Source organism: Paracoccus benzoatiresistens (assembly GCF_026913015.1).
GTDB classification, from domain to species: Bacteria; Pseudomonadota; Alphaproteobacteria; order Rhodobacterales; family Rhodobacteraceae; genus Paracoccus; species Paracoccus benzoatiresistens.
Genome location: NZ_JAPTYD010000005.1, coordinates 1 through 55,991, shown reverse-complemented (window position 1 = coordinate 55,991; position 55,991 = coordinate 1). Strand labels below are relative to the sequence as shown.

56 protein-coding genes and 3 tRNA genes (1 of these 59 running past the window's edge) are annotated in these 55,991 nt (G+C 66.8%); 32 read left to right on the top strand and 27 right to left on the bottom strand.

All coding sequences use genetic code 11. The features are described 5' to 3' along the window. The 6 genes from OU682_RS05985 to metK all read left to right on the top strand — a co-directional run. Positions 1–632, top strand: the 3' portion of a protein-coding gene (locus OU682_RS05985) for a hydroxypyruvate isomerase family protein (RefSeq protein ID WP_268941163.1). It extends 124 nt beyond the left edge of the window; the window shows 632 of its 756 coding nt (coding positions 125–756); the start codon falls outside the window, past its left edge; it ends in the stop codon at positions 630–632. Between the two features lie 47 nt (positions 633–679). Further along, a complete protein-coding gene (locus OU682_RS05980) occupies positions 680–841 on the top strand; it encodes a hypothetical protein (protein WP_268941162.1) in 162 nt (53 codons plus the stop codon). Between the two features lie 94 nt (positions 842–935). After that, complete coding sequence (gene typA, locus OU682_RS05975; protein ID WP_268941161.1) at positions 936–2,756, top strand: translational GTPase TypA; 1,821 nt, start codon at positions 936–938, stop codon at positions 2,754–2,756. 298 nt (positions 2,757–3,054) lie between these two features. Further along, on the top strand, positions 3,055–3,732 hold the full coding sequence (locus OU682_RS05970; RefSeq protein WP_268941160.1) for a TetR/AcrR family transcriptional regulator: 678 nt from the start codon (positions 3,055–3,057) through the stop codon (positions 3,730–3,732). 308 nt (positions 3,733–4,040) lie between these two features. Further along, the gene (ahcY, locus tag OU682_RS05965) at positions 4,041–5,432 is read left to right on the top strand and encodes an adenosylhomocysteinase (protein WP_268941159.1); all 1,392 of its coding nucleotides are present in this window, start codon (positions 4,041–4,043) and stop codon (positions 5,430–5,432) included. A gap of 3 nt (positions 5,433–5,435) precedes the next feature. Next, positions 5,436–6,611, top strand: coding sequence for a methionine adenosyltransferase (gene metK, locus OU682_RS05960; protein ID WP_268941158.1), 1,176 nt, complete (start codon positions 5,436–5,438; stop codon positions 6,609–6,611). A 405-nt stretch (positions 6,612–7,016) separates the two neighbouring features. On the opposite strand, the gene OU682_RS05955 is transcribed toward metK, so the two are convergent. Next, on the bottom strand, positions 7,017–7,502 hold the full coding sequence (locus tag OU682_RS05955) for a type II toxin-antitoxin system RatA family toxin (RefSeq protein WP_268941157.1): 486 nt from the start codon (positions 7,500–7,502) through the stop codon (positions 7,017–7,019). A 79-nt stretch (positions 7,503–7,581) separates the two neighbouring features. Here OU682_RS05955 and OU682_RS05950 point away from each other — a divergent pair, with 79 nt between their 5' ends. Then, positions 7,582–7,767: a hypothetical protein gene (locus OU682_RS05950; protein WP_268941156.1), complete on the top strand. Its 186-nt coding sequence runs from the start codon at positions 7,582–7,584 to the stop codon at positions 7,765–7,767. Positions 7,768–7,894: 127 nt separating this feature from the next. Here the strand turns inward: OU682_RS05950 and ypfJ are convergent, their stop codons facing one another. After that, positions 7,895–8,740, bottom strand: coding sequence for a KPN_02809 family neutral zinc metallopeptidase (gene ypfJ, locus OU682_RS05945; RefSeq protein WP_268941155.1), 846 nt, complete (start codon positions 8,738–8,740; stop codon positions 7,895–7,897). A 179-nt stretch (positions 8,741–8,919) separates the two neighbouring features. Between ypfJ and OU682_RS05940 the strand changes: the two genes are divergently transcribed. The 3 genes from OU682_RS05940 (at position 8,920) to OU682_RS05930 (ending at position 13,343) form a co-directional block, all read left to right on the top strand. Continuing rightward, a complete protein-coding gene (locus OU682_RS05940) occupies positions 8,920–9,384 on the top strand; it encodes a disulfide bond formation protein B (protein WP_268941154.1) in 465 nt (154 codons plus the stop codon). Between the two features lie 160 nt (positions 9,385–9,544). Continuing rightward, positions 9,545–12,229, top strand: coding sequence for a DNA gyrase subunit A (gene gyrA, locus OU682_RS05935; RefSeq protein ID WP_268941265.1), 2,685 nt, complete (start codon positions 9,545–9,547; stop codon positions 12,227–12,229). A gap of 46 nt (positions 12,230–12,275) precedes the next feature. Beyond that, positions 12,276–13,343, top strand: a complete 1,068-nt coding sequence (locus tag OU682_RS05930) for an AI-2E family transporter (RefSeq protein WP_268941153.1) — start codon at positions 12,276–12,278, stop codon at positions 13,341–13,343. A gap of 3 nt (positions 13,344–13,346) precedes the next feature. On the opposite strand, the gene OU682_RS05925 is transcribed toward OU682_RS05930, so the two are convergent. From OU682_RS05925 to OU682_RS05910, 4 genes are all read right to left on the bottom strand, one after another. Beyond that, positions 13,347–15,770, bottom strand: a complete 2,424-nt coding sequence (locus OU682_RS05925) for a mechanosensitive ion channel family protein (RefSeq protein ID WP_268941152.1) — start codon at positions 15,768–15,770, stop codon at positions 13,347–13,349. A 5-nt stretch (positions 15,771–15,775) separates the two neighbouring features. Continuing rightward, positions 15,776–16,807, bottom strand: a complete 1,032-nt coding sequence (locus tag OU682_RS05920) for a cysteine synthase A (RefSeq protein WP_268941151.1) — start codon at positions 16,805–16,807, stop codon at positions 15,776–15,778. A gap of 92 nt (positions 16,808–16,899) precedes the next feature. After that, on the bottom strand, positions 16,900–17,964 hold the full coding sequence (locus OU682_RS05915; protein WP_268941150.1) for an NUDIX domain-containing protein: 1,065 nt from the start codon (positions 17,962–17,964) through the stop codon (positions 16,900–16,902). Continuing rightward, positions 17,961–18,812 carry a hypothetical protein gene (locus OU682_RS05910; RefSeq protein WP_268941149.1) on the bottom strand — a complete coding sequence of 284 codons (852 nt, stop codon included), beginning with the start codon at positions 18,810–18,812 and terminating at the stop codon, positions 17,961–17,963. The genes OU682_RS05915 and OU682_RS05910 overlap by 4 nt, the downstream gene beginning before the upstream one ends. 96 nt (positions 18,813–18,908) lie before the next feature. Here OU682_RS05910 and OU682_RS05905 point away from each other — a divergent pair. Continuing rightward, positions 18,909–18,998: transfer RNA gene (locus OU682_RS05905), tRNA-Ser, on the top strand. A gap of 2 nt (positions 18,999–19,000) precedes the next feature. Here OU682_RS05905 and OU682_RS05900 read toward each other — a convergent pair. Continuing rightward, positions 19,001–19,210 carry a hypothetical protein gene (locus OU682_RS05900; RefSeq protein WP_268941148.1) on the bottom strand — a complete coding sequence of 70 codons (210 nt, stop codon included), beginning with the start codon at positions 19,208–19,210 and terminating at the stop codon, positions 19,001–19,003. Positions 19,211–19,526: 316 nt separating this feature from the next. On the opposite strand from OU682_RS05900, the gene OU682_RS05895 reads away from it, so the two are divergent. The 3 genes from OU682_RS05895 (at position 19,527) to OU682_RS24105 (ending at position 23,703) form a co-directional block, all read left to right on the top strand. Then, positions 19,527–21,257: a sigma-54-dependent Fis family transcriptional regulator gene (locus OU682_RS05895; protein WP_268941147.1), complete on the top strand. Its 1,731-nt coding sequence runs from the start codon at positions 19,527–19,529 to the stop codon at positions 21,255–21,257. A gap of 131 nt (positions 21,258–21,388) precedes the next feature. Further along, the gene (locus OU682_RS05890; RefSeq protein WP_268941146.1) at positions 21,389–23,188 is read left to right on the top strand and encodes an NAD(P)/FAD-dependent oxidoreductase; all 1,800 of its coding nucleotides are present in this window, start codon (positions 21,389–21,391) and stop codon (positions 23,186–23,188) included. After that, positions 23,188–23,703 (top strand): alcohol dehydrogenase catalytic domain-containing protein, encoded by a 516-nt coding sequence (locus OU682_RS24105; RefSeq protein WP_329609787.1) that lies wholly within the window; start codon positions 23,188–23,190, stop codon positions 23,701–23,703. Before OU682_RS05890 ends, OU682_RS24105 begins: the two co-directional genes overlap by 1 nt. A gap of 247 nt (positions 23,704–23,950) precedes the next feature. Here OU682_RS24105 and OU682_RS05880 read toward each other — a convergent pair. From OU682_RS05880 to OU682_RS05835, 10 genes are all read right to left on the bottom strand, one after another. Continuing rightward, positions 23,951–24,026, bottom strand: a tRNA-Phe gene (locus OU682_RS05880). A 39-nt stretch (positions 24,027–24,065) separates the two neighbouring features. Beyond that, on the bottom strand, positions 24,066–24,263 hold the full coding sequence (locus tag OU682_RS05875) for a DNA gyrase inhibitor YacG (protein ID WP_268941145.1): 198 nt from the start codon (positions 24,261–24,263) through the stop codon (positions 24,066–24,068). Further along, on the bottom strand, positions 24,263–25,312 hold the full coding sequence (locus OU682_RS05870; RefSeq protein WP_268941144.1) for a ribonuclease E/G: 1,050 nt from the start codon (positions 25,310–25,312) through the stop codon (positions 24,263–24,265). The genes OU682_RS05875 and OU682_RS05870 overlap by 1 nt, the downstream gene beginning before the upstream one ends. Beyond that, positions 25,309–25,917, bottom strand: a complete 609-nt coding sequence (locus OU682_RS05865; protein ID WP_268941143.1) for a Maf family protein — start codon at positions 25,915–25,917, stop codon at positions 25,309–25,311. Before OU682_RS05865 ends, OU682_RS05870 begins: the two co-directional genes overlap by 4 nt. Positions 25,918–25,930: 13 nt before the next feature. Continuing rightward, entirely contained in the window at positions 25,931–26,149 is a 219-nt protein-coding gene (gene infA / locus OU682_RS05860) for a translation initiation factor IF-1 (protein WP_036636451.1), read from the bottom strand. A gap of 86 nt (positions 26,150–26,235) precedes the next feature. Beyond that, on the bottom strand, positions 26,236–27,303 hold the full coding sequence (locus OU682_RS05855) for a FliM/FliN family flagellar motor C-terminal domain-containing protein (protein ID WP_268941142.1): 1,068 nt from the start codon (positions 27,301–27,303) through the stop codon (positions 26,236–26,238). Between the two features lie 61 nt (positions 27,304–27,364). Next, a complete protein-coding gene (locus OU682_RS05850; protein WP_268941141.1) occupies positions 27,365–30,019 on the bottom strand; it encodes an ATP-binding protein in 2,655 nt (884 codons plus the stop codon). Next, complete coding sequence (locus tag OU682_RS05845) at positions 30,009–30,290, bottom strand: hypothetical protein (RefSeq protein ID WP_268941140.1); 282 nt, start codon at positions 30,288–30,290, stop codon at positions 30,009–30,011. Before OU682_RS05845 ends, OU682_RS05850 begins: the two co-directional genes overlap by 11 nt. 3 nt (positions 30,291–30,293) lie before the next feature. Continuing rightward, entirely contained in the window at positions 30,294–30,650 is a 357-nt protein-coding gene (locus OU682_RS05840) for a response regulator transcription factor (RefSeq protein WP_268941139.1), read from the bottom strand. A 64-nt stretch (positions 30,651–30,714) separates the two neighbouring features. Next, on the bottom strand, positions 30,715–31,971 hold the full coding sequence (locus tag OU682_RS05835) for a helix-turn-helix transcriptional regulator (protein ID WP_268941138.1): 1,257 nt from the start codon (positions 31,969–31,971) through the stop codon (positions 30,715–30,717). Positions 31,972–32,152: 181 nt separating this feature from the next. On the opposite strand from OU682_RS05835, the gene OU682_RS05830 reads away from it, so the two are divergent. The 5 genes from OU682_RS05830 (at position 32,153) to OU682_RS05810 (ending at position 37,237) form a co-directional block, all read left to right on the top strand. Continuing rightward, positions 32,153–33,550, top strand: a complete 1,398-nt coding sequence (locus OU682_RS05830; protein WP_268941137.1) for a helix-turn-helix domain-containing protein — start codon at positions 32,153–32,155, stop codon at positions 33,548–33,550. Between the two features lie 188 nt (positions 33,551–33,738). After that, the gene (locus OU682_RS05825) at positions 33,739–35,028 is read left to right on the top strand and encodes a DUF5930 domain-containing protein (RefSeq protein ID WP_329609786.1); all 1,290 of its coding nucleotides are present in this window, start codon (positions 33,739–33,741) and stop codon (positions 35,026–35,028) included. Beyond that, positions 35,018–35,506 carry a bactofilin family protein gene (locus OU682_RS05820; protein ID WP_268941135.1) on the top strand — a complete coding sequence of 163 codons (489 nt, stop codon included), beginning with the start codon at positions 35,018–35,020 and terminating at the stop codon, positions 35,504–35,506. The genes OU682_RS05825 and OU682_RS05820 overlap by 11 nt, the downstream gene beginning before the upstream one ends. Before the next feature lie 158 nt (positions 35,507–35,664). Further along, positions 35,665–36,513: a fumarylacetoacetate hydrolase family protein gene (locus tag OU682_RS05815; protein ID WP_268941134.1), complete on the top strand. Its 849-nt coding sequence runs from the start codon at positions 35,665–35,667 to the stop codon at positions 36,511–36,513. Position 36,514: 1 nt separating this feature from the next. Continuing rightward, entirely contained in the window at positions 36,515–37,237 is a 723-nt protein-coding gene (locus OU682_RS05810) for an SDR family oxidoreductase (RefSeq protein WP_268941133.1), read from the top strand. Here the strand turns inward: OU682_RS05810 and OU682_RS05805 are convergent. The 4 genes from OU682_RS05805 to OU682_RS05790 form a co-directional block, all read right to left on the bottom strand. After that, positions 37,234–38,022, bottom strand: a complete 789-nt coding sequence (locus tag OU682_RS05805; RefSeq protein WP_268941132.1) for a DUF2189 domain-containing protein — start codon at positions 38,020–38,022, stop codon at positions 37,234–37,236. The genes OU682_RS05810 and OU682_RS05805 overlap by 4 nt on opposite strands. A 72-nt stretch (positions 38,023–38,094) precedes the next feature. Next, complete coding sequence (coaD, locus tag OU682_RS05800; RefSeq protein ID WP_268941131.1) at positions 38,095–38,589, bottom strand: pantetheine-phosphate adenylyltransferase; 495 nt, start codon at positions 38,587–38,589, stop codon at positions 38,095–38,097. Positions 38,590–38,668: 79 nt separating this feature from the next. After that, entirely contained in the window at positions 38,669–39,130 is a 462-nt protein-coding gene (locus tag OU682_RS05795; protein WP_268941130.1) for a CBS domain-containing protein, read from the bottom strand. 56 nt (positions 39,131–39,186) lie between these two features. Next, positions 39,187–40,098, bottom strand: coding sequence for a LysR family transcriptional regulator (locus OU682_RS05790; protein ID WP_268941129.1), 912 nt, complete (start codon positions 40,096–40,098; stop codon positions 39,187–39,189). Positions 40,099–40,196: 98 nt separating this feature from the next. Between OU682_RS05790 and OU682_RS05785 the strand changes: the two genes are divergently transcribed. From OU682_RS05785 to OU682_RS05760, 6 genes are all read left to right on the top strand, one after another. Beyond that, the gene (locus OU682_RS05785) at positions 40,197–41,696 is read left to right on the top strand and encodes a CoA-acylating methylmalonate-semialdehyde dehydrogenase (protein WP_268941128.1); all 1,500 of its coding nucleotides are present in this window, start codon (positions 40,197–40,199) and stop codon (positions 41,694–41,696) included. Between the two features lie 178 nt (positions 41,697–41,874). Then, complete coding sequence (locus OU682_RS05780; RefSeq protein WP_268941127.1) at positions 41,875–43,005, top strand: carboxylate-amine ligase; 1,131 nt, start codon at positions 41,875–41,877, stop codon at positions 43,003–43,005. A gap of 74 nt (positions 43,006–43,079) precedes the next feature. Beyond that, entirely contained in the window at positions 43,080–44,225 is a 1,146-nt protein-coding gene (locus OU682_RS05775) for an acyl-CoA dehydrogenase family protein (RefSeq protein ID WP_268941126.1), read from the top strand. 2 nt (positions 44,226–44,227) lie between these two features. After that, entirely contained in the window at positions 44,228–45,235 is a 1,008-nt protein-coding gene (locus OU682_RS05770) for an enoyl-CoA hydratase/isomerase family protein (RefSeq protein ID WP_268941125.1), read from the top strand. Continuing rightward, positions 45,232–46,098 carry a 3-hydroxyisobutyrate dehydrogenase gene (mmsB, locus tag OU682_RS05765; protein WP_268941124.1) on the top strand — a complete coding sequence of 289 codons (867 nt, stop codon included), beginning with the start codon at positions 45,232–45,234 and terminating at the stop codon, positions 46,096–46,098. The genes OU682_RS05770 and mmsB overlap by 4 nt, the downstream gene beginning before the upstream one ends. Before the next feature lie 86 nt (positions 46,099–46,184). Continuing rightward, positions 46,185–46,499 carry a hypothetical protein gene (locus OU682_RS05760; protein WP_268941123.1) on the top strand — a complete coding sequence of 105 codons (315 nt, stop codon included), beginning with the start codon at positions 46,185–46,187 and terminating at the stop codon, positions 46,497–46,499. A 17-nt stretch (positions 46,500–46,516) separates the two neighbouring features. On the opposite strand, the gene OU682_RS05755 is transcribed toward OU682_RS05760, so the two are convergent. After that, positions 46,517–46,590, bottom strand: a tRNA-Gly gene (locus OU682_RS05755). A 41-nt stretch (positions 46,591–46,631) separates the two neighbouring features. Then, positions 46,632–47,084 carry a nucleoside deaminase gene (locus OU682_RS05750; RefSeq protein ID WP_268941122.1) on the bottom strand — a complete coding sequence of 151 codons (453 nt, stop codon included), beginning with the start codon at positions 47,082–47,084 and terminating at the stop codon, positions 46,632–46,634. Positions 47,085–47,194: 110 nt separating this feature from the next. On the opposite strand from OU682_RS05750, the gene OU682_RS05745 reads away from it, so the two are divergent. Then, positions 47,195–48,817: a pseudouridine synthase gene (locus OU682_RS05745; RefSeq protein WP_268941121.1), complete on the top strand. Its 1,623-nt coding sequence runs from the start codon at positions 47,195–47,197 to the stop codon at positions 48,815–48,817. A gap of 59 nt (positions 48,818–48,876) precedes the next feature. Here the strand turns inward: OU682_RS05745 and hemP are convergent, their stop codons facing one another. Together hemP and OU682_RS05735 are read right to left on the bottom strand one after the other, a co-directional pair. Next, positions 48,877–49,053 carry a hemin uptake protein HemP gene (hemP, locus tag OU682_RS05740; protein ID WP_268941120.1) on the bottom strand — a complete coding sequence of 59 codons (177 nt, stop codon included), beginning with the start codon at positions 49,051–49,053 and terminating at the stop codon, positions 48,877–48,879. A 129-nt stretch (positions 49,054–49,182) separates the two neighbouring features. After that, the gene (locus OU682_RS05735; protein ID WP_268941119.1) at positions 49,183–50,100 is read right to left on the bottom strand and encodes a zinc ABC transporter substrate-binding protein; all 918 of its coding nucleotides are present in this window, start codon (positions 50,098–50,100) and stop codon (positions 49,183–49,185) included. Positions 50,101–50,187: 87 nt separating this feature from the next. Between OU682_RS05735 and OU682_RS05730 the strand changes: the two genes are divergently transcribed. The 6 genes from OU682_RS05730 (at position 50,188) to OU682_RS05705 (ending at position 53,517) form a co-directional block, all read left to right on the top strand. After that, entirely contained in the window at positions 50,188–50,685 is a 498-nt protein-coding gene (locus OU682_RS05730; RefSeq protein WP_371832211.1) for a Fur family transcriptional regulator, read from the top strand. Further along, the gene (locus OU682_RS05725; RefSeq protein ID WP_268941118.1) at positions 50,682–51,464 is read left to right on the top strand and encodes a metal ABC transporter ATP-binding protein; all 783 of its coding nucleotides are present in this window, start codon (positions 50,682–50,684) and stop codon (positions 51,462–51,464) included. The genes OU682_RS05730 and OU682_RS05725 overlap by 4 nt, the downstream gene beginning before the upstream one ends. Continuing rightward, positions 51,464–52,246: a metal ABC transporter permease gene (locus OU682_RS05720; RefSeq protein ID WP_268941117.1), complete on the top strand. Its 783-nt coding sequence runs from the start codon at positions 51,464–51,466 to the stop codon at positions 52,244–52,246. Before OU682_RS05725 ends, OU682_RS05720 begins: the two co-directional genes overlap by 1 nt. 198 nt (positions 52,247–52,444) lie before the next feature. Beyond that, positions 52,445–52,654: a hypothetical protein gene (locus OU682_RS05715; protein WP_371832210.1), complete on the top strand. Its 210-nt coding sequence runs from the start codon at positions 52,445–52,447 to the stop codon at positions 52,652–52,654. A gap of 105 nt (positions 52,655–52,759) precedes the next feature. Further along, positions 52,760–53,182, top strand: a complete 423-nt coding sequence (locus OU682_RS05710) for a hypothetical protein (RefSeq protein ID WP_268941115.1) — start codon at positions 52,760–52,762, stop codon at positions 53,180–53,182. 59 nt (positions 53,183–53,241) lie between these two features. Further along, positions 53,242–53,517: a hypothetical protein gene (locus tag OU682_RS05705; protein ID WP_268941114.1), complete on the top strand. Its 276-nt coding sequence runs from the start codon at positions 53,242–53,244 to the stop codon at positions 53,515–53,517. Positions 53,518–53,520: 3 nt separating this feature from the next. On the opposite strand, the gene OU682_RS05700 is transcribed toward OU682_RS05705, so the two are convergent. Beyond that, positions 53,521–53,883 (bottom strand): response regulator transcription factor, encoded by a 363-nt coding sequence (locus OU682_RS05700; RefSeq protein WP_268941113.1) that lies wholly within the window; start codon positions 53,881–53,883, stop codon positions 53,521–53,523. A gap of 68 nt (positions 53,884–53,951) precedes the next feature. Then, positions 53,952–55,745 carry an MFS transporter gene (locus OU682_RS05695; protein ID WP_268941112.1) on the bottom strand — a complete coding sequence of 598 codons (1,794 nt, stop codon included), beginning with the start codon at positions 55,743–55,745 and terminating at the stop codon, positions 53,952–53,954. Positions 55,746–55,991: the final 246 nt, after the last annotated feature.

Here is a 55,991-nt window from a genome sequence, read left to right as displayed (position 1 = left end):
CGCGCGACCTGTCCCGCGCGGCCATCTCGGCCGGGCTCGACTTCGTGCTGATGAACACGCCGCCCCCCAACTGGGCAGGCGGCCCGCGCGGCTTTGCCGCCGAGCCGGGACGGGAAGAGCGGTTCCGCAGCGACTTTGATCGGGCGCTGCGCTTTGCGGGCGTGCTGCGGCCCCGGCACATCCACATCATGGCGGGCTATGCCGAGGGCCCCGAGGCGCGCGAAACCTTTGCCCGCAACCTCCGCTGGGCCGCCAGCCGCGCGCCCCATGTCAGCCTGACGATCGAGCCGCTGAATCCGGCGGACCAGCCCGGCTATTTCCTGGCGGATTTCGACCTGGCGGCCGAACTGATCGCCGAAACGGGGGCGCCGAATCTCGGGCTGCAATTCGACACCTACCATGCCCAGCTCATCACTGGCGACGCCATGGCCGCCTGGCGAAAGCACGCGGGCATCATCCGCCATATCCAAATCGCGGGCCTTCCGGGGCGGCATGAACCGGTGGGCGGCGTGATCGACTATCCGGGCTTCTTCGCGGCCCTGGATCATTCGGGATACAAGGGATGGGTCAGTGCGGAGTACAACCCTGCGGCCCTGACGACACAGGGGCTGGACTGGTTGCCGCGGCCATAGGCCGTAAATGGAACCCGAAGCAGATCAAACCGTTGAACGGCAATCCCTTGAAGGGGGACACCGGTCAGGCCGCTCCGTTCCAGGACGCGCGCGTGGCAGTCAACACCGTCGCAGTCAACACAAGGAGCGTTGCCATGAACTCGATCATCTACATCGTCGGTCTGGTCGTCATTGTCCTGTTCATCCTGTCCTTCCTGGGACTTCGCTGAAGGCAGATGCGCGGCGCCGCAGCGGCGCCGCGATTGCGTCTGGTCTTTCGGGCGACTTTTCTGTAGGGCGACCGCGAATTGAAAAGGGTCGTTCATGGATATCCGCAACATCGCCATCATTGCTCACGTCGACCACGGCAAGACGACGCTGGTCGACCAGCTGTTGCGCCAGTCCGGAGCATTCCGCGAAAACCAGGCCGTCGCCGAACGGGCGATGGACAGCAACGACATCGAGCGTGAGCGCGGCATCACCATCCTTGCCAAGGCGACGTCGGTCGAATGGAAAGGCACCCGCATCAACATCGTGGACACGCCCGGCCACGCCGACTTCGGCGGCGAGGTCGAGCGCATCCTGTCCATGGTCGATGGCGTCTGCCTGCTGGTCGATGCTGCCGAAGGCCCTATGCCGCAGACGAAGTTCGTGACCTCGAAGGCTCTGGCGCTTGGCCTGCGGCCCATCGTGGTGCTGAACAAGGTGGACAAGCCCGCGGCCGAGCCCGACAACGCGCTGAACGATGTCTTCGACCTGTTCGCGAACCTGGGCGCCAGCGACGAGCAGCTTGATTTCCCGCATGTCTATGCCTCGGGCATCGGCGGTTGGGCCGACGACACGCTCGATGGCCCGCGCAAGGACATGTCGGCGCTGTTCGACCTGATCCTGAAGCATGTCCAGCCGCCAAAGCAGATCGCGCGCACGGACGAGCCCTTCCAGATGCTGGCGACCACGCTGTCGGCCGATCCCTTCCTGGGCCGCCTGCTGACCGGCCGGGTCGAGGCGGGCCGCGCCAAGGCCGGCGACACCGTCAAGGCGCTGTCGCGCGACGGCGAGCGGATCGAGCAGTTCCGCATCAGCAAGGTCCTGGCCTTCCGCGGCCTGACCCAGACCCCCATCGACGAGGCGCAGGCCGGCGACATCGTGACGCTGGCCGGCATGGCCAAGGCGACCGTTGCCGACACCATCTGCGCGCTGGATATCGACACCGCCCTGCCCGCCCAGCCCATCGACCCGCCCACCATCAGCGTGACGTTCGGCATCAACGATAGCCCCCTGGCCGGCCAGGACGGCAAGAAGGTCCAGTCCCGCGTCATCCGCGAGCGCCTGATGCGCGAGGCCGAGGTCAACGTGGCCATCAAGGTCGAGGATACACCGGGCGGCGACGCGTTTGTCGTCTCGGGCCGGGGCGAACTGCAGATGGGCGTCCTAATCGAGAACATGCGCCGCGAAGGCTTCGAGCTGTCCATCAGCCGCCCCCGCGTGATCTTCCGCGAGGAAGACGGCCAGCGTCTGGAGCCGGTCGAGGAAGTCATCATCGACGTGGACGACGACTATACCGGCGTGGTGATCGAGAAGCTGACCGGCGAACGCAAGGGCGACATGGTGGACATGCGCCCGGCGGGCCATGGCAAGACCCGGATCGTCGCCCATGTGCCGTCGCGCGGCCTGATCGGCTATCACGGCGAATTCATGACCGACACGCGCGGCAACGGCGTGCTGAACCGCATCTTCCACGGCTGGACCCCCTACAAGGGCGCGATCCAGGGTCGCCGCCAGGGCGTGCTGATCTCCATGGAAGACGGCGTGTCCGTGGCCTATGCGCTGTGGAACCTGGAAGACCGGGGCAAGATGTTCATCGGCGCGCAGGAACAGCTGTATCAGGGCATGATCATCGGCGAACATAGCCGCGACAACGACCTGGAAGTGAACCCGCTCAAAGGCAAGAAGCTGACCAACGTCCGCGCGTCCGGCACTGACGAGGCCGTGCGCCTGACGCCTCCGGTCCGGATGTCGCTGGAAGAAGCCATCGCTTATGTCAACGACGACGAGCTGGTCGAGGTCACGCCCAAGAACATCCGCCTGCGCAAGCGCTACCTGGACCCGCACGAGCGCAAGCGGCAGGCCCGCGCGGAAGGCTGACCGAGGTTTCCCTAACGTCAAGTTGTCGTTTTAGCCCAGTTCGCGGCCACGTGGCGGCGTGTTATTTTTGTACGATGGAACCAGTGACGGATTGTGGGCAGATGCGCGTGGGCAAGAGTCAGCCAGTCTCGCCAGGCCGCGCGCAGCCCGCGGTCCTGCAATCGTCTGCACATATCTTTGCCGAGACGGCGCGCGGAAAGGGAACCGCGCGGCGCCGGAATGGTTCAACTTATTGGAGAAATGGTGGCGTTGGGGCACCATTGGGCCAGCCATGAGCCATGCCGGACGGGAACAGAGCATGAGCAAGCATGACGACATCATGAGGGGCCTGGGCCTTCACGGTCAGGCTGTCGTTGCAACGATCGAGATGATGGCGGATCTTGGCAAGCAGGACCCGGAGCTGGAACATGTCGCGCGGCGCATTGGCATACCTGTCGCCGAACTCCGGCGGATCTTCCCCGATGACCAGAGCCTGCTGATCGCCGTAGCCGAACAGGCACTGGTGCGGCTGATCGATTCCTGCACAAAGGCCGTCGTCAAGATCGACCCCGACGATGCCGTGGCTCAGTTCCTGGCGCTTGGCATCGCCTATGTCCGCTGGGCAGCCGATCACCGGACGCAGTTCCGGCTGATCAACGGCCACCCGACGCTCAATGCCATGCACACCCCTAAACTGCGCCGCTATCTGGATTCGGTGGTCGATCTGATGACCCGGATGCTGGAACGTGCCCAGAAGGCGGGACACCTGCGCGAGGACGAGGACATCTCGATGATCGTTCTGTCGTCGCGAACCTTTGCCTATGGTCTGGCCCGCATGGTGGTCGATGGACGGATGGACGGCCTGCTTCCGTGCCAGGACCCGCTCGAGGCGGCGGAACTGGCCATGGCCGACTTCGTCAAGCGTTTCGCAAGCCGTCTCGAAACATCCCGGGAGCAGCGCAAGAGGGCCGCAACCCGGTCAAACACCGCGATTTGAACAGCATCCATTTCGCCCGCGCGACGCGGCAGGTCCCGTCGCCGGCGTTATCTTAATCAAATCTTCAGATTGGTCTGGCAACCTGTCGCGTGAACAGGAGGGCGCCCTGCCCCCTGTCGCGAAGGCGTGTCGCACGAAAGGAAGGCGGTCAGCGCACTGTCGCCTTCCGGGCTGCGGCGGATCTGGGGTTCCGCCGCAGCCACATGACCTTGCCGCGACGGGCGGGCAACGCCACCCCTTTTCGCTTTCGATTACAGCAGGCATCGGCTATCCGGTCAGGAACCAGGACGAACGAAAGATCAACCGCTGTGACCGACCATATCATCCGCGACATCGCGCTGGCCGATTTCGGCCGCAAGGAACTGGACATCGCAGAAACGGAAATGCCCGGCCTGATGGCGCTGCGGGCGGAATACGGCGCATCCAGGCCCCTGGCCGGTGCCAGGATCGCAGGCAGCCTGCACATGACGGTGCAGACCGCCGTGCTGATCGAGACGCTGGTGGCGCTGGGCGCCGAGGTTCGCTGGGCGTCCTGCAACATCTATTCGACCCAGGATCACGCCGCCGCCGCGATCGCCGCGACGGGGGTGCCGGTCTTCGCCATCAAGGGCGAGACGCTGACGGAATACTGGGCCTATACCGACAAGATCTTCCAGTTCACCGAAGGTACGGCGAACATGATCCTGGACGATGGCGGAGACGCGACCATGTATGTCCTGCTGGGCGCGCGGGTCGAGGCGGGCGAGACCGGCCTGATCGACGTGCCGACCAGCGAGGAAGAAGAGGCCCTGTTCGCCCAGATCCGCAAGCGTCTGGCCGAAAGCCCCGGCTGGTTCACCCGCCAGCGTGACGCCATCAAGGGCGTTTCCGAGGAAACGACCACCGGCGTCCACCGCCTTTACGACCTGCACAAGCGCGGCCTGCTGCCCTTCCCGGCGATCAACGTGAACGACAGCGTCACCAAGTCGAAATTCGACAACAAGTATGGCTGCAAGGAATCGCTGGTGGACGGCATCCGCCGCGCCACCGACACGATGATGGCCGGCAAGGTCGCCGTGGTCTGCGGCTATGGCGACGTGGGCAAGGGCAGCGCTGCCAGCCTGCGCGGCGCGGGCGCGCGGGTGAAGGTGACCGAGGTCGACCCGATCTGCGCCCTGCAAGCCGCCATGGACGGGTTCGAGGTTGTTCTGCTGGAGGATGTGGCAGCCACGGCCGACATCTTCGTCACCACGACCGGCAACAAGGACGTGATCCGCATCGAGCACATGCGCGAGATGAAGGACATGGCGATTGTCGGCAACATCGGCCACTTCGACAACGAGATCCAGGTCGCCAGCCTGCGCAACCACAAATGGACCAACATCAAGGACCAGGTGGACATGATCGAGATGCCCTCGGGCAATCGCATCATCCTGCTGAGCCAGGGCCGCCTGCTGAACCTAGGCAACGCCACGGGCCATCCATCCTTCGTGATGTCGGCCAGCTTCACCAACCAGGTGCTGGCGCAGATCGAACTGTGGACCAGGGGCGGTGAATACGCGCCCGGCGTCTATATCCTGCCCAAGGCGCTGGACGAAAAAGTCGCGCGGCTGCATCTGGACAAGGTCGGGGCCAAGCTGACACAACTGTCGCCGGATCAGGCCGACTATATCGGCGTGACGCCCGAGGGTCCCTTCAAGTCCGATCATTACCGGTATTGATTCATGGAATATTCGCTGTTCACCTCGGAATCTGTGTCCGAGGGCCATCCCGACAAGATTGCCGACCAGATTTCCGACGCGATCCTTGATGCCATCTTGGCCGAGGATCCGCGCGCCCGCGTTGCCTGCGAAACCATGGTGAAAACCGGCGTCGCGATCATCTCGGGCGAGATTTCGACCAATGCCTGGGTCGATCTGGAAAGCATTGTCCGCGGCGTCATCAACGACATCGGCTATACCTCGTCCGACGTGGGCTTTGACGGCTCGACCTGTTCGGTCATCAACATCATCGGCAAGCAGTCGCCCGAGATCAACCAGGGCGTGGACCGCGACAACCTGGAGGACCAGGGCGCGGGCGACCAGGGGCTGATGTTCGGCTATGCCTCGGACGAAACCGACGTGCTGATGCCGGCGCCGATCACCTATGCGCATCGGCTGGTCGAACGGCAGGCCAAGGTCCGCCGCGACGGCACGCTGAAATGGCTGCGCCCTGACGCGAAATCGCAGGTGACGCTGCGCTATGGCGCGGACGGCCGCCCGGAGGCGATCGACGCGGTGGTCCTGTCCACGCAGCACAATCCGGAAATCACGCTGTCCGACCTGCGCGAAGCGGTGATCGAGGAGATCATCAAGCCGGTCCTGCCCGCTGCTTGGCTGTCGGACAAGACCAAGTACTTCATCAACCCGACCGGCAAGTTCGTGATCGGCGGGCCGGTCGGCGATTGCGGGCTGACGGGCCGCAAGATCATCGTGGACAGCTATGGCGGCATGGCGCGCCACGGCGGCGGCGCGTTTTCCGGCAAGGATCCTTCCAAGGTGGACCGCTCGGCGGCCTATGCGGGCCGCTGGGTCGCCAAGAACATCGTCGCGGCGGGGCTGGCCAGCCGTTGCGAGATCCAGGTGAGCTACGCGATCGGCGAGGCGCAGCCGACCTCGATCTCGCTCAACACCTTCGGGACCGAGACGGTGCCCCATGACAAGATCGTGGCCGCGGTCCGCGAGGTCTTCGACCTGCGCCCCTTCGCCATCATCCGCGACCTGGATCTGCTGCACCCGATCTATCGTCCCACGGCCTCCTATGGCCATTTCGGACGCCATCCCTATCAGCTGAACCGCGGGACGGCGTTCAGCTGGGAAAAGACGGACCGGGCCGAGGATCTGCGCGCGGCGTTGAGTTGAGGCTGCGGGTGGCGGAAACGCCACCCTGCAGGGATCGGTAGAATTCGCATTCCGGCAGGTGGGGCTTTACCCCACTGACCTTGGATGCGGCTAGACTGTGAAACGGTTCACAAAGGCCCCATAGGGGCGCCGTGCCTCGGCCGACAAGATGGGCCGGCAACTCCGGGTATTCCTGCTGTCCTGACAGGGTGGTTTTGCCCAAGGGATGGCGCGCTACGTAGGTGCTGCTTCATCACCTCAAAGGGGGAGCCTTCCGCACCCGGCGGACCTGCGTGGCACCCGCAAGCCCCTCGCCTTTTCGGGAAAATCTTCAAGGGCAGTGATGGTCGGAACCATCGCATGTCCCCGGGCCGAGGAGACTGTCCTGCCAGCCCGCTTACGTCGGCAAGGCGATGCGCCGCACGGTTACGCGCGGGCGCCCTTCGCCTCCCCGTAGAGCTTCTTTGCCCGGTTTTCGAACGCCCGGACAATCCGCACCATCGCCTCATGGAAGACGACCCCGATCAGCCGTTGCAGGATCATGTTCTTGAATTCGAAATCCACGAAGAAATCGACGCGGCTGCCGCCCTCGGGGCGGTCAATGAAGGTCCAGCCGCTGCGCATGTATTTGAACGGCCCGTCCAGGTATTCGGTGTCGATCTTCAGCGCGCCGGTGTCAGGATCGGCAGGCCACAGGACGACACGGCTGCCAAAGCGTTCGCGAAAGACCTTGAAGCTGATCACCAGATCGGCGGCGATTTCCTCGGCCCCGTCCGGCCGGGTCTCCCGGGACCGGATGCGGGCTGCGCTGTTCCAGGGCAGGAACTGCGGATAGCTTTCGATATCGGCCACCAGGTCGAACATCTGCTTGGCGCTATAGGGAAGGTCGCGGGTATCGTGATGATTCGGCAAAGGCGTCTCGCAGTGTTCGGTCTTGAAAGGCGACGGGGACTCTGATCGAGTCCGCCCGATCTAGCAGGAGGCCATCGCCGTGAACAACCTGATCTGGCTGCTTCGGGCATCAAAATGGGCGCGAAACCCGCCAAGTGCCCGGATGGTCAAGCTCGTCCTGCTGATCGTCGCGGCAGGCCTGGCCATCGCGGCGCTGGAATGGCTGGACCTGTGGCCCGAATGGGCACAGATGGAGGAAGGCCGCGCGCCCCGCGTTCCGCGATAGGGTCAGCGCCTTGCGCGAACCAGAACGCGCCGCGGTTCGGGGCGCCGGCGCAGCATCGCCGCGCCAAGCCCGATTGTCAGGATCGTGAAGATCGTCAGCATCCGTCTTCTCCTTTCGTAGGGCGGAACTACAATCCCGCCGCCTTGAACGTGTCGCACTGGGCCATATCGCCCGAGTTGAAGCCGCGCATCAGCCATTCCTGGCGCTGCGCCGCGCTGCCATGGGTGAAGCTGTCGGGCACCGGCGTGCGGCCCGCATTCGCCTGGATCACGTCGTCGCCCACGGCTTCGGCCGCGCCCATGGCCTCTTCCAGGTCGCCCGCCTCAAGCGTGCCGAACCGTTGCTGCGCCTGGCGCGCCCATATGCCGGCATAGCAGTCGGCCTGAAGCTCGGTCAGGACCGAGATCTGGTTTGCCTGCTGCTCGCTGACCTGGCTACGCAGGCGGTTCGTTTCGCCCAGGGTGCCGGTCAGGTTCTGGACATGGTGGCCGACCTCGTGCGCGATGACATAGGCATAGGCGAAATCACCCCCCGCCCCCATGCGGCTGGCCATCATGTCGAAGAAGTCAGTGTCCAGATAAACGCGCTGGTCGCCGGGGCAGTAGAACGGCCCCATGGCCGAGGAAGCGCCCCCGCAAGCCGATTGCACGACGCCGCTGAACAGCACCAGCTTCGGCTCGACATAGTCGACTCCGGCCTGCTGCGGAAGGACCGGGGCCCAGACCTCCTCGGTATCCGCCAGCACGACCGAAACGAATTCGCCCCATTGCTGGTCTTCCTCGGTCAGGGGACGGCTCTCCTGTGGCTGGCCCTGGTCCATGCCCTGCACCAGGGGCGTGATGTCGATGCCGAAGAAATAACCCACCGCCAGGATCGCCAGCATCCCGACCACGCCGACTCCCCCTGCCCCCGCGGCGCCCATGCCCCGCCGATCCTCGATATTGCTGCTGCCGCGCCGACCACGCCATTGCATGCGCCATGACCTCCCTTGATCCCCGATGTGGGGTCGTCTGCAAGGAAACACCAGCCCGTCTCGCAGGTTCCGCAGGGCTGCCACGGCGGGATCATCACAGCGCCGCGACAAGGCCGCAAGGTGCTTGACGCGGCCGCCGCGCAGGCCGATCCACAGGGCAAATCAAGGACGAGAGGACCATGGACGGACGACAACTTTCCCTGCTGGCCGGGGCCGGATCGGCGGCGCTTCTGATTGCCGCGCTTGGCTTTCAGGCAGCGGGCTACGCCCCATGCGAGCTGTGCATCCTGCAGCGCTGTCCCCATGTCGCCGCGATCGCCGTGGCGGCGCTGGTCTGGCTGACCGGAAGGGTCCGGGCGCTGGCCGTCCTGGGCATGATCGCCGCGGGCGTCGCCATGGGCCTTGCCCTTTATCACACCGGGGTCGAACTGAAGCTTTGGGCTGGCCCCACGCATTGCTCGGGGACGGTCGGAAACCTGGCCAGCATGTCCCCGCAGGACCTGATGACCCGCCTGCAGAACGCCCCGGTCGTGCGCTGCGACGAGGTTGCCTGGCGCTTCCTGGGCCTGTCCATGGCCGCCTGGAACGCGGTCCTTTCGGCGGGGTTGGCCGTGGTCTGGGGAATGGCGGCAAAACGCGGCTGAAAGGCTTGAAAATCGGGGGGCAAGATTGCCTCTGGGGGCTGCGTCGCCTATATGTAACCCAACAAGATGTTGAGGAAATCCCGTGGCCGACACCCCTGAAGACGACCTGCCCGAGACCCCCGAGGCGGGCGATGAAAACGGCGCTGCGACGCGCCAGGTGATGCCCCATGACGGCCCGGTGATCGACATCAGTTCCGAGATGCGGACCTCGTATCTGGACTATGCCATGTCGGTCATCGTCAGCCGGGCCATTCCCGACCTGCGCGACGGGTTGAAGCCGGTCCATCGCCGCATCCTTTACGCGATGGACGAAAGCGGCAACACGCCCGACAAGTCCTATCGCAAGTCCGCGCGCCCGGTGGGCGATGTGATGGGTAAGTACCACCCGCACGGGGACGCCGCGATCTATGATGCGCTTGTCCGCATGGCGCAGGACTTCTCGATGTCGCTGCCGCTTCTGGACGGCCAGGGCAACTTCGGGTCGATGGACGGCGATCCCCCCGCTGCCATGCGCTACACCGAAGTGCGGATGGACAAGCCCGCCAATTTCCTGCTGATGGACATCGACAAGGACACGGTCGATTTCCAGGACAACTATGACGGCAAGGACCGCGAACCGACCGTCCTGCCCGCGCGCTTCCCCAACATGCTGGTCAACGGGGCTGGTGGCATCGCTGTCGGGATGGCCACCAACATTCCGCCCCACAACCTGGGCGAGGTCGTGGACGCCACGCTGGCGCTGATCGAGAACCCGGATCTGCCGACCGAACGGATCCTGGAGATCGTCCCCGGCCCCGACTTCCCGACCGGCGGGCTGATCCTGGGCCGGTCCGGCGCGCGCAAGGCATACCTTGAAGGGCGCGGCAGCGTCATCATCCGCGCGAAAACGCATATCGAGGAACTGCGCAAGGACCGCTGGGCCATCGTCGTGGACGAGGTGCCCTATCAGGTCAACAAGGCCAGCCTGATCGAACGCATCGCAGAACTGGCCAAGGAAAAGCGGGTCGAAGGCATCGCCTCGGTCCAGGACGAATCCGACCGCCAAGGCGTCCGCGTCGTGGTGGAACTCAAGCGGGACGCGACGCCGGACGTGGTGCTGAACCAGTTGTTCCGCTTCACCTCGCTGCAGACCAGCTTTGGCTGCAACATGCTGGCACTGAACGGCGGCCGGCCCGAACAGCTGACGCTGCGCGACTTCCTGACCTACTTCATCAGCTTCCGCGAGGACGTCGTCGCCCGTCGCACGGCCTATGAACTGCGCAAGGCCCGCGAGCGCAGCCATGTGCTGTGCGGCCTGGCCGTGGCGGTCAGCAATGTCGATGAGGTCGTGGCGACGATCCGGTCCTCGGCCGATGCCGCCGAGGCGCGCGAACGGCTGATGGAACGCCGCTGGCCCGCCCATGACATCCTGGAATACCTGCGCCTGATCGACGACCCGCTGCATCCCGTGAACGACGACGGCACCTACAACCTGTCGGAAACCCAGGCCCGCGCCATCCTGGAGCTGCGCCTGCAGCGCCTGACGCAGCTTGGCGTGCAGGAAGTCACCGACGAACTGGGGCAGCTTGCCGATGCGATCCGCGACTATCTGGCGATCCTGGGGTCGCGCGAGCGGATCATGGGCATCATCAGCGACGAATTGCGCGAGGTGAAGGACCTGTTCGCCGTGCCGCGTCGGACCGAGATCACCGAATGGTCCGGCGACATGATGGACGAGGACCTGATCGAGCGCGAGGACATGGTCGTCACCATCACCTCGGGCGGCTATATCAAGCGGACAGCCCTGGCCGAATTCCGGTCGCAGCGGCGCGGCGGCAAGGGCCTGTCCAGCATGGCGACCAAGGAAGACGACGTGGTCACCACGCTGTTCGTCGCCAACACGCATACCGAACTGCTGTTCTTCACCACCGACGGCATGGTCTATCGCCTGAAGACCTGGCGCCTGCCGCTGGGCGGGCGGACGGCCAAGGGCAAGGCCATCGTCAACATCCTGCCGATCGAGCCGGGGGTGTCCATCGCCGCGCTGATGCCGGTCGATGCGCCCGAGACCGAATGGGAAAACTACCAGGCGGTCTTTGCGACCTCGGACGGGGATGTGCGGCGCAACGCGCTGTCGGACTTCACCAACGTCAAGTCGAACGGCAAGATCGCCATGAAGCTGCCGGACGGGGTGGAACTGGTCGGCGTGCGCATGGCGACCGAGGCCGACGACGTGATGCTGGTCACGAATTCGGGCCGGGCGATCCGCTTCCAGACGACGGACGTGCGCGTCTTCAAGGGCCGCGATTCGACAGGCGTCCGCGGCATCCGGCTGGCGAATGGCGACCGCGTGGTCAGCATGTCCGTCATCCGCCACTTCGAGGCCGACCCTGCCGAACGCGCCGCCTATCTGAAGATGCGCCGCGCCGTGGCCGGTGCGCTGGATGACGGCGCCGAGGCCGACGAGGACGAGGACGCCGTGGCCGAGGCCGCGATCACCCAGGAACGCTATGCCGAGATGTCGGCAGCCGAGGATCTGATCCTGACCATCACCGCGAACGGCGCGGGCAAGATCAGTTCCAGCCACGACTATCCCGTTCGCGGGCGCGGCGGCCAGGGCGTGATGGCGATGGACAAGGCCATGCGCGGCGGCGCGCTTGTGGCCAGCTTCCCGGTCGAGATGGACGACCAGATCATGCTGGCGACCTCGACCGGGCAGTCGATCCGGGTTCCGGTGGACGGCATCAGCTTCCGGTCGCGCAGCGCGGGCGGCGTCAGGGTCTTCAGCACCGCATCAGGCGAGGAGGTCGTCTCGGTTGCGCGGATCGCGGAACAGGGCGACAGCGAGGACACGAGCGACGCATGAACCAGGGCCCGGACGCTGTCCGGGCCCTTTTCACACGAGGGACAGCGTGACTCCATCCAGCGAAGATGTGCTGCGGCAAAGGCTCCAGACCGGGTTCCTGGGCATCATCGCCTTTTCGCTGGTCATGTTCATGCTGTTCCAGGCGCGTTTCGTGCTGATCTGCCTGGCCATCGCGATCATCCTGTTCTCGCTGACCTCGGACGCGATCCAGGCGATTTCCAAGCGGCTCAAGGTGCCGAACTGGCTGGCGACCACGCTGGCGCTGATCGGCATCACCCTGGGGCTGATCTGGCTGTCCACCACGGTCATGTCCCAGGTGAACGAGGTGGTGGGCCGCGCCATCGCCTATGCCGAATCCGTCCAGGTCGCGCTGACGGCCCTGACCGAGCGGTTCGGCCCCGAGGCGCAGACCCGCCTGATGGCCGCCATGACGGAATTCAACATCACCGGCTGGCTGCGGTCACTGGCAGGACAAGCCTCGGGGCTGTTGTCGGGCAGCCTGCTGATCATCCTCTTCGTAGGCTTCATGTTCGCGGAACGCACCTGGCTGCCGGTCAAGGTCGAGCGGCTGACCGGCGATCCGGCGCAGGCGGTACGCATCAACCAGATCATGACCTCGATCATGCGGCGGGTGAACCGCTATCTGGTGGTCAAGACCTTTGTCAGCGCGCTGACGGGCGCGGCCGTGTGGCTGATCTTCGTCCTGGGGCGGCTGGAACTGGCCGCCGCCGTGGCCTGGCTGACCTTTGTGCTGAACTTCATCCCCAATGTCGGATCGGTCATCGCCTGGGCGATCACGGTGGCGCTGGCCTTCGTGCTGACGGGCGATCCGACCACCACCATCGTCGTCGGCACCACCTGCATGATCGTGCATTTCGTGGTGGGCAATATCCTTGACCCGATGCTGACCGGCCAGACGCTGCAACTGTCCAGCTTCGGCATCATCCTGTCCCTGGCCTTCTGGGGGGCCATCTGGGGCATCGCCGGCGCCTTCCTGGCGGTGCCGATCATGGTGGCGGTCATGATCGTCTGCTGGCACGTCCCCTGGCTGCGCCCGGTCGCGATCCTTCTGTCGCGCGAAGGGCTGGCCGATACCGAAACGGCCAGCCGCTGAGCCTTACTTGCCGTCGGGCAGTTCGCGCTGCTGCGACCGGGCAAGGAACTGCGCGGGGGGCGGCGGGACGGCCTCATCCTCGTCCTTGTGGGGGTCGGGAAGATCCTGGCCGTCGCGCCAGATGTCCCGGGTGGTGAAGGGCATCCCGATGCCTTCACGGATGAACCGCTCGACGATCTGGTGATAAACCTCGGAGGTCACGGAAAGCCCCGACCCCACGTCCGAGATGACGGCCCGGATCTCGAAGTTCAGCGCATCGACGGTGATGCCGCGGAACAGGATGGCGGGCGCGGGATCGATGGTGACCAGCGGCTGGTCCTCGATGATCTCCTTCAGGATGCGGGCGACCTTGCGGGTGTCGCTGCCATAGCTGACGCCGATGGGGATGATGATCCGCCCGGTCTTGCTTTGCCGCGTCCAGTTGGTGACCGGCTGGCTGATCAGGTCGCTGTTCGGGACGATCACCTGCTGCTTGTCGAAGGTCTCGACCTGGGTCGAGCGGACCGAGATGCGCTTGACGATCCCCTGCTGGCCGCCCGCGCTGATCCAGTCGCCGACGCTGACCGGGCGCTCGATCAGCAGGATGATGCCCGACACGAAGTTCGACACGATGTTCTGCAAGCCGAAACCAATGCCGACAGACAGCGCACCGGCGACGATGGCAAAGGACGACAGGTCGATCCCCGCGGACGAGATCGCCAGCACCGCCGCCAGCACGATCCCCACATAGCCGATGCCCGACACCATCGCGTTCTGCCCGCCCGCGTCCAGTTTCGTCTTGGGCAGCACCGATGTGCGCATCGCCCCCTGGATGGCGCGCGTGATCGAATAGCCGATGCCAAAGACCAGGATGAACATCAGCACCGCGCCGGGCGACAGCCGCACCCCGCCCAGGGTCGCGCCTTGGCGGAAGCGGACCCAGTATTCGGAAAGCTCGTTGACCGAGGCGCCCCAGATCAGCATGAAGACCGGCACCGACAGCAGGATCAGGGCAAAGCCGATCAGCAGGGGCGCCAAACCTTCCCGTGCCCCTTCCTGCCCGCGCTTGAGCATGTTGAATACATCGGCGATGAAGTCCTGCAACAGCACCAGAAGGCCGATCAGCGCCAGTGATTGCAGCCAGGGCCATGTGCCCAGGTTGCCAAGGTTGACAAAGCCGATGGCTGTCAGCGCCACGGCCAGGATGCTGTTGATGCGGGTCAGCTTTCCCGCCCAGGACAGCACGCGATGGCGATAGGCGGTGGTGGCCTTGTCCGTCCAGGGTTTCAGGCCGCGCAGGATATTGCCCAGCTTGAACAGCAGAGCCGAGGCGATCGTGATCAGCACGAAGTTGTAGACGACAGCCGCGCCTTCCGCGAAATCCAGCGGAATGCGCTGCAGGTTGCTGCTGCGCTCGGCCAGGCCGGACAGGGGCAGGAAGGTCTGCGATGCGATGTAGTGGATCGCGAAGACCACGGCGACGGCGTTGGTCAACCAGCGTGCCTGCTGCCGGTCGGCCGGGCTCATGTTGATGGTGTCGTAGTTGATCGACTGGCCCGGGAACAGTTGCCGCGCCAGCCAGGCGCTGCCGAACAGGATCACCCCTGCCCCCGGCAAGGCTTCCAGGAAGGGACGCGTCCATGGGCCGAAAACCCCTGTCGCGGTCAGGGCGCTGATCAGCAGATAGATCCCCACCATCGGCAGGACAATCTGCAGCAGCGAGACGACAAAGGTCACGGCGGCACGGGAATAATCCTGGGTTCGCACCGAGATCCGCCGTGGCAGCGATTCGACCCAGTGCCGGCCAAAGGTCAGCAGCACGATGGCGGCGATCAGATAGCCCAGAACATGAGGCAGCCTTGGTTCCAGCTGCCGCCAGGTCGCCCGCTCGGAAATGCGCTGGCCGGTGTTCTCGACAATGCCCGTCACCAGCCGCTTCGTTTCCGACAGGGCAAGCATCCAGTTCGCGGGCAGCAGGGGCGAGGTCGATTGCTGCGCCATCTGGCTTGCCGCGCGCAGGGCCAGATTGTCGTCGATCTGCCGGATGATCGCATCGGCGCGGCTGAAGGCCTCGACCGCCGTCAGGCGCGGGGCCTGCACCTCGGACAGCTGCTTTTGCAGGTCGGCCCTGCGCGCGGCGACGTCCTCGGCCTCGGTCTGGCCTTCGGCGGGGACCGGGCCAAGCGCCGCGATCTGGGCTTGCAACGTGGCGATCCGTTCGCCGTTCACGCCCTGGGCTTCCTCGAACTGGCGGCGCCAGTCCACGATATCGGCGCGGATCGATTCCAGTTGGGCCGCCGCCGTGTCCTGGTTCCCGGTCAGTTGTTCTGCCTGGGTGGCGACCCGGTCCCACCGGTCGTAATCCGGCCGGGTCGGTTCCTGGGCCAGGGCCGGTGACATGACAAGGGCAAGGACTGTCAGGACGACAGCCAGAAACGCGCGGATCATGGGTTTCAGCCTTCGTAAACTTCGGGAATGTCGGGCGCTTCGCGGGTCAGCCAGCCCGGCACGGGCAGCCCCTTGGCGCGCAGGAAGTCGGGGTTGAACAGCTTCGTCTGATAGCGGTTGCCATAATCGCACAGCACCGTGACGATGGTGTGTCCCGGCCCCATGTCGCGCGCCATGCGGATCGCGCCCGCGACATTGACGCCCGACGACCCGCCAAGGCACAGCCCCTCGTGTTCCAGCAGGTCGAAGACAACCGGCAGCGCCTCGTTGTCCGCGATGCGATAGCTGTAGTCGGGGGTGAAGCCTTCGAGGTTCGCGGTAATGCGCCCCTGCCCGATGCCTTCGGTGATCGAGCTTCCGGGCGCTTCGAAGTGGCCGGTGGTATAGAAGGAATGCAGCGCGGCCCCTTCCGGGTCGGCAAGGCCCATCTTCACGCCCTTGTGCTGCAAGGCCATCGCCACGCCCGCCAGCGTGCCGCCCGAGCCGACGGCGCAGATGAAGCCATCGACCTTGCCGCCGGTCTGTTCCCAGATCTCGGGTCCGGTGGTTTCCAGATGCGCCCGACGGTTGGCCACGTTGTCGAACTGGTTGGCCCAGATGGCGCCGTTGGGCTCGGTGCGCGCCAGCGCCTCGGCGAGGCGGCCGGAATAGCGGACATAGTTGTTGGGGTTCTTGTAGGGCGCGGCAGGAACCTCGACCAGGGTGGCGCCCGCCAGCCGCAGCATGTCCTTCTTTTCCTGGCTTTGCGTTTCCGGGATGACGATCACCGACTTGAACCCCATGGCGGCGCCGACCAAGGCCAGACCGATCCCGGTATTGCCTGCCGTTCCTTCGACAATGGTTCCGCCCGGCCGCAATTCGCCCCGCGCCACGGCGTCGCGGATAATGTACAGCGCGGCGCGGTCCTTGACCGACTGGCCGGGGTTCATGAATTCCGCCTTGCCCAGGATCTCGCAGCCGGTGGCTTCGCTGGCCTGGCGCAGACGGATCAGGGGCGTGTTGCCGATCATGTCGGCCAGGTCGGGGCAAATTCGCATGGTCAAGCAACCTTCCGGTCTGGATCGAGTTCCGCGTTACCTACACGGGGCGTCCGCCGGGGCACAACCCCAAGCCCGGCCTCAAGCCCGGCTCAGGCGGCTCCCAGTTCCGCGCGGATCGCGTGATGGCGCAACTCCAGCCACAGCGCGATCATGACCAGCGGGCCGTTTGACAACTGCCCCGACATCGCCATTTCGGTCAGCCGGGCGCGGTCGATCACGAGACTGCGAATATCCTCGTCCTCGCTTTCCAGGCCATGGAGGCCTTCCACCCCGTCGGGCAGATCCGCGATACCCACATAGAGATACAGGTATTCGCCCAGCACCCCCGGACTGGGATAATGATGGACGGCGGGAAACAGCCGGGTGATGGTCAGGTTCGCTTCCTCCCGCGCCTCGCGGCGGGCGGCATCCTCGACCGTCTCGCCCGCATCGACGCGGCCGGCGATCGTTTCCAGAAGCCAGGGCTGCGGGTCGCGGCGCAGCAGGGGCGCCATGCGGAACTGTTCGACCAGAAGGACCCGGTCGCGGACCGGATCCCAGGGCAGCACGACAACCGCATCGCCCAGGACAACGGCTTCCCGCCGCACGGACGGGGTCATTCCGCCCGCATGGGTGCGATGGCGCAAATGGCTGACCTGGACCGAGAAGAAGCTTTCGAAGGGTTCGTCCTGCCCGAGGACCTGCACATCCCCGGGCCCGCGCCTTTCGACCAGATCCCCGCCCGAGGCCGGGCTTTCCGCGCCCCGCAGTTCCGATGCCGCCCGGACCCCGATGGCCGAAAGGCGCCTGGCGATGCCGTCCGCCGTGCGGTCGGCTGGCACGGCCAGGACATGCCGCGCGATCGACACGGCCAGATCCACCTGCGGCTCACCATCGGGCCCGCCCGCGCCAAGACCCAGGACCGGCCCGTCGGGATGATCCTGCGGCGCAAGGCCCATCACCTCGGCATAGCGGTCCAGCGCCGCGTTCCGAAACACGCGCATGGCGGCAAGGGTCCCCTGCCCCGCCAGCAGCCTGGGCCAGCCGTCCCGGTCGATCCCGGCGCGCCCGCCGCCTTCCAGACGGCCTCCGACCGCCTGCGGCGTCCCCGTCAGGCCGAAGGCGTCCAGCATCCGTGCATCGGCCAGAAGGCCCACCAGCAGAACCGCGCTCACAACTGCCGCCCCCGGATCTCGGCCGCCGCGGCTAGGCCCATGTCATGCGAGGTCTGCGTGAAGACCGCATCGAACCCCGCGAACATCAGCCGCGACAGGGCCTGCCCTTCGGCGGACCCGGCATAGGCGATATAGGTTTCCAGCTCCGCATCCGTCAACGAGGAATAGGCGAGGAACAGATAGGCGCCGATCCAGTCCCGGGTGTCCGACCGGATCTGCGGCTCCTGCGCCCAGGCATCCCGGATGATCTGATCGTCCCCCATCGGCATGGGAAAGCCGCCACCCGCCTCGAACCCCCGGGAAAAGGCGATGGAGGCGTTCAGCCCTCCGGCCACGTTCGGCTCGATCAGGTCGGCAGCCTCGACCAGCCGCGCGATCTGCGCCGCACGCTTCTCGCCCTGGCCTTCGGCCCGCGCATAGGCGTCGCGCGCCGCTGCCTCGACATCGCTGTCCAGCATCGCCTCGCGGGCCGAGCTTTCCAGCGCCAGCATCCGCTGCCCGAAGCTGCCCCGATAGAAGTCCAGCCCCCCCCGCACCTCTGCCGGGTCCGCCCCAGGCATGGCTCCGGCCATCCCGGCCAGAAACAGCGCCCTCACGCGGGCAGGATCATGGATCGCGCGCACCTGATCCAGCCAGCGTCCCGTGCCGCCGCGCGGGAACATGGTCGCGGCCATCTCCTCTCCCTCGGCCAGGGCCTCGGCCTGCAGGATGGGGGTCAGGCTTTCCAGCTGCATGACGTCCCAGACCGCATCGGCTGCCTGCTGGTGTTGCGCCAGCGGCGCACCCGGCTGCGCAACGGCGGGCCCGGCAAGGGCAAGCAGCAGGTTCAGACACAAAAACCGCAGCATGGTGCATCCTTTCCTGGCACAGGTGTTTTTTTCGACAAAACCCCTTGCGCTTCAACCCCCATCCCTCTAAATCCCCGCCTCACCACCCAAGAGCGCGGAGAGGTGCCGGAGTGGTCGAACGGGGCGGTCTCGAAAACCGTTGAGCCTTCACGGGTTCCGTGGGTTCGAATCCCACCCTCTCCGCCACATCATCCCTTCAGATGATTGGTTTTTTCAACAGCTCTGGCTCCAGGCGCTTGTGCTTCCTGCATCGCGTTTCTTCCTTCCGGAACATGCAGGCCGCATAGCCGTAACGGCGGAAGGCTTGTCCGGTTTCCTTGCACTGCCAGAACCAGCCTTTGGGCCAGATTGCCCTGAAGGACGAGCCGCGCAACGATGCCGCCTTGCCCGTTCGGCATCAACGACCTTCCTGCCCTGAAGAAGGCTAAAGAGAGAGCGGGTTGTCGCGCGGCAGGGCGAATCTCGGCACGGACGACCCTGCGCAATAGCTGGCGACCGGCGACCCCTTGAGCAGAGCGCAGGCATGGCCAAGGCGGAACTCATGCCCAGGAGCAATCCACGCCCGGCAGCAAAAAGCGTTTCTGATTAGCATCTTCCACCACCCTTGCCAGCTGAAAGTTGGCGGCAGGGGCGGGACAAAAGTCTGGTCTGCCGAGGAGCCTCTGCTGTGCTAGCCTGAGCTATCGGTTTCGGCTTGGGCTTAGGGAGGGCGAGGTGACCGATCGTCGTCACATCAAAGAGATCGAGCAGGTTCTCGGCGGCACGCAGACGGGACGCGACAGTTTCGTGTCGGCGTCCTGGCGGCGCTGCGTCGAACTCTACGGGATGGACCCCTCGCGCAACGACCCCGCCCATATCGTGACCGACGCTGAACTGCGCGATCACCGCAAGCAAGCGGAATGGATGATCGGGGCGGCGCGGTCCAGCCTGCAAAGCCTGTTCCGGCAAGTCGCCGGGCAGAACTACGTCCTGCTTCTGACAGATGCGAAGGGCGTCTGCGTCGACTTCTTCGGAGACGACCTCTTCGTCAATGACCTGCGCGGGGCGGGGCTCTACCTTGGCTCGAACTGGTCCGAGGACCTGGCGGGCACCTGCGGCGTCGGAGCCTGCATCGTCACGCAGGAGCCCGTGACCATCCACCAGGACGACCACTTCGGCAATGCACATGTCTCGCTCAGCTGTACCGCGGCGCCGATCTTCGACAGCCTCGGAGGGCTTGCGGCGGTGCTGGACATCTCGCTGCTGCGCTCGCCGACGCCGAAGCGCAGCCAGAACCTTGCCATGAGCCTTGTCACCAACGCGGCGCGGCGAGTCGAGATGGCGAACCTCATGGCGGAAGGCCGGCGCGATTGGGTGCTGCGGCTGTCCGACAGTCCGGAATTCCTCGACGTCGATCCCGAGGCCGCCGTCCGCCTGGACGGCTCGGGGCGGGTCCTTGGCTATACCCGCGCCGCACGGCGCCTTTTCACGGATGGCGGCACCATCATCGGTCGCCGCATCGACGAGGTGCTGAACCTGACGGTCGACGACCTGCCGGACCTGATGCGCGACCGCCCGACCGAGGACCGCATCGTCACGATGCGGGACGGCGGGGCGCTTTTCGGTCATGCCATCGCACCGCAGGCGCCGCGGACCGCACTGCGCAGCAGCCGCCAAGGCGGCCCGCTTTCGGGATTGGCGGGCGACGACCCCGCCATGGAGCAGGTTCTCGCGCGGGCGGCAAAGCTGGCGCGCACCAGCGTGCCGCTGCTGATCTCCGGGGAAACGGGAACCGGCAAGACCAAGCTGGCCCGCGCGATCCACATGGTCGGGACAGCAAGCGGCTTTCTGAGCCTCGACTGCGCCGGACTGTCCCCCGACACGCTGCAGGAAACCTGCGACACCGTGAACGGTCCGACGACGCTGCTTCTGCGCCGGATCGAGGATCTGCCAGGGGACGCGGCGGCCGCGCTGGCGGCCATTCTGGACGGCCGCGACTGCCTGAGGCCGCTGTCCACCACATGCGTCGCTCCCGGCGCCCTGGGCCTTTCCCGCCCGCTGTTCCATCGCCTTGCGGGCGCCACGCTGAGCCTGCCGCCCCTCCGCCAGAGGCAGGATCTCGGCACGCTGATGGACCGGCTTCTGCGGCGGCGCGCACCTGATGACATGCGCCTGTCGCCCTCGGCCCGCGCCGCGCTGCTCGGCCGCCAGTGGCCCGGCAACCTGCGCGAGCTCGAGCAGGTGCTGGATGTGGCGATCGCGCTGTGCGAGGGGCGGGTGATTGATCAGTCCGATCTGCCCGCCCCCGTCGACGCGATGATCCAGGCCACCGAAGCCGGGGAATCGCTCGAGCAGGTCATGGAGGCCTGCGGATGGAACATGTCCTGTGCCGCACGGCGCCTCGGGGTCAATCGTTCGACCGTCCTGCGCCGTCTGCGCAAGGCCGGGTTGCAGCCGCCCCACTAAGCTGTTGCGCGGCGTTGCGCCTGCAACATGCCGCACCGCAGCGGACGATTTTGGTGCCCTCACATTGACCTTTTGATGGATCGTGCGGCGCGACGCCCCCGATACTCCTCCTATCCAGAGGAGGAAACCCGATGTTAGACTCAGCCACAACGACCCGCACGCAGGAGGTGCTGGATACGCTCAACGCCGCGCTGGCGGCAGGCGACGTGGACAGCGCCAAGGCGTTGTTCGCCACCGACAGCTACTGGCGGGACCTGGTCTCTGTCACATGGAACCTGAAGACGGTCGAGGGCCCCGACGGCGTGGCCGACATGCTGACGCACCAGCTGGAGCACACGAAACCCGGCAATTTCCAGATCCAGGATGGAGAGATCCCCGCCGAGGAGGGCGGCGTGATCACCACCTGGATCACCTTCGAGACAAAGGCCGGGCGCGGCTGGGGTCTGATGCGGCTGAAGGACGACCGCATCTGGACGCTGCTGACGGCCCTTCAGGAACTGAAGGGCTTCGAGGAAAACCGCGGCAAGCGTCGTCCCATGGGTGCGGAACACGGCGCGCAGAAGCACCGCACCACGTGGAAGGAAAGCCGCGAAGCGGAGGAGGCTCGCCTGGGCTACGACATCCAGCCCTACACGGTCATCGTGGGCGGCGGACAGGGCGGCATCGCGCTTGGGGCAAGGCTGCGGCAACTGGGTGTGCCGACCATCGTGCTGGACAAGCACGACCGCCCCGGCGACCAGTGGCGCAGCCGCTACAAGTCGCTCTGCCTTCATGACCCGGTCTGGTACGACCACCTTCCCTACATGAAGTTCCCCGACAACTGGCCGATCTTCACGCCCAAGGACAAGGTCGGCGACTGGCTCGAGATGTACACCAGGGTCATGGAAATCAACTACTGGACCCGCTCGGAGGTGCAGTCGGCCCGGTATGACGAGGCCTCGGGCACATGGACCGTCGAGGTCAACCGCGATGGAGAAAAAGGCACGCTGAAGCCCACGCAGCTGGTGCTGGCCACGGGCATGTCGGGCAAGCCGAACATGCCGCGGTTCCCCGGCATGGACAGCTTCAAGGGCGAGATCCAGCACTCGTCACAGCACAAGGGCCCCGACGCCTGGACCGGCAAGAAGGTCGTTGTCATCGGTTCCAACAACTCGGCCCACGACATCTGCGCCGCGCTCTGGGAGGCGGATGCCGACGTGACCATGGTGCAGCGCTCCTCCACGCATATCGTCCGGTCGGACAGCCTGATGGAGATCGGGCTTGGCGCGCTTTACTCTGAGGAAGCGCTGGCGAACGGGGTGACGACCGAAAAGGCCGACATGATCTTTGCCTCCCTGCCCTACCGGATCATGCACGAATTCCAGATTCCGCTCTACAACCAGATGCGGGAACGCGACGCCGAGTTCTATACCGGGCTCGAGAAGGCAGGGTTCGAACTGGACTGGGGCGAGGACGGATCAGGCCTGTTCATGAAATACCTGCGGCGCGGCTCGGGATATTACATCGACGTGGGCGCCAGCCAGCTCATCATCGACGGCGAGGTGAAGCTGGTCAAAGGCCAGGTCGATCATTTCGAGGAAGACGCCGTGGTGCTGAAGGACGGCACGCGCCTTGAGGCGGATCTTGTCGTCATGGCGACCGGCTATGGCAGCATGAACGGCTGGGCCGCCGATCTCATCAGCCAGGAGGTCGCGGACAAGGTGGGCAAGGTCTGGGGTCTCGGCTCGGACACGACCAAGGACCCCGGCCCGTGGGAAGGCGAGCAGCGCAACATGTGGAAGCCCACGCAGCAGCAGAACCTGTGGTTCCACGGCGGCAACCTGCACCAGTCGCGGCACTACTCGCTTTATCTCGCACTCCAGCTCAAGGCCCGGATGGAAGGCTTGGATACGCCCGTCTACGGCCTGCAGCAGGTGCATCACCTGTCGTGATGCATCTTGCGCCCGGCTGCCTCCCGGCCGGGCGCGCCTTACCCCACCATTTGGAGAAGAAGATGAAAGCGGCACGTTGGCATGGCGTAAGGGACATCCGCGTCGAAGACATCGCAGAGCCAAGCCCGGCAGCGGGCGAGGTCAAGATCAAGGTCGCCTGGACCGGCATCTGCGGCAGCGACCTGCATGAATACCTTGCGGGTCCGATCTTTGTGCCGGTGGAAAAGGATCACCCGCTAAGCCGGGACAAGGCGCCGATCACCATGGGCCACGAATACTGCGGCACCGTGTCCGAGCTTGGCGAGGGGGTCACGGGCCTGGCCGTGGGCGAACGGGGGTCCAGGACTGCTCCGCATTCCCCGCATTTCGAAGGCACGGGAATGAGGAAAGAAACTGTCCAGATTGTGGCTCCCTGCCCGTCTCACCCTTTTCGCCCTGGGCATCCACGACCTTTTCGCCGTCTTGCAAGGCGCCTTCTTTTCGGGAATCGACGATCAATCGCATGCGCAAACTGATCCACCCGGCACCGACCGGCGAAGAGATCGCCGCAGACCATGATCCGCGCGGCGAGTTCATTCGGTCACGAGAGTTCTGGCCAACTTCCCAGTCAAACAGAACGCGAGGCCATGTCGGCAGATTACCCGATTCATGATCCTGTTGTGTCTGGTAGCAGCAATCGCTCTCGGCCACTCCCGACGAACTTCCTGCGCTTCGACACGAAACCAGCACCAAGAAGATGTTATCGGCCTGATTGGAGTTTTATGGTGCCCGGAGGCGGATTCGAACCACCGACACGCGGATTTTCAATCCGCTGCTCTACCAACTGAGCTATCCGGGCAACCTGACGCGCCGTTTGGCGCGTGGCGTGACGCGGTGTTTACGGGCGCTTGTCGCGGCTGTCCAGCCCCTTGTCGCTGTTTTTTTCGTCCATGTCCGAAGCGAGGTCGTCAAGCGGCTGGCCAGGGATGACATAGGCGCCGCGCAGCCAGCGCCCCAGGTCGATGTCGGCGCACCGCCGGGAACAGAACGGACGGTATTCCGGCACGCTGTCCTTGTTGCAGATCGGGCAGGCCATCAGCGCGCGCCCTGCGCCAGGCGCCGCAGCGGGATGCGGTCGCGTTTGCGGTTGATCTCGTAAAGGCCCATCGTGGTCCAGCCAATCAGAGAGGTTTCCGCGCTTTCGCCCTTGAAGGCGGCACGCAGGATCTGGTCCAGCGTGGCGCGGTCGCGCTTGGGAATCGGGGCGAAATCCACGACCACCTGCCCGCCAAGCCCGCGAAGGCGCAACTGGCGCGGCAGATCGCGGGCCAGGGCGATGTTGGCCTTCAGCGCGGCGGCGGGGCTGGTGTCGTTGCCGGTGTTCACATCGATGGCGACAAGGGCGCGGGTCGGCTCGATCACGGCGTGGGCACCCCCGGGCAGCGCGACCTCGGGCGAGAGAAGCGCATCGACGGCTTCCAGGACGCCGCAGCGGGCAAAGCTGTCATCGCCCTCCTCGACCGCGTCGGGTTCGGGATCGGCCCATTCCATCCAGGCCTGCTCGTGCGGCGAGGCGACGCCCAGCAGCAGTTCGGGCTGGCCGGCCTGCTCGGCCATGATCCGGGCGGACAGGTCCAGAAGGCCGTGCAGTTCCTCGGCAATGTCCCCGGGCGCGGCCAGTTCGGCCAGGCTGCGGAAGATGATCCCGGTCCCATCGGGCGGCGAGGCGGCCGCACCCAGGGCTTCCAGTTCGGCACGCAGATCCTCGTCCCGGATGCGGCGCGAGACGTTGATGCCCGGCGCGCCCGGCGTCACCAGCACATGGCGACCGCGGAACAGGATGCGCGAGGTCAGGGGAATGGCCTTTGCCTCTTCCGCGACGCCGGCCACCTGGACCAGCAGCGACTGTCCTTCGGCAAGGCCGGACCGGTCGCGCAGATAACCGCGCTGGCCATCGGGCAGGCGCAGGAAGACCCCGCCCTGCCCCTTCATCAACCGCTCCACCACGCCACGGCAGATGTCGCCCGGCACCAGGGGTGCAAGATCGCTCGCATCGACCAGAAGGTCGACAAGGCGGCCATCCTCCAGAAGCGCCGCGGCTTCGGCCCCGAACAGTTGGCCCAGAACGACCTGGCGTCCCTTCATCGCGGGGCTCCCTTCATGACGATGCCGCTTGCTGCCAGAATCGCGGCGGTTTCGGACAAGGGCAGGCCGACAACAGAGGAAAACGAGCCTTGGATCCACGGAATGAAGGCGGCGGCCGCGCCCTGGATGGCATAGCCGCCCGCCTTGCCCTGCCAGTCGCCGATATCGAGATAGGCTTCCAGTTCGGCAGCAGCGATCGGCCGCATCCGCACGGCGGTTTCCACCAGCCGCTCGCGCGTCCTGTCGCCCTGGCGGACGACCAGGGCGGTCAGCACACGGTGACGGCGGCCGGACATGAGGCGCATGAATTCGCCAGCCTCGGCGCGCGATGCGGGCTTGCCCAGAATGCGACGACCCACGGCAACAGTGGTATCGGCGCAGAGCAGCACGTCGCCGGCGGCAAGGTCGAAGGCCGCAGCCTTCGCCAGGGCAATCCGGCGGACATAGTCGCGCGCGTCTTCGCCCTTCAGCGGGGTTTCATCGATATCGGCGTGGCGGACCTGATCGGGGACGATGCCGATCTGGGCCAGAAGCTCCAGCCGGCGCGGACTGGCCGAGCCGAGGATCAGACGCGGGCCGTCGAAATTCGGCCGGGGCGCAGTCATTGCCGCGCCCGCGTCACTTGAAGCGGTAATTGATCCGTCCCTTGGACAGGTCATAGGTGTTCATTTCCACCTGCACCTTGTCGCCGGCAAGGACGCGGATGCGGTTCTTCCGCATCTTTCCTGCCATATGCGCGATGATCTCATGGCCGTTTTCCAGCTCGACCCTGAACGTCGCATTCGGCAGGAGTTCCTTCACGACGCCAGGAAATTCGAGCATTTCTTCCTTGGCCATGATCACTCCATTCTGATCGCCCCGCCTGATTCGGGACGGGGGTTAGATGCGACCGGCCGGGCCGGATTTCAAGTCTAAAGAATGAGTCACGCCCCCGATCCCAGTCCGACCATGCCCTTTTCGCCAGCCGCCGCTTGGGCATCGGCAGCGGCGCGGAACGGATCGCTGCCTGACAGATCGGCTGGGGGCAGCACCGGGGACAGGCCGGCGCGGTGCGATGGCTGTTCGGCGGCAGGCCGGGACGGGTCGTGAAGGCGCAGCGCATGACAGCCCTCTGATTCGCCCAGCTTGCCGGTAGCCAGCAACTGGCCGTCGCGGGTTTCCAGCCGCGCTTCCGCCAGGTTGACGCGCGGCAGGGGCAGAAGCCTGCCCGGAACCAGGGCGCGCAACTCGCCAAGCGTGACCGTGCGGCGGCACAGCACGCCCACCACCTCGACCGGGGCGGCGGCCATGGCGCCGGCAAGCGACGGGGCCTGCGGGACAGCGGCCGGGGCTGGCAGGGCAGCAGCGGCCGGGGGCGCCGCTGGCCGCACTTCGGCCTTGTGGGGCACGGCGATCAGGATCCGGCCGTCGCGCGTCTCGGCCCCGCCAAAACGCAGCTCGAAGGACAGGCTGCGATAGGGCCGATCCTCCAGCATCAGCACCAGGGGACGGGGATCGTCGAGATAGGTGGCGTAGCGATAGCCCTGGATGGGGCCGAATCCCTCGACCGCGCCCATCTCGGCGCCGAGTTCCGCCATCAGGGCATTGACGAAATCGACGCAGATCGCGGCATCGCTGCGCGTCAGCTTGCGCCGCTCGGCGGGGCGCGCGGTGACGCGGCCCAGGGCCTGTACCTCGATCAGCGCGGTCACGGTATCGAAGCCAAGCGCCATGGCGCCGATCTGGTCGCCCGGTCCCTGCAGGACCACCAGCAGCGACTGGTCGGGCAGCAGTTCGGGCAGTTCGGCCAGGGTCGCTGCGCCCGACTGGATGTCGATCGGAAGCACCGGCAGGCGGTACAGCCGTTCCAAGGCCCGGCCCACCGCATTGGCGGCAGCCCGCGCGGGGGACAAGGGCTGCGGCTGCGGCAAGCGCGCGGGCTTGTCCTTGCCGCCTTGTGCCCGCGCCTGAAGCAAGGCCCGCAGCCGTCCCGCCTGTCCAGGTTGCGCCATGATAAACCCCGAATCGCCCGTCAGATGACTGCACTGTGGCAAGAAGCGGTTGACAAAGCGTTTACGCCCGCAGGCGGTGGGCCGCATCGACCGGGACCGGGGGCCGCCGCGGCAGCACGATGCGGAAGGCCGCGCCGCCCTGTCCGGGCAGATAGGTGATTTCCCCGCCAAGATTCGCCATGATCTCGCGGCAGATCGCCAGGCCCAAGCCCGCGCCCCCTGCCCGCGCGGGATCGTTGAGGCGGGCGAACTTTTCGAAGATCAGCGCCTGGCGCCCGGCCTCGATCCCCGACCCGTTGTCGATGATGTCGATCTGCGCGCCGCCGCGCAGGTTGCGGCGGACGCGGATCGTCAGCACGGGCGGCTCGGCATCGCAATATTTCCGGGCATTGCCGATAACATTGATCAGCACCTGCAGCAGGCGGTCGGCATCGGTGATCACGGCGACATATTCGTCCAGAGGCTCTCGATCCACGCGAAAGACCCGCTCGGGGCGGGTGGCGGATGCGGCGGACAGCGCGCGTTCGATCAGGTCGTGCAGGTTGGCGGGCGTGATCGACAGTTGCGCCTGCCCGCTTTCCAGGACCGACAGATCCAGCAGGTCGTCCAGCAGGCGGGTCAGGCGCCCCGCCTCGTCATAGATGATCTTGGCGAAGCGGTCGCGATCGGCCTCCGACAGATCCGGCGTGCGCAGGATGTCCGAAAAGGCCCGGACCGAGGTCATGGGCGTGCGCAGTTCGTGGCTGATCTGCCCCAGGAAGGCGTCCTTCTGCACGGACAGGGCGGTCAGCTTGTCATTCGCCTCGCGCAGCTGACGCGCGGTGCGGGCCAGTTCGGCGGTGGCGTTTTCCAGGCGCTGCGTTTCCTCCTTGGCGCGCTGCGCCTCGTCCGCGACCTCCATCAGGTCCGACACGGTCAGTTCCGCCCCGCCTGCCACGCTGTCGATCATCGCATGGGCCGTGGCGGCGCCGATGGAGCCCGCCAGCCGCCGTTCCAGCCGCGTCAGGAACCGGGGCGTCAGGTCGGGCAGATAGCCGGACTTGCCCTGGAAGGCGGCCTCGGACCGGAAGAAGCGCAGCGCATCCTCGGCCCCCCAGACGCGGCGGGCCATGACCAGCAGGGGCTCGGCCTGGTCGGCGCCGCGCGCCAGGCGGCTGTGGCGGATCGGATCGACGGCGCTGACAAAGGACAGGCCCTGCAGCCGTTCGACCGGATCGGGCATCCCGAAGATCGACAAGGCGATGAACGCCAGCATGTTGACCGTCAGCGACAGGAAGATCGCGAAGGCCAGCGGATCGACGCCCGCCGGCAAGGGCGGTGGGCTGCCGATCCCGACCGAGGGCAGGAAGATCATCGCCAGCCACAGCAGGAAGCCGCAGCCCACCCCGGCATAGGCGCCGTTGCGGTTTGCGCCCCGCCACAGCAGCCCGCCGATCATCGCGGGCAGCACCTGCGCCATTCCGGTGAAGGCCACCAGCCCCATGGAAGCAAGCGTCGTCGTCCCGCCCGTGGCCTGGTAATACAGCCAGCCCACGGCCATCACCGACAGGATCGCCACCCGCCGGGCGTTCAGCACGAAGCCGCGCAGATCCTCGGGGTCGTCTCCCTGCGGCTTGCGGCGCAGCCCCAGCCACAGCGGCACCAGCCAGTGATTCGAGATCATGGTGGCCAGCGCGATGGTGCAGACCACCACCATCGACGTGGCCGCCGAAAAGCCGCCGAGGAAAACCAGGAAGGCCAGCCAGTTCTGCCCCGACTGCGCGGGCAGCGTCAGGACATACAGGTCCGGGTTGGCATCCGCGGGCAGAAGCTGCTGCCCCATCACCGCGATCGGCAGGACGAACAGCGACATGGCGAACAGATAGGCCGGGAAGGCCCAGCCCGCGGTGCCCAGGCGGTCTTCGTCCGCAGCCTCGACCACCAGCACCTGGAACATGCGCGGCAAGGCGACGATGGCCGCGCCCGACACGATCAGCAGCGCGGTCCAGCGGTCGGGCTTCAGGATCCAGCCTTGATCTTGTGCGCGGCTCGCGATCCGGCCCAGCATGTCGGCGGGGCCGTCCGCCAGACCCCACACGACAAAGACGCCAAGCGCCAGGAAGGCCAGCAGCTTGACCACGGCCTCCAGCGCGATGGCGGTGACGACGCCGTGGTGGCGCTCGTCGGCGGCCAGGTTGCGGGTGCCGAAGAGGATGGTGAACAGCGCCAGCCCCGCCGCCACCCACAAGGCCGTGCCCCCGCCCCCGGCCAGCGGGATGTCGGTCAGGCTGTCGGTCGCGAAGACCTCGAAGGACAGGCTGACCGATTGCAGTTGCAGCGCGACATAGGGCGTGGCCGCGATGACGGCGATCAGAGTGACAAAGGCTGCCAGCCGGTTCGACTTGCCAAATCGCGCCGAGATCAGGTCGGCGATCGAGGTGACATGATGCATCCGCGCGACCCGCACCAGCCGCCGCAGCCCCCACCAGGCGCCGGTGAAGACGACCGTCGGCCCCAGGTAGATCGTGGCGAATTCCAGCCCCGAGCGGCTGGCGTAACCCACCGCGCCATAGAAGGTCCAGGCCGAGCAATAGACCGAGAGCGAGAGCGTATAGACGACCGGATGGTCCAGCCAGCGCACCCTGCCCTGCGATGCCGCGCGGTCGGCGGCGAAGGCCACGCCGAACATCAGCGCGACATAGGCGAGGCAGCCCGCGACAAGTGCCTCAAAGGGCATGGTCGTCGTCCTGCGCAATGGCCTGGCTGGCGCGCAGCGTCGCCGCGTCGGCCCGGCGCAGTGCGCGGTGCAGCGCCCAGACGGCGGCGATCAGCGCGGCCCAGAGGCCGAACAGCCAGACCGCGCCCGCGGCGAAGCTGACCCGGGCAGGGATCCACCAGACCGGAACCAGGATGGCCAAGGCCGCCAGCACCGGCAGCACGCGCGCTGCATCGCCCAGCCGGCGGCGGCGGAAGGATGCGCGTTCAAGAAACAGCGGCCGGTCGGGCATGGCCTAGTTCAGCATCCGGCGCACCATCGCGCGCAATTCGTCATTGGCGAAGGGTTTGGCCAGCACCGCATCGGCCTGCGGCAGGTGCAGCGTCGCCTGCCCCCGCGCGGTCAGCATCAGCACCGGCGTCGCGGCAAGGCCCGCGTCGTGATCGTTGCGCAGTTCCGCAAGGATCTCGGTCCCCGAGCGATGCGGCAGCATCACGTCCAGGATCACCAGGCGGGGCTTGCCGCTGCGGATCGCCTCGATCCCGCCCAGGCCGTCGCCATGCAGCGCGACCTGCCAGCCTTCGCGCGTCAGGATGAAACGCACCGCTTCGGCGATGTTCGGCTCGTCCTCGATCATCAGGATGTCTAGCATCCTCGCCCCTCCTCAGGCGTTTGATGGATCATGAGCCGGGGGGCGGGTGCTGTCAAACCTGTCTTCAGGCCGTGGCCAGGATCGAGGGTTCGCGACGCGCCGCGCAGTCGGCGCGGGGGCAGATGCGGCAGGCGGGGCCGATCAGCAGGTCGGGGCGGGTGGGCACGCCCGGCTCCTCGGGCAGGATCAGCATCTGCGCGCGGGTCAGGACCGGGCCGTCCACGCCCAGCGGCTGGTGACGGGTGGCCAACGACAGCGTACGGAACCGGCGCCCCGAGGGTGCCTCGACCCGTTTCGCAATCGCGGTCTGGGGCGAGGCCAGCGCCTGGAACAGCGGCCAGATCGCGCAGGCATCGCCCGGCCGGGGCAGCGGAAAGCCCGGTGCCGGACGGCGCAGCGTCAGCGCCCCCGATCCGTCGCAGACCAGCAGCCCGGCGGATTCGAAGCCCGCGGGCTTCAGCACCGCCAGGCGCCGCATCACCAGATCCAGCGGCAGGCGCAGCCGGTCGGCCATGCGCATGGGGTCGGGATCCTCGGCCGCGGCTGCCAGCGCGTCGTCGGGCAGGGCCGCGCGCTCTTGCTCCATCCGCCGCAGATGGCCCTGCGCCAGGGCCCGCGCGGCGTCCGACGCCAGATCCTCCGCCTCCTCGATCGGCGGCGCACCGGCGGCAAGCCAGGCCTCGACCTCTTCCTGCGGGGTAAAGATCGCGCCCTGCGTGTCGAAGCTGTCCAGATAGGCGACCAGCGCCTGCGCGGTGCTGGACAGGCGCAGGCTATCCTCGTCCAGGTTCGCTTGGAACCTTGCGCGCCAGTCCGGCGGGATCTCGCCCCCCTCGGCCAGGATCGAGGCGGTGGACCGGACCGAGGTCACGGCCGACAGCACCTCGTGCAGGGTGGTCAGCAGATAGGGGTCCTGCGTCATCCGGTCGGACAGGGTGACAAGCTGGCGCTCCAGCGCATCTGCCCGGCGCGCCGTGGCGATCAGCGCCGAGGCCCAGCCGGGAAAGCGGGCCAGCAGTTCAGGCGCCTGCTCCACTTCGGCGGCGACATCGTCGGGCAGGCGCACCGCGGCCTCGCGCAGCGCGGCGATCAGCGATTCCTCCCGCCCTTCGGCCAGTTCGGCCGCCGAAACCTCCAGCGCGGCGGCAAGGCGGACAACCAGGTGGTCGCCCACGGGCCTGCGGTTATGCTCGATCAGGTTCAGATAGGCGGCCGAGATGCCCGCCGCGCGCGCCACATCCGCCTGCCGCCGCGACAGCGCCAGGCGGCGCTCGCGGATGCGGGTTCCGGTCAGGATGCGGCTGCCACCACGCTGCTTCATGGCCCGATCAAAGCCCGGCGGCGCGGATCGCGCAAGGCGCAACGATATCTTAGGCTTTTTGCGCCAGGGTGGACCCATGATCCTGACCCGCCCCGCCCCCGCCCCCTGTCCCCCGATCAAGGCTCTTGTCCGGGACGCTTTGCAAAGGCTAGTGCAACCTTTGCAAAGAGGGGGAAGCAGGATGGCCATTCAGAAGATCTATGCAGGTGCCTCGCTGCGCGAAACACGGGCGCGCAGCGGGGTGACGCAGAAGCAGTTCGCCGAACGGCTCGGCGTGTCCCTGCCCTATCTGTCGCAGATGGAAAACAACCACCGCCCCATTTCGGTCGGGGTGCTGCTGCGGCTGGCGCAGGAGTTCGGCGTGGACCTGTCCACCCTTTCGGCGGGCGATGCCGAGCGCATGGTCATCGACATGCAGGAGGCCTTGGCCGACCCCCTGTTCGACGCGATCCCGCCCCTGGCCGACCTGCGCCTTGCCGCGACCAATGCGCCGGTGCTGGCCCGCGCGTTCCTGGACCTTTACCGCGCGCACCGGCAGGGCCAGGAACGGCTGGCGGCGCTGGACGAGGCGATCGGCGCATCCGGCCAGAACGCGCTGTCCACCCCGTGGGAGGAGGTGCGCGACTTCTTCCATTACTGCGACAACTATATCGACGCCGTGGACCGCGCCGCCGAACGCTTTGCCTGCCCGGACGGCAAGCGGCTGGACCCGTGGGAGGCAGGCGTGGCCGCGCTTGCGCAGCGCGGGATCCGCGTGACGCGCACGGAACTGCCCGCCAATGCCGTCTTCCGCCGCGCGGGCAACGACATCCAGGTCAATGCCGCCGCCGAAGGCCCCAGCCAGGTCTTCCAACTGCTGCACCTTGTCGCCCTGGAACGGCAGGCCGACCTGCTGGAGGCGACGCTGGATCTGGCGCGCTTCCGCAGCCAGACGGCACGGGATGTCGCGCGGGTGGGCCTTGCCAACTATTTCGCGGGCGCGGCGCTGATGCCCTATCGCGTCTTCCTGGCTGCCGCCCAGGCCGAGCGCCATGACCTGGAACGGCTGTCGCACCTCTTTGGCGCCTCTCTGGAACAGGTGGCGCATCGCCTGTCCACCCTGCAGCGCCCGGGGTCCAAGGGGGTGCCCTTCTTCTTTGTCCGCGTCGATCAGGCGGGCACCATCACCAAGCGCCACTCGGCCACGCGCCTGCAATTCGCCCGCTTCGGCGGCGCCTGCCCCTTGTGGAACGTCCATCAGGCTTTCGAGCAGCCGGGCCGGTTCCTGCGCCAACTGGCGGAAACGCCCGATGGCGTGCGCTATCTGCTGATGTCGCGCGACGTGTCCAAGCACGCCGGCGCCTTCAACGCCCCGGTCCGCCGCTTTGCCATCGGCCTGGGCTGCGAGGTGACCCATGCGGGCGCGGTCGTCTATGCCGATGGTCTGGACCTGACCAAACCGCGCGCCTTCGAGCCCATCGGGATTTCCTGCCGGATCTGCCCCCGGCCCGACTGCCACCAGCGGTCTGTTCCCCCGATCGACCGCCCGCTGCGGATTCCTGCGGACCGACACGGACCCCTTCCCTATGAAATCCTGTGACATTTGGCACAATATCTGGTGTTTATCGGCGGATTATCGCTACCCGAGGCGAGGTTCCGCGCATCAAGGGAACCAAATTCCCGAGGTCTGTTGCCAGGAAGGCACAGTTGGGGTTTACCCCCTTCGAACTGGAACCAGCTTGCCCGACTCAACCGGGGCGCGACGTTGAGGGATCCGAATTGCCAAACGTGACGAACCGCCTGAATGCCTCGCTGGCACGACTTCTGCCGGAAAAGCGGCTGGTCCTGGGATCCGAGGGCAACGCCCGGGTCGTTCGCCTGCGCCCCGCGACCCAGCTGGCCGCTGTCAGCGGCATCACCCTGGCCTTCGGCTGGACGCTGGTGGCCAGCTCGGTCCTGGCCATCGACGCCATCAGCGCGGGTTCGTCGCGCGACCAGATCATCCGCACCCAAGCCGCCTTCGAGGAACGCCTGACGGAGCTGTCGCAGGAACGCGATGCCCGCGCCGCCGAGGCGCTGGCCGCGCAGAACCGCTTCGCCGTCGCGCTGGAGCAGGTGTCGCAGATGCAGTCGCAGTTGCTGGCATCCGAGGAACAGCGCCGCGAACTGGAAGCCGGGCTGGATGTGGTCCAATCCTCGCTGCGCGATGCGCTGGCCAAGCGCGATGGCGACCAGAAGGCGGTGGCCGAGGCCGCCGGATCGGACGCCGATCCCGCCCGCCGGGACGAGGTCACCGCCGCCCTGGACATCGTGACGGGCGAGCTGCGCCAGGCCGCGGACGAACGCGCCAGCGCCGTGCAGGAAGCCAGGGAGGCCAAGCGCGAGGCCGAGGACCTGTCGGTCGAGCGCGACCAGATCCTGGCCCGCAACGACGAGATCCTGACCCAGCTGGAAGACGCCCTCAGCATTTCGGTCGAGCCGCTGGACGATGTGTTCCGGTCCGTCGGCATGAATCCGGACGATGTCCTGGAAACCATCCGCGAGGGCTATTCCGGCCAGGGCGGCCCGTTGACGCCCATGTCCTACTCGACGCGCGGCGACGCGGCCTTGACCCACAGCGAGACAAAGGCGAACCAGATCATCGTCACGCTGGACCAGATGAACACCTATCGCATCGCGATGGAAAAGCTGCCGCTGGCGATGCCGGTGAAGCAGTCCTTCCGCTACAGTTCCGGCTTCGGGCGCCGCTGGGGCCGCGCCCATGAAGGCATCGACATGGCAGCCCCGGTCGGCACGCCGATCCATGCGACCGGCGACGGCGTGGTGACCTATGCGGGCCGGCAGGGCGCCTATGGCAACCTCATCAAGATCGAGCATGAGCTTGGGGTCGAGACGCGCTATGGCCACCTGTCCCGGATTCGGGTCAAGGTTGGCCAAAGGGTGTCGCAAGGCGAGCGGATCGGTGATATGGGCAATACCGGACGCTCGACCGGGCCGCATCTGCACTATGAGGTGCGCATGAAGGGTCGGGCCGTTGACCCGATGAGCTTCATCAAGGCTGCAAGCAATGTTCAGTAAGACCCGCGTGACCGACAAACCGCAGACGCCCCCTGCCCCCACCCCGCCCGACGCGCCCGCACCTGCCGCCCCCAGCTTCGAGCGGAGCGAACCCGCGGCCGCGACGCCCGCGCGCCGGACCGCGCCGTCGATCCTGTCCTCGGACCTGACGGTGGTGGGCAATATCCGCACCGAAGGCGACATCCAGGTCGAGGGCACCATCGAGGGCGACATCCGCGCCCACCAACTGGTGGTCGGCGAAAGCGCCACCATCCGGGGCGAGATCGTGGGCGACGAGATCGTGGTGAACGGCCGCGTGATCGGACGCGTTCGCGGGCTGAAGGTGCGTCTGTCGGCCAGCGCGCGTGTCGAAGGCGACATCATCCACAAGACCATCGCCATCGAATCCGGCGCGCATTTCGAAGGCTCGGTCCAGCGGCAGGAAGACCCGATCGCCAACGGCCCGACCAAGAAGCTTGCACCCCCCGCCTCGGAATGAGCCTTTTCGCCTGACGTGACGGCCCGCCCTTCGCGGGCCGTTTTGCGTTGCGGCCTGCCGACTTTCGCCGCCTGCCGCATAAAGCATCTGGCGATCGGGCGAAATCGCGCGCCGCGACATGGGCTAGGCTTGGCGCGGTTTCACAAGGGGGATGAGGGATGAAACTTGTAAGATACGGCGACAAGGGGGCCGAGCGTCCCGGGATCCTGGACGCCGACGGACGGGTCCGCGACCTGTCGGCCCATGTCGCGGATATCGGCGGAACCTGCCTGACCCGCGACGGGCTGTCGGCGCTGCGCGCGCTGGATCCGGGATCGCTGCCCCTTGTTCCGGGCCTGCCGCAGCAGGACCTGCGGCTCGGTGCCTGCGTGGGGAGCGTCGGCAAGTTCCTGGCGATCGGGCTCAACTATGCCGACCACGCCGCCGAGGCGGGGATGGAGGTTCCGGCCGAGCCGATCCTGTTCAGCAAGTGGACCAGCTGCATCGCCGGGCCGGACGACGACCTGCATCTGCCCCCCGGCTCGACGGCCACCGACTGGGAGGTCGAGCTGGGCATCGTCATCGGCGACGGCGGGCGCAACATCGCGCCGGATCAGGCGGCGCGGCATATCGCGGGCTATTGCGTCATCAACGACATCAGCGAACGTGACTGGCAACTGCGGCGCGGCGGCACCTGGGACAAGGGCAAGGGCCATGACGGCTTCGGCCCCATCGGGCCCTGGCTGGTGACGGCGGACGAGATCCCCGACCCCCGCGCCCTGCGCCTGTGGCTGGAGGTGGACGGCCACCGCCATCAGGACGGCACGACCGCGACGATGGTCTTCGGTCCCGAGGGCATCGTGTCCTATACCTCGCGCTTCACGACGCTGCAGCCGGGCGACGTGATCGCCACCGGCACGCCCCCGGGTGTGGGCATGGGGCAAAAGCCGCCGGTCTACCTGCGCGCGGGCCAGATCATGCGGCTCGGCATCGACGGCCTGGGTCAACAGCAGCAAAGGGTCATCTGAGATGAGCGAGGCGCGATCCATCATCATCACCGGCGCGGGCAGCGGCATCGGGCAGGCCACCGCGCGGCGCTTCCTGGCGGCAGGCTGGCGGGTCGCGCTTCTGGGCCGCAAGGCGGATGCGTTGAGGGAAACCGCCGGCAGTGACCCCGCGCTGATCCTGCCCTGCGATGTGACGGATGAAGGGGCCGTGGATTCGGCCTTCGACCATTGCCATGCCGAATGGGGGCGGCTGGACGCGCTGTTCAACAATGCCGGGCGCGGCGCGGACCCTGCCACGCCCGACGCGATGGATCCGGGCACCTTCCGCGACGTGATCGCGGTCAATGTGACGGGCATGTTCCTCTGCGCCCGCGCGGCCTTCCGGCTGATGCGCGCGCAAGCCCCGCAGGGCGGGCGGATCATCAACAACGGGTCCATCTCGGCCCATGCCCCGAGGCCGGGATCGGTGGCCTACACGGTGTCCAAGCACGCCGTGACCGGGCTGACCAAATCGCTGTCGCTGGACGGGCGGCCCTTCGACATCGCCTGCGGCCAGATCGACATCGGCAACGCGGCGACGGAACTGCTGACCCGGGTCAGCACCAACGCGCCCGACGCCGAACCGCTGATGGACGTGGCGGTGGTCGCCGATGCCGTCCTGCACATGGCGGGGCTGCCAAGGGGCGCGAACGTGCAGTTCATGACGGTGATGGCCACCAACATGCCCTTCATCGGGCGCGGCTAGCCGGCCATCACCCGGCGATAGATGTGCCAGCTTGCGTGCCCCAGCACCGGCAGCACGATCAGCAGTCCCAGGAAGGCCGGCAGCATGGCCAGGAACAGCGCGCCGGCAATCAGGGCCGCCCAGACGGCCATCACGCCCGGACTGGCCGCCACCGCCTGGCACGAGGTGATGATGGCGGTGATGAAATCGACCTCCTTGTCCAGCAGCAGCGGCAGGCCGACGACCGTGAAGGAAAACAGCACGGCGGCGAAAATCCCGCCGATCACCGTGCCGAGGATGAGCATCGCCAGCCCCCTGCCCTGCAGCAGAACCTCGGCCGAACTGGTGATGTTGGTCATAGCCGACACGCCCATGAACACCGCGAAGACCGTGTGGGCCACGAAGACCCAGAATATGAACAGCATCAGGATCACCATCGCCATCGACGGGATCTGGCGATTGCGCTGTTCGAAGACCACGCGAAGGATGCGGGCGGTCTCCAGGGGCTCTCCCGCCTCGATCCGGCGGCTGACCTCGTAAAGGCCAACGGCGGCAAAGGGGGCGATCAGGGGAAAGCCCAGGATGAAGGGCATCAGCCACCAGGCCCGCCCCGAGGCGAAGGCGACCGAGGCGAGCGCCCACCCCCCCAGCACGTAGAAGGCGGAAAAACCCAGCCCATAGGCGGGCACGCGGCGGAAATCGCGCCAACCCCGCGCCAGCGCGTCGGACAGGTCGGACAGCGCGATCTGGCTGGGCTCGGGCAATTCGTCGGGATAGGCAGGCAGGCGCTGGTCGGACTGGGTCACGACTCCCTCCGAGGTTCAAGAACAGCGCGCGTTCGACAAGGATGCTAGCACCGTGGCGTCTTGCTGCAAGCCTTATCCGCGATAGCGTTGCTCCAGTGCCTCCTGGACGGGGGGCGTCACGAATTTCGACACGTCGCCGCCAAGGCGCGCGATTTCCTTGACCAGCTTGGACGCGATGGCCTGCCGCCGGGCATCGGCCATCATGAACACGGTCTCGATGCTGGCATCCAGGGCGCGATTCATCCCGACCATCTGGAATTCGTATTCGAAGTCGGCCACGGCGCGCAGGCCGCGCACGATCACGGACGCGCCCACGTCGCGGGCGCAGTCGATCAGCAGGTTCTCGAACGGATGGACGACGATCTCGCCTGCCGTCCGGGCGGCGATCTGGTCGCATTCGGCCTGGACCATGGCGACGCGGCTTTCCAGGCCGAAAAGGGGCGACTTGTCGCGATTGATGGCGACGCCGATGACAAGGCGGTCCACCAGGGCCATGGCGCGCTGGATGATATCGACATGGCCCAGCGTGATCGGATCGAATGTGCCTGGATAAAGACCGATGCGCATGAACGGACGCCCTTATTCTTGCCTGCCCTGCCGTGGCAAAGCCGATTTCTGCCCGGATTGCAAGCGATTGCGCCGCTCGTCAGGCGCCCATGATCATGCCGGTCAAGGCCTCTTTCTCGGCCGCGAGTTCCTTCAGCCGGCCGCTGACCGCATCGCCGATCGACACCACGCCCAGCATGTTGCCGTCCTGGTCGACGACGGGCAGGTGGCGGAAACGGCCCTGGGTCATCCGTTCAAGGATGACCAGCGCGTCATCCCCCATGGCGCAGGTCTGCACCTCGCGGGTCATCACCTCGGCGATCGGAGTGGACAGCATGTCCGGGCCGTGCGCGCCAAGCTGGCGGACAATGTCGCGTTCGGACAGGATCCCCTGCGGCTTCTTGCCATCGTCCGATACGACAACGGCGCCGATGCGCTTTTCTGCCAGCACCTTCACGGCCTCGCCCAGGGTCGCGTCGGAGCGGATGGTCAGGATCGTCTGCGCCTCGATCCCCGGCTTGCCCGAAGTGGATTTCATCGACAGCAGCTGATTGACAAGCATCGGGCGTCCTCCTGAAGGCTTCGATATGTCCATCATTTTCGCCTAATCGTGATCCGTCAAGTGCGACAAAGGCGCGGAGCGGAAAGCAGGGCCTCCAGGCGCGCGACCTCGGCCCGCAGACCCTGGGCCAGCAGGTCCGCCAGAAGGGACAGCCGGCGCGACGCCCGGTCGTCGGCATGGCGAATCAGCCAGAAGCTGCGCTTCAGCGCTATGCGGTCGGGCAGGACCAGCCGGACGCCGGGCGCGAAGGGAATGGCGAAGTCGTGGACGATGCCCAGCCCCGCCCCCGCGCGGATCGCCTGCATCTGGACGGAAACCGAATTCGAGGTGATCGCCGCGCTCTCGGCCCCGGTTTCGGACAGGTAATCCAGTTCCCGGTCGAAGATCATGTCGGGGATATAGCCGATCATCCGGTGATGCCGCAGGTCGGCCAGGTCGCGGATGGGCGGGGCGTCGCGCAGATAATCCTCGTGCGCGGCCAGATGCAGGTGGTAATCCGTCAGGCGCTGCACCGTCAGGCGGCCCGTGTCGGGGGGCGAGACGGCAACGGCCATGTCGGCTTCGCGTTTCGTCAGGTTCACCACGCGCGGAAGGGCGACGATCTGGATCTCCAGCCCCGGATGGGCGGCGCAAAGATCGCGCGCCACCTGCGGCAGCAGATAGTTCGCGCAACCGTCCGGCGCGCCGACGCGAAGCTGGCCCGTCAGCCCGGCTTCGCGGCGCACGGCCTCGGCCGCGGCATTGGCCCCCTGCTCGGCGACCTCGGCCGGGGCGACCAGCCGCGCGCCCTCGGCCGTCAGGGCATAGCCCTGCGGCGTCTTGGCGAACAGCGCGGCGCCGACCGAGGCCTCCAGCCGCGCGATGCGACGCCCGATGGTGGATGCGTCCATGCCAAGCCGGCGCCCCGCGCCTGACAGGCTTTCCGCCCGCGCGACCGCCAGAAAGATGCGCAGATCGTCCCAGTCCACCCTGTAGCCTTTGCAATAATGCAAAACGTCTTTGCCATCCTTCCTCTTTATCCGGCAATTCCGCAAGCCTAGGCTGCGCCCCAACCAAGGAGGATGCGATGAAAGAGATTCACCACTGGATCGACGGCAACGAATACAAGGGCACGTCGGGCCGCTTCAGCGATGTCTTCAATCCGGCCACCGGCGAAATCCAGGCGAAGCTGTCGCTGGCCACCAAGGCCGAGCTTGACCACGCGGTTGAACGCGCCGCCGTTGCCCAGGTGAAATGGGGCGCCACCAACCCGCAGCGCCGCGCCCGCGTGATGATGGAGTTCGTGCGGCTCATCAACCGCGACATGGACAAGCTGGCCGAGGTGCTGTCATCGGAACACGGCAAGACCCTGCCCGACGCCAAGGGCGACGTGCAGCGCGGGCTCGAGGTGATCGAGTTCTGCATCGGCGCCCCCCACCTGCTGAAGGGCGAATTCACCGACAGCGCCGGTCCCGGCATTGACATGTATTCAATGCGCCAGCCCCTGGGCGTGGTGGCGGGCATCACGCCCTTCAACTTCCCGGCCATGATCCCGCTGTGGAAGCTGGGCCCCGCGCTGGCCGCCGGAAACGCGATGATCCTGAAGCCGTCGGAACGCGACCCCTCGGTCCCGCTGATGCTGGCCGCGCTGCTGCAGGAAGCGGGCCTGCCCGCTGGCGTGTTGCAGGTCGTCAATGGCGACAAGGACAGCGTGGACGCGATCCTCGACAATCCGGTGATCCAGGCCGTGGGCTTCGTGGGTTCCACCCCGATCGCGCAATACATCTATGAACGCGCGGCGGCGACCGGCAAGCGGGCGCAGTGCTTCGGCGGCGCCAAGAACCACATGATCATCATGCCGGATGCCGACATGGACCAGGCCGCCGATGCCCTTGTGGGCGCCGGGTATGGCGCGGCGGGCGAACGCTGCATGGCGATTTCGGTCGCGGTGCCGGTGGGCGACAAGACGGCCGACGCGCTGATCGAGCGCCTGATCCCGCGGATCGAGAAGCTGAAGGTCGGCCCCTATACGGCGGGCGACGACGTGGACTATGGCCCGGTCGTGACCGCAGCCGCCAAGGCCAACATCCTGCGGCTGGTCCAGTCCGGCATCGACCAGGGCGCCGAACTGGTCGTGGACGGCCGCGACTTCAACCTGCAAGGCTACGAGAACGGCTTCTTTGTCGGCCCGCACCTGTTCGACCGCGTGACCCCCGACATGGACATCTACAAGACCGAGATCTTCGGCCCGGTCCTGTCCACCGTCCGCGCGGGTTCCTATGAAGAAGCCATCGGCCTGGCGATGAGCCACGAATACGGCAACGGCACCGCGATCTATACCCGCGATGGCGACACCGCGCGCGATTTCGCCAGCCGCATCAACATCGGTATGGTGGGCATCAACGTCCCGATCCCGGTGCCGCTGGCCTATCACACCTTCGGCGGCTGGAAGAAATCGGGCTTCGGCGACCTGAACCAGCACGGGCCCGACGCCTTCCGTTTCTATACCCGGACCAAGACGGTGACGGCCCGCTGGCCTTCGGGCATCAAGGAAGGCGGGGAATTCAACTTCCGCGCCATGGAGTGAAACGGAAAAACGGCGGGGATTTCCCCGCCCTTCTTGCCACAAGCCTTTCTTCCCCCTGCGGGGAGCAACGCTTCCTGTTGCGCGACACTCCCCGGCCTGGCGCTTTGTGGGGCCGCGTCCGGAACTTGTGCCGCCGGTGATCGCTGTGTGCTGACAACGATCCAGAGCAAGGCAGCCCATGACCGACCACCCCGACTTCACCCTTGGCATCGAGGAGGAATACCTTCTGGTCGATCCCTCGACCGGCGATCTGGCAGCCGCGCCCGACGCGCTGATGGCGGAATGCAAGGCGGCCCTGGGCGACCAGTTCAGCCCCGAATTCCTGCGCTGCCAGGTCGAGGTCGGAACGCCGGTCTCGGCCAGCATCGCCGAGGCGCGACAGCACCTGGCGCATCTGCGGCGCACGGTTGCCCATGTCGCCGGGAACCACGGGCTGGCGCCGATCTCGGCCTCTTGCCATCCCTTCGCGGACTGGCGCGAGCAGCACCATACCGACAAGGACCGCTACAACCAGCTGTCGCGCGACCTGGCGGCGGTGTCGCGGCGGATGCTGATCTCGGGGATGCATGTCCATGTGGGGATCGGATCGCAAGCCCAGCGCATCGACCTGATGAACCAGATGACCTATTTCCTGCCGCATCTGCTGGCGCTGTCGGCTTCCAGCCCCCTCTGGCAGGGCAGCGACACGGGGCTTGCCTCCTATCGCACCACCGTCTTCGGCGGGATGCCCCGGACGGGCCTGCCCCCGCAGTTCGGAAGCTGGGACGATTTCCACCGGTCCGTCTGCGCGCTGACCGATCTGGGCGTGATCGAGGACAGCAGCAAGATCTGGTGGGACCTGCGCCCCTCGTCGCGCTTCCCGACGCTGGAAACGCGGGTCTGCGACGCCTCGCCCCGGCTGGAGGACACGGTCACCCTGGCCGCGCTGATCCAGGCCACGCTGCGGATGCTGTGGCGCTTGTCGCGCCAGAACCAGCGCTGGCGGCAATACGACAACTTCCTGATCGCGGAAAACCGCTGGCGTGCCGCCCGCTATGGCATGACCGAGGGCATGATCGACTTTGGCGCCGGGCGGGTCATCCCCTTTGCCGAGGTCGTGGAGGATTGGCTGGCGCTGATCTCGGGCGACGCCGATGCCCTGGACAGCCAGCCCCATGTCGCCCGGGCGCGCGACATCGTGGCCCAGGGCGGATCGGCCGCTTGCCAGCGCGCCGTCCTGTCGCGCGCCACTGCCGCCGGCGCCACGCCGGAGGAGGCGATGCGCGAACTGGTCCGCCACCTGGTGCAGGAATTCCACCACGGGCTGTAACCCTTGCCAAGGCGCCCCATCCCGGGCAATTAAACGGCTGTTCAATTTGCAATCGTCCGGGGAGGGATGGGCGCATGGACTTCGCCTTGACCGAGGAACAGCAGGCCATCGTCGATCTGGCGCGCGATTTCGGGCAGGACCGCATCGCGCCCCATGCCCGCGATTGGGAAGCGCAGGGCACCATCCCGCGCGAGCTGTGGGCGGATGTGGCCGCCCTGGGCTTCGGCGGACTTTACGTGGCCGAGGAGCATGGCGGCGCGGGCCTGTCGCGGCTGGACGGAACGCTGGTCTTCGAGGCGCTGGCGATGGCATGCCCGTCGGTCGCGTCCTTCCTGTCGATCCACAACATGTGCGGCGGCATGATCGACAGGTTCGGATCGGACGCCGCCCGCGCCCACTGGCTGCCGGGGCTTTGCAGCATGGAGACGATCTTCAGCTATTGCCTGACCGAGCCCGGCAGCGGATCGGACGCCGCCGCCCTGCGCACGCGGGCGGAACGGACGGATGCGGGCTGGCAGCTGAACGGAACCAAGGCCTTCATCTCGGGCGGGGGCTATTCGGACGCCTATGTGGCCATGGTCCGCACCGGAGGCGAAGGGCCGAAGGGCATCAGCGCGGTGATCGTGCAGGATGGCACCCCCGGACTGTCGTTCGGCGCACCCGAGGACAAGATGGGCTGGCGCGCCCAGCCCACCGCCCAGGTGCAGTTCGACGATTGCGACATCCCCGCCGAAAACCTGCTGGGCGAGGAAGGACGGGGCTTTGCCTATGCGATGGCGGGGCTGGACGGCGGGCGGCTGAACATCGCGGCGGCGGCACTTGGCGGGGCGCAGGCCGCGCTGAACGCGACGCTGGCCTATATGGGCGAACGCCGCGCCTTTGGCCGGTCGCTGGACCAGTTCCAGGCGCTTCAATTCCGGCTGGCCGAGATGGAAACCGCACTGCAATCCGCGCGCATCTTCCTGCGCCAGGCGGCATGGAAGCTTGACACGGGCGCGGCGGATGCGACCAAATTCTGCGCGATGGCCAAGCTGCACGTCACTGACCGCGCCTTTGATGTCGCAAATGGCTGCCTGCAACTGCATGGCGGCTATGGCTATCTGGCCGATTACGGGATCGAGAAGATCGTGCGCGACCTGCGCGTGCACCAGATCCTGGAAGGCACCAACGAGATCATGCGCCTGATCGTCGGACGGGCGATGCTGGCCGAACGGGGGTAGAATTGGACGACCTGAACATCCGCAAATCCGGCCACGCCGGGCGCATCACCTTTACCCGCCCCAAGGCGCTGAACGCGCTCAGCCACGACATGGCACTGGCGATCCACCGCACCCTGGACGACTGGCGCGACGACCCGCAGGTGGACCTGGTCATCATCGACGCCGAGGGCGATCGCGCCTTTTGCGCGGGCGGCGACATCGCGGCGGTGTATCGCGCCGGGCTTGCGGGAAATCATGCCCTGGGGCAGCGCTTCTTTGCCGACGAATACCGCATGAACGCGGCCATTGCCGATTACCCGAAGCCCATCGTCGCCTTCATGCAGGGCTTCGTCATGGGCGGCGGCGTGGGCGTCGGCGGCCATGCCAGCCATCGCATCGTGGGCGACACCACGCAGATCGCCATGCCCGAGTCAGGCATCGGCCTCATCCCCGACGTGGGCGGCACCTGGCTTCTGTCCCGCGCGCCGGGCCGGATCGGGGAATACCTGGCGCTGACCGGCGCCCGGATGGGCGCGGGCGACGCGATCCATGCGGGCTTTGCCGATACCTATATCCCCGAGGACCAGTGGCCCGACCTGATCGCCCGGCTGGAGGACACGGGCGACCTGTCCCTGATCGAGGGCCAGGACGCCCCAACCGCCCCCCTGCGAACCAGCGACCTGTCTGCCTTTGCCGAAGACACCGTGGCCGACATCATCGACGCGCTGGAGCAGGCTGGCGATGCCCAGACCCTCAAGGTGCTGGCCGGCAACTCTCCCCTGTCGATGGCGGCGGGGCTGGCGATGGTGCGTGCCGCGCGGCATGACAGCCGGATGCAGGACTCTCTGGCCCGCGAATACCGCTATACCTGGCGTGCGACGCGCGAGACCGATTTCCTGGAAGGCGTGCGTGCGCAGATCATCGACAAGGACCGCAAGCCGAAATGGATGGCCGACGCCAGCCCCGACCATGTCGCGGCGGTGCTGGCGCCCCTGGGAGCCCATGAACTGACCCTGAGGGAACCGGCATGAAGATCGCCTTTATCGGCCTTGGCAACATGGGCGCGCCGATGGCGCTGAACCTCGCCCGCGCCGGGCATCAGGTCGCGGGATTCGACACCGCCGCCCGGCCCCAGGGCCTGGACCTGGCCGACAGCGCCGCCGCTGCCGCAACGGGCGCCGATGTCGTCATCACCATGCTGCCCGACGGCCGGATCCTCGGCGCAGTCGCTAAGGAAGTCATCCCGGCCATGCGGCCCGGCGCGGTCCTTTGCGACTGTTCCACCGTGGATCTGGACAGCGCCCGCGCAGTGGCCGCCCAGGCGCAGGCGGCGGGGCTTGGCGCCTTGGACGCGCCGGTCTCGGGCGGGGTCGGGGGCGCGCAGGCCGGCACGCTGACCTTCATGGTCGGCGGTTCCGAGGAGGCCTTCGCGACCGTCCGGCCGCTCTTTGACATCATGGGCCAGAAGGCGGTCCATTGCGGCGCCTCGGGTGCCGGCCAGGCGGCCAAGATCTGCAACAACATGATCCTGGGCGTCACCATGATCGCCACCTGCGAGGCTTTCGCCCTGGCCGACAAGCTGGGGCTGGACCGGCAGAAAATGTTCGATGTCGTCTCGACCTCCTCCGGCTCCAGCTGGTCGATGAACACCTATTGCCCTGCCCCCGGCATCGGGCCGAAGTCCCCCGCCGACAACGACTACAAGCCCGGCTTTGCCGCCGAACTGATGCTGAAGGACCTGAACCTGTCGCAGGCCGCCGCATCATCGGCGGGCGCCGACACGCCGATGGGCGCGCTTGCGCGGCAGCTTTACCGGCAGTTCGTCGAGGAAGAAGACGGGCGCGGCCGCGACTTCTCGGCAATGTTGCCACGCTTCGTCGAAAAAAACCGCTAGCGCGGCGGAACCCCTGCCTCCGGCGGAACCCGCCCGGCCCCTGTCAGGTTTTCCCCCTGAGACAACGAACTGCCGTGGACGAGATGATGACAGGCAAACTGATCGCGATTGCGGCTGCCTCTGTGACAGCGGTCATCGGGGCGATTTACGCCGACCACGGCCCGCAGGCGCAAGGCGCGCCGGATCATGCGCTTCGGCCGTCGCCTTTGCCTGTCCTGGCGCCGGGCGATGTGATTCCCGCCGATCAAGTCGACTTCATCGAACGTCCCGGTCATTACGGGCTTGGATCAGGGGTGCGCGGCAGCCGCTATGCCATCGTGGGCGATCACCTGGTGCGCATCGACCCCGAAACCCTGCAGCTGAAATCCATCCTGCGCAGCGACGTCAACGCCGCCGACTGACCGCGTCGGAGAGGGGATGGAGCGGGTGATGGGAATCGAACCCACGTATTCAGCTTGGAAGGCTGCTGCTCTACCATTGAGCTACACCCGCGTGGAGGACGGTATAGGCGACGCGCGCGAGGCGCGCAACCGTCATCGACGGGTCTGGAAGAACCCCTTCAGCAGCGCCCGCGCCTGATCCGCGCCAAGTCCGTCATAAACCTGCGGGCGATGATGGCATTGCGGGTGCTCGAACACCCGGGCGCCATGTTCGACGCCGCCCATGCGCACGTCGCTTGCCCCATAATACAGGCGCCCGATCCGCGCGGCGGAAATGGCGGCGGCGCACATCGGGCAAGGCTCCAGCGTGACCCACAGGTCATGGCCGGGCAGCCGCTCGGAGCCCGCAGCCCGGCAGGCCTCGCGGATCGCCAGGATCTCGGCATGGGCAGTGGGGTCCGCCAACTCGCGCGTGCGGTTGCCCGCCGCCGCCGCCACGCGCCCGTCGGGGGCCACGACCACCGCGCCCACCGGAACCTCGCCCCGGTCGGCTGCGGCCCTTGCCTCTGCCAGGGCCAGCGCCATATGAGAGGTGAAGAGGCTCATGCCCCGCTTGTCGCAAGGGCGACGACGCCGCGCAAGTCGCCCTTTCCACAGCCCCGCGCTTTCGCTAGAAGCGCGGTTTTTGCCACCGCAGCGATGCGCAGGAGATCGCCATGACCGACGACGCCACCCCTTCCACGACCCCCGCCCCTTCCGCGACCCCCGCCCCCGAACAATCCCCCGGACAATCCCCCGACCGCATCGCCAAGGTGATGGCCCGCGCAGGCATCGCCAGCCGCCGCGAAGCCGAGCGCATGATCACCGAGGGCCGGGTCACGGTGAACGGGAAGAAGATCGACAGCCCCGCCCTGGACGTGCTGCCGACCGACCGCATCACCGTGGATGGCAAGAAGCTGGACGAGCCGCAGGAAACGCGGCTGTGGCTGTATTACAAGCCGATCGGCCTGGTGACGTCCGAGGCGGACGAAAAGGGCCGCCAGACGGTGTTCGACGCCCTGCCCCGCGACCTGCCGCGCGTGATGACGGTCGGGCGGCTCGACCTCAATTCCGAAGGGCTGCTGCTGCTGACCAACGACGGAGAGCTGAAGCGGCGGCTGGAGCTTCCCTCGACCGGCTGGCTGCGGCGTTACCGCGTGCGGGTGAACGGCACGCCCAGCGACCTGACCTTCGCGCCGCTGCGCCGGGGCGTGACCATCGAAGGCGAGGATTTCGCCCCGATGGAGATCAAGCTGGACAGCCAGCAGGGCGCAAACGCCTGGCTGACCGTCGGCATCCGCGAGGGCAAGAACCGCGAGATCCGCCGCGCCATGGCCCATGTCGGCCTGCAGGTGAACCGGCTGATCCGCATCGGCTATGGCCCGTTCAAGCTGGTGGGCATGGAAAAGAACGAGGTAGTCGAGGTGAAGCGCCGGGTCCTGCGCGACCAGCTTGGCGGTCTGCTGACGGGCGAGGAAACCGCGCCCAAGGACCGCGAGATGCGTCCCCGCGGCGCCGAGGGCCCGCGCAAGCCGCGCCGCGAGGAGGGCGAAGGTCCGCGCCGCGCCCCCCGGCCGCTGGCGGCAGGCGAGGAAGGCGAGCGCCGTTTCGCCCGCAAGCCTGCGGGTCCGCGTGATGACGCGGATCGTCCTGCCCGCTCTTGGGGAGACAAGCCCGGCAAGCCGCGCTTTGGCGGCGACGACGCCGACCGGCCGCGTTTCCGTGGCAAGCCCGGAGCGGCCCGGGAAGACGGCGATCGCCCGGCGCGGCAATGGTCGGGCAAGCCCCGCCCCGAAGGGGCCGAGGATCGTCCGCGTTTCGCCAAGCCCGCACGCGACGGACAAGGCGGCAACTGGCGGCGGGACGGAGACAAGCCCGGCTTCAAGCCGCGTAGCGAAGGCCGCCCCGAAGGGGAACGTGGCTTCAAGCCCCGTGGTGAGGGCAAGCCAGGTGGCGAACGTGGCTTCAAGCCGCGTGGCGAAGGCCGCCCCGAAGGCGAGCGTGGCTTCAAGCCGCGTGGTGAGGGCAAGCCAGGTGGCGAACGTGGCTTCAAGCCGCGGGGCGAGGGCCGCCCTGAAGGCGAACGTGGCTTCAAGCCGCGTGCCGAGGGCAAGCCGGGCGGCTTCGGGCCGCGCGGCGACGGAAAGCCCGGCGGTGACCGCAAGCCTTTCGGCAAACCCGGCGGGCCAAAGCCGGCGCGCGGCGGTTCGGGCGACCAAGGGTCCCGCTTCACCGACAAGCCGCGCGGGCGTCCTGCCGGCAAACCGGGTGGCCGTCCGGGGGGCAAGCCGCGCGGCTGATCCGCGCCGCCTGCATCCGGCGGCCTTGCGTCGCAGCCTGATCCGGGCCGAAGGAAGGTCTACTTCGTCAGGATCAGCTTGCCGGCGCGGGTGATGCGCAACTGGTAGATCTGGTCGTCGAGGATGATCAGCGCCTGGTTGCCGCCCCGCGTCAGCGTGGTCGCGTCATGCTGCGGAATACGCGCCAGGACGCTGGTAGCCGGTTGCTGGAAATCTGCGGGACGCGCAGCGGTCATGGTCAGCCTCTTGGGGTTAAGCCTTCACTGCCCGAAATCTGACAAATTCCGTCTGGATTGTCAAAGTAAAAGACTCGGATATCTGCCCGACAGGATGTGTCAGGCAGAAAACCGTCTCCCCACAGACACTTACCGCTGAGTCAAACAGGCAGCCAGCGAGAGCCCCATTTGTGTCATGATCGACGTATAAAGATCATTTCCCCCTGTCAGATCACCGCCCTCGGGGGAAAGTTCCTTGCCCAGGCGGACATCGCTCCCCTCGATGACGGCCTGCACCAGCTTCGGATCGCTGCCATATTCGGGAAAGGCGCAGGCCGCGCCCGTTTCGGCGATTTCGTCGCGGATGGCGGCCAGACGCGCGGCCGAGGGCGTGCTGGCATCGCCAAGCGAAACCGGAATGGCCGGGCGCAAGCCAAAGTGATCCGTGAAATAGCCATAGGCATCGTGGAAGACCACGAAGCTGGCATCCCTGTAGGGCGCGAGTTGCGCCTGCAGCTCGGCATCCAGATCCGCGACGCGCTGCGCCGCAGCCGTGGCGTTCCGGGCATAAAGGTCGGCATTGCCGGGATCGGCCTCGGCCAGCGCCTCGGCAATTGCCGTCAACCACAACTGCGCATTGGCCGGATCCAGCCAGGCGTGGGGGTCGGTGCCGTCATGGCCATGGTCGTGCTCATGCTCATGGTGATGGTCGTGGTCGTGCCCGCCATCGCCGCCATAGCTGCGCAGATGCGTGCCGGGCACCTCCAGCAGGCGAAGCTGCGCCGCGCCGCCGGCCAGCGAAGCGGCGGATCTATCCAGCCAGGGCGTCAGTTCCGGCCCGGTCCAGACCAGCAGCCCGGCGTCCTGCAGGCTCCGCGCGTCCGAAGGCCGCATCTGGTGGTGATGCGCGCTGGCCCCCTGCGGCAGCAGAACCCGGACCTGCCCGTCATTCCCCAGTACCTGCTGGACCAGCGATCCGGTCACCGGCGTATCCACCACCACCTGCGGCGGCTCGGCCAGGGCGGGGGCGGCAGCCAGAAGGGCCAGCAAGGAAAGCATCATGCGCATGGGTCGTTCCCTGTTCGTTGATTGCAGGACCGTTCCATTTCATGTTACATGATAACAAGTCAACCAACTTGTGATAAAGTAACGCTCGTGACCGACGACTGCGACAGAACGACCCCGGCCTTCGCCCCCCACGACCACCGCGCCTGCGAAGCCCGTGCGCTGGACGAGGCCGCGGGCAGGCTTGCCGAACAGGGTGGCCGCATGACTCCGGTGCGCCGCCGCACGCTGGAGATCCTGCTGGAATCGCACCGCGCCATGGGCGCATACGAGGTGCTGGACCGTCTTGCCGCCGAAGGCTTCGGCCACCAGCCCCCGGTTGCCTATCGCGCGCTGGACTTCCTGGTCGAGCATGGCCTTGCGCACCGCCTGCAGCGGCTGAACGCCTTTGCCGCATGCCTGCATCCAGGCCATGACCACGCGCCCGCCTTCCTGATCTGCCGGGCCTGCGACAAGCTGGCCGAACTGCCTGCCGCCCCGGTGCGAACGGCCTTGTCCAATTTGGCGGCCGAGACCGGCTTTGCCGTCGAACGCGTCACCATTGAGGCGCTTGGCCTCTGCCCCGCCTGCGCCGAGGCGGGGGCATGAGCGCGCTGATCGAGGCCCGGGGCCTGACCATCCAGCGCCCCGGCAGCCATGAGACCGTGCTGCAGAACGTCGATTTCCGCATCGGGCCGCAGGAAATCGTCACCGTTGTCGGGCCGAACGGGTCGGGAAAATCCTCGCTGGTGCGTGCCCTTCTGGGGCACATGCCGCTGGCGGCGGGCCGGGTCGTGCGCAAGCCAGGCCTGCGCATCGGCTATGTCCCGCAGCGGGTGCAGGTGGACACCACCATCCCCATCACCGTGCGGCGCTTTCTGTCCCTGCCCCGGCGCATTTCCGATGATGTCGCGGCAAGGGTCCTGACCCGCACCGGGGTCCAGGGGGTCGAGGCGCGCCAACTGACGCAGTTGTCCGGCGGGCAGTTCCAGCGCGTGCTGCTGGCCCGCGCGCTGCTGCACGACCCGCATCTGCTGGTTCTGGACGAACCCACGCAGGGCCTGGACCAGCCCGGCATCGTCGCCTTCTACAAGCTGATCGAGGAGGTGCGCCGCCAGACCGGCGCGGCGGTGCTGATGGTCAGCCATGACCTGCTGGTCGTCATGCGGGCGTCCGACCGGGTGATCTGCCTCAACGGGCATATCTGCTGCGAAGGCACGCCCCAGCATGTCAGCACCGCACCCGAATACCGCGCCCTGTTCGGCGCGGGATCCGAAGGCACGCTGGCGCTGTACCAACACCATCACGACCACGACCACGACCACGACCACGACCACGGGCATGGGCACGGCCCCCACCCCCACCACCACCATGCCGAGGCCCCCTGATGCTGGACGACTTCTTCACCCGCGCGATTCTGGCGGGGCTTGGCGTCGCGGCGGTTGCCGGGCCGCTTGGCAGCTTCGTGGTCTGGCGGCGAATGGCCTATTTCGGCGACTCCACCGCCCACGCCGCGATCCTTGGCGTGGCGATCAGCCTGGCCTTCAACGCCTCCATCTATGCGGGCACGCTGCTTGTTGCCCTGGCCATGGCGCTGGTGGTCTCGGCCCTGGCCACGCGCGGGCAGGCGATGGACACGATGCTGGGGGTGCTGTCCCATTCCGCGCTGGCCATCGGGCTGGTGGCGATCAGCTTCGTGCCGCAGGCGCGGTCGGATCTGTCGGCCTATCTGTTCGGCGACATCCTGGCCGTGGGACGCGCCGATCTGGCGCTGATCTGGGCGGGCGCAGGCGCGGTCCTGACCTTGCTGGCCTGGCGCTGGCAGCGGCTGCTGACGGCATCGCTGAACGAGGAACTGGCGATGGCCGCGGGAATCGATCCGCGGATCGAACGCCTGGTCCTGTCGGTTGCCCTTGCGGTTGTGGTGGCGCTGTCGATTCGTGTCGTGGGATCGCTGCTGATTTCTGCAATGCTGATCGTTCCCGCGGCAGCCGCCCGCGGATTGTCGCGCACGCCCGAACGCATGGTCGGCAATGCCACGCTGATCGCCGCGCTTGCCGTGTTGGGCGGGCTGACGGCCAGCCTGCGTCTGGACACGCCCGCAGGCCCTTCGATCGTGGCCGGAGCGGCGGCGATTTTCGGAATTTCGCAGGTGTTTCGGCGTGGCTAGTGCAGGAATGCCACAGCCCCGCCAGAGTGCCATTTCCGACCGGAACCGAGCGACCCGAAGGGTGTTGGCCAATATGCAACAGTCGGCACAAGCCAGCGACGGATTTGAATCAATGAAGCTTTCAAACAGTCGGGGATTGTGTAACTGTCGCCTCGATGTTGCCGGTGACGGCAGCTTTCAACGAAACGGAGCATGATCATGACCAAATTTGCTACCTTTGCTGCCGCTCTCGGCCTGACCGCTTCGTCGGCTCTGGCTGGTGGCTATGTCGCCCCCGTCGTCGACGTCGAACCCGTCGTTGTGGAAGAAAGCCCCGCCACGACCAACGCTGGCCTGGTTGTCCCGGCCCTGCTGCTGCTGGGCGTCATCGCCGCCGTCGCTTCGGACGACGACGACGACGACAGCTGATTTCTGAACGGAACTTCGGGTCCGTCAGGTATAAGGGCTGGCCTTGCGCCAGCCCTTTTTCGTTGCGCGCTCGACACCCTGCCAAGGGAAGCGTAGCATGACGCCATGCGGCAACGCGTTGGGGTGATCATGCGCCGGTTTCTGATCCTGGTCCTGCTTGCCATGCCCGCACCGGCGCTGGCCCAGTCCCAGACCGAGGAAGGACTGGGCCTTGTCGAACGCGGCTTGGGCATCATTGCCGAAAACCTGTGGAACGAACTTGGCCCCGACCTGAACCGGCTTGGCCAGGACATGGGCGGCGCCCTGGCCGATCTTGCCCCCATGCTGGATGATCTGGCGGTGCTGGTGGATGACCTCGGCAATTACGAGGCGCCCGAGCGGCTGGAGAACGGCGACGTGCTGATCCGCCGCAAGGCCGACGCGCCGCCCCCGCCAGCCCTTGGGGAAACGCTGCGGGCACCCGATGATTCCTCGCCCGCCCTGCCCGAGATCCCGATCAACCCAGACCAGCCCGAAATCCCGCTGTGACCCGCTGGACTGCGCCGCGGCGCGCGGTCTAGTTTGTGGAAAAGACAGGGGGATGTATGATGGCGGACCTGCTGGCGGCCCAGGCTGGGGATGTGTTCCGGATCGGCCTGCTGATTGCGCTTCTGCTGACAACGCTGCGCAACAGGCCAGTGACGGGGATATTGCTGCCGCTGGCGGCGGGGGCCGTCTTCGTCGCGGTAATCATCCCGCTGACAGGGGCCATGACCCGTCCCGAGCCCTTGTCCATGCAGGTGCTGGCCGGGCTGGCGGTGAATGCGGTCTATCTTTGTCTTGGTCTGGCCGGATGGTCGCTGTGGCAGGCCCGACGCCGCTGATCCTCAGCTCAGCAGCCGCGTCATCTCGGCCCGCAGTTCCGACAGCTCGAACGGCTTGGCGATGAAGCCGTCCGCACCCAGGGCAAGGCCGCGGCGGCGTTCGACAACCGATCCGCGCGCGGTCATCAGCAGGATGCGCACCCCGGACAGGCCGGGATCCGCGCGCAGGACCGCGACGACCTCGTATCCCGACATGTCGGGCAGCATCACGTCCAGAAGGACAAGGTCCGGGCGTTCGTCACGGATCGCGGCCAGGGCGGCACTGCCTTCCGACAGGCGGGAATGGGCATGCCCGTCGCGGGCCAGCAGGAACTCCAGCGCGATGGCGATGTTGTCCTCGTCCTCGACAACAAGAATCCGGGCCATGGGCCGCGCCTTCCCGATCTGAAAAGGTGACGGCGGGCCGGGATGATCCGGCCCGCCCGATGGCAGGATCAGACGCCGTCGTCGGCGAAGATGTTCTTCTTGTGGGTGTTGTTCGGCACGAAGATGGTGCCGATGATCACCGTCATCACCGCGATCACGATCGCATACCACAGGCCCGCATAGATGTTGCCGGTCTGGGCCGAGATCGCGAAGGCCGTCGCCGGCAGCAGGCCCCCGAACCAGCCGTTGCCGATGTGATAGGGCAGCGACAGGCCGGAATAGCGGATGCGGGTCGGGTAAAGCTCGACCAGCTGCGCCGCGATCGGGCCATAGACCATCGTCACCAGCACGATCAGGAAAGTCAGGATCAGCACTACCCTGATGTTCTGGCCGTTGAAGATGTCGAAGAAGTGGTCGGCCTTGGCGACGGTCGTGTTGTCGGCGGCCGTCAGCGGATAGCCCGCCGCCGTCAGCGCGGCGTTGATTTCGGACGTGAAGCGCGCCTTTTCCGCAGCCAGCGCATCGCCGGTCAGCGCATTGCCGTCATAGGACTGCACCACCGTCTCGCCCACCTTGACCGAGGCCACGGTGCCCGCCGGCGCATCCACGGTTTCCGAGTTTACGGAGGATTTGGACAGCGTTGCCTTGACGACATCGCAGCTGTTGTTGAACTGCGCCGTGCCCACCGGGTTGAACTGGAACGAGCAGTCGTCCGGCGCCGCGGTCACCGTCACGGGGATCTGCTGGGCCGCGTGCAGCGCAGGGTTCGCGACCGCCGTCAGCATCGGGAAGACCCACATATAGGTCAGCGCGGCCAGCGCGCAGCCGCCCAGGATGATCGGCTTGCGGCCGATACGGTCGGACAGCGAGCCGAAGAAGATGAAGCCCGCAGTGCCCAGGATCAGCGACCAGGCGACAAAGACGTTGGCGCTGAACTGATCGACCTTGATCACGTTCTGGATGAAGAACAGCGCGTAGAACTGGCCCGAATACCAGACCACGGCTTGTCCCGCCGTCAGGCCCAGCAGCGCGATCAGGGCGATCTTGCCGTTGCGCCAGTTGCCGAAGGCTTCCTTCAGCGGCGCCTTGGACTGCGCGCCTTCCTCCTTCATCTTCTTGAAGGCGGGGGATTCGTTCATCTGCAGGCGGATATACAGCGATATCAGCAGCAGGAAGACCGACCCCAGGAACGGGATGCGCCAGCCCCAGGCCTTGAAGGGCTCCAGCATGACCTGCGCGCCGGTGGCGTCCAGAAGCGGCTGGCCGTCAAGGCCAAGCTGCGGAACGGCAGGATAGTTCGCGTTGACATAGGACGTGACCAGCAGGATCACGACCAGCGACAAGAGCAGGCCCAGGGTCGCCGTGGTCTGGATGAAGGACGTGAAGTAGCCGCGCTGGCCCTGCGGCGCGTGTTCGGCCACATAGACCGCCGCCCCGCCGTATTCGCCGCCAAGCGCCAGGCCCTGCAGCATCCGCAGCGCGATCAGGATGATCGGCGCGGCGATGCCCCAGGAGGCATAGCCCGGCAGCAGGCCGACTAGGAAGGTCGAGAAGCCCATGATCAGGATGGTGGCCAGGAAGGTGTATTTCCGGCCGATCAGGTCGCCCAGGGCGCCAAAGACCAGCGCGCCGAAGGGACGGACCAGGAAGCCCGCCGCGAAGGCCAGCAGCGCGAAGACGTTGCGCGTGGCTTCCGGAAAGGCGGTGAAGAACTGCGCCCCGATGATCGAGGCCAGAGAGCCATAAAGATAAAAGTCGTACCATTCGAAGATGGTGCCCGCGGAAGAGGCCAGGATGACCTTCTTTTCCTCGGACGACATGGGACGCGAACGGGTCGTCGCGTCGGGCGATGCGTAAGCCATCAATCCTCCTCCTGTTGAACCAGCGGGTCGCTGGCATGGGGCCCGACGGTCAAGCCTTCTTCGGTCGCGTCCCCGGGGTAGCAGGGCGCGTGCGCGGGATTGCTCGTCAGGCAGGTATGGCGACGCCCGGTCCTCCTCTCCGGATGCCGCCCTTTTTCGCTGCACACGGGCCGCCCCCCTCCGCGGCCTTTTTGTCAGCCTCGGTTCATGCGGTTGGCGATCAGGTCGTCGACCACCTCGGGCTCG

Bases quoted from the DNA above. Each gene is read 5' to 3' on its own strand.
- typA (WP_268941161.1), top strand. From the start codon at position 936: ATGGATATCCGCAACATCGCCATCATTGCTCACGTCGACCACGGCAAG.
- OU682_RS05970 (WP_268941160.1), top strand. From the start codon at position 3,055: ATGAGCAAGCATGACGACATCATGAGGGGCCTGGGCCTTCACGGTCAG.
- metK (WP_268941158.1), top strand. From the start codon at position 5,436: ATGGAATATTCGCTGTTCACCTCGGAATCTGTGTCCGAGGGCCATCCC.
- ypfJ (WP_268941155.1), bottom strand. From the start codon at position 8,740: ATGCAATGGCGTGGTCGGCGCGGCAGCAGCAATATCGAGGATCGGCGG.
- OU682_RS05940 (WP_268941154.1), top strand. From the start codon at position 8,920: ATGGACGGACGACAACTTTCCCTGCTGGCCGGGGCCGGATCGGCGGCG.
- gyrA (WP_268941265.1), top strand. From the start codon at position 9,545: ATGCCCCATGACGGCCCGGTGATCGACATCAGTTCCGAGATGCGGACC.
- OU682_RS05925 (WP_268941152.1), bottom strand. From the start codon at position 15,770: ATGATCCGCGCGTTTCTGGCTGTCGTCCTGACAGTCCTTGCCCTTGTC.
- OU682_RS05920 (WP_268941151.1), bottom strand. From the start codon at position 16,807: ATGCGAATTTGCCCCGACCTGGCCGACATGATCGGCAACACGCCCCTG.
- OU682_RS05910 (WP_268941149.1), bottom strand. From the start codon at position 18,812: ATGCTGCGGTTTTTGTGTCTGAACCTGCTGCTTGCCCTTGCCGGGCCC.
- OU682_RS05900 (WP_268941148.1), bottom strand. From the start codon at position 19,210: ATGCCGAACGGGCAAGGCGGCATCGTTGCGCGGCTCGTCCTTCAGGGC.
- OU682_RS05890 (WP_268941146.1), top strand. From the start codon at position 21,389: ATGTTAGACTCAGCCACAACGACCCGCACGCAGGAGGTGCTGGATACG.
- OU682_RS24105 (WP_329609787.1), top strand. From the start codon at position 23,188: ATGCATCTTGCGCCCGGCTGCCTCCCGGCCGGGCGCGCCTTACCCCAC.
- OU682_RS05875 (WP_268941145.1), bottom strand. From the start codon at position 24,263: ATGGCCTGCCCGATCTGCAACAAGGACAGCGTGCCGGAATACCGTCCG.
- OU682_RS05870 (WP_268941144.1), bottom strand. From the start codon at position 25,312: ATGAAGGGACGCCAGGTCGTTCTGGGCCAACTGTTCGGGGCCGAAGCC.
- OU682_RS05865 (WP_268941143.1), bottom strand. From the start codon at position 25,917: ATGACTGCGCCCCGGCCGAATTTCGACGGCCCGCGTCTGATCCTCGGC.
- infA (WP_036636451.1), bottom strand. From the start codon at position 26,149: ATGGCCAAGGAAGAAATGCTCGAATTTCCTGGCGTCGTGAAGGAACTC.
- OU682_RS05855 (WP_268941142.1), bottom strand. From the start codon at position 27,303: ATGGCGCAACCTGGACAGGCGGGACGGCTGCGGGCCTTGCTTCAGGCG.
- OU682_RS05850 (WP_268941141.1), bottom strand. From the start codon at position 30,019: ATGCCCTTTGAGGCACTTGTCGCGGGCTGCCTCGCCTATGTCGCGCTG.
- OU682_RS05845 (WP_268941140.1), bottom strand. From the start codon at position 30,290: ATGCCCGACCGGCCGCTGTTTCTTGAACGCGCATCCTTCCGCCGCCGC.
- OU682_RS05840 (WP_268941139.1), bottom strand. From the start codon at position 30,650: ATGCTAGACATCCTGATGATCGAGGACGAGCCGAACATCGCCGAAGCG.
- OU682_RS05835 (WP_268941138.1), bottom strand. From the start codon at position 31,971: ATGAAGCAGCGTGGTGGCAGCCGCATCCTGACCGGAACCCGCATCCGC.
- OU682_RS05830 (WP_268941137.1), top strand. From the start codon at position 32,153: ATGGCCATTCAGAAGATCTATGCAGGTGCCTCGCTGCGCGAAACACGG.
- OU682_RS05820 (WP_268941135.1), top strand. From the start codon at position 35,018: ATGTTCAGTAAGACCCGCGTGACCGACAAACCGCAGACGCCCCCTGCC.
- OU682_RS05815 (WP_268941134.1), top strand. From the start codon at position 35,665: ATGAAACTTGTAAGATACGGCGACAAGGGGGCCGAGCGTCCCGGGATC.
- OU682_RS05810 (WP_268941133.1), top strand. From the start codon at position 36,515: ATGAGCGAGGCGCGATCCATCATCATCACCGGCGCGGGCAGCGGCATC.
- coaD (WP_268941131.1), bottom strand. From the start codon at position 38,589: ATGCGCATCGGTCTTTATCCAGGCACATTCGATCCGATCACGCTGGGC.
- OU682_RS05795 (WP_268941130.1), bottom strand. From the start codon at position 39,130: ATGCTTGTCAATCAGCTGCTGTCGATGAAATCCACTTCGGGCAAGCCG.
- OU682_RS05785 (WP_268941128.1), top strand. From the start codon at position 40,197: ATGAAAGAGATTCACCACTGGATCGACGGCAACGAATACAAGGGCACG.
- OU682_RS05780 (WP_268941127.1), top strand. From the start codon at position 41,875: ATGACCGACCACCCCGACTTCACCCTTGGCATCGAGGAGGAATACCTT.
- OU682_RS05775 (WP_268941126.1), top strand. From the start codon at position 43,080: ATGGACTTCGCCTTGACCGAGGAACAGCAGGCCATCGTCGATCTGGCG.
- mmsB (WP_268941124.1), top strand. From the start codon at position 45,232: ATGAAGATCGCCTTTATCGGCCTTGGCAACATGGGCGCGCCGATGGCG.
- OU682_RS05760 (WP_268941123.1), top strand. From the start codon at position 46,185: ATGACAGGCAAACTGATCGCGATTGCGGCTGCCTCTGTGACAGCGGTC.
- OU682_RS05750 (WP_268941122.1), bottom strand. From the start codon at position 47,084: ATGAGCCTCTTCACCTCTCATATGGCGCTGGCCCTGGCAGAGGCAAGG.
- OU682_RS05745 (WP_268941121.1), top strand. From the start codon at position 47,195: ATGACCGACGACGCCACCCCTTCCACGACCCCCGCCCCTTCCGCGACC.
- hemP (WP_268941120.1), bottom strand. From the start codon at position 49,053: ATGACCGCTGCGCGTCCCGCAGATTTCCAGCAACCGGCTACCAGCGTC.
- OU682_RS05735 (WP_268941119.1), bottom strand. From the start codon at position 50,100: ATGCGCATGATGCTTTCCTTGCTGGCCCTTCTGGCTGCCGCCCCCGCC.
- OU682_RS05725 (WP_268941118.1), top strand. From the start codon at position 50,682: ATGAGCGCGCTGATCGAGGCCCGGGGCCTGACCATCCAGCGCCCCGGC.
- OU682_RS05720 (WP_268941117.1), top strand. From the start codon at position 51,464: ATGCTGGACGACTTCTTCACCCGCGCGATTCTGGCGGGGCTTGGCGTC.
- OU682_RS05715 (WP_371832210.1), top strand. From the start codon at position 52,445: ATGACCAAATTTGCTACCTTTGCTGCCGCTCTCGGCCTGACCGCTTCG.
- OU682_RS05710 (WP_268941115.1), top strand. From the start codon at position 52,760: ATGCGGCAACGCGTTGGGGTGATCATGCGCCGGTTTCTGATCCTGGTC.
- OU682_RS05705 (WP_268941114.1), top strand. From the start codon at position 53,242: ATGGCGGACCTGCTGGCGGCCCAGGCTGGGGATGTGTTCCGGATCGGC.
- OU682_RS05700 (WP_268941113.1), bottom strand. From the start codon at position 53,883: ATGGCCCGGATTCTTGTTGTCGAGGACGAGGACAACATCGCCATCGCG.
- OU682_RS05695 (WP_268941112.1), bottom strand. From the start codon at position 55,745: ATGGCTTACGCATCGCCCGACGCGACGACCCGTTCGCGTCCCATGTCG.